This window comes from Streptomyces parvulus (assembly GCF_014648855.1).
In the GTDB taxonomy this organism is placed as follows: domain Bacteria; phylum Actinomycetota; class Actinomycetes; order Streptomycetales; family Streptomycetaceae; genus Streptomyces; species Streptomyces parvulus.
Genome location: NZ_BMRX01000027.1, coordinates 1 through 42,151 on the forward strand (window position 1 = coordinate 1; position 42,151 = coordinate 42,151).

The 42,151-nt window shown below is 70.2% G+C and carries 37 protein-coding genes and 2 pseudogenes; 15 read left to right on the forward strand and 24 right to left on the reverse strand.

What is annotated here, in order from left to right; all coding sequences use genetic code 11:
- Positions 1 to 149: 149 nt before the first annotated feature.
- Entirely contained in the window at positions 150 to 1,622 is a 1,473-nt protein-coding gene (locus tag IE108_RS33560) for a dihydrolipoyl dehydrogenase family protein (protein WP_064732380.1), read from the forward strand.
- Positions 1,623 to 1,671: 49 nt separating this feature from the next.
- On the opposite strand, the gene IE108_RS33565 is transcribed toward IE108_RS33560, so the two are convergent.
- Both IE108_RS33565 and IE108_RS33570 read right to left on the reverse strand, forming a co-directional pair.
- Complete coding sequence (locus IE108_RS33565; protein WP_079163931.1) at positions 1,672 to 2,529, reverse strand: arylamine N-acetyltransferase family protein; 858 nt, start codon at positions 2,527 to 2,529, stop codon at positions 1,672 to 1,674.
- Between the two features lie 420 nt (positions 2,530 to 2,949).
- Positions 2,950 to 4,134 (reverse strand): YbfB/YjiJ family MFS transporter, encoded by a 1,185-nt coding sequence (locus IE108_RS33570; RefSeq protein ID WP_107420544.1) that lies wholly within the window; start codon positions 4,132 to 4,134, stop codon positions 2,950 to 2,952.
- A gap of 279 nt (positions 4,135 to 4,413) precedes the next feature.
- Here IE108_RS33570 and IE108_RS33575 point away from each other — a divergent pair, with 279 nt between their 5' ends.
- Positions 4,414 to 5,067, forward strand: coding sequence for a TetR family transcriptional regulator (locus tag IE108_RS33575; protein WP_064732379.1), 654 nt, complete (start codon positions 4,414 to 4,416; stop codon positions 5,065 to 5,067).
- 129 nt (positions 5,068 to 5,196) lie between these two features.
- On the opposite strand, the gene IE108_RS33580 is transcribed toward IE108_RS33575, so the two are convergent.
- The 5 genes from IE108_RS33580 to IE108_RS33600 form a co-directional block, all read right to left on the reverse strand.
- Positions 5,197 to 7,128: an N-acetylmuramoyl-L-alanine amidase gene (locus IE108_RS33580; RefSeq protein WP_064732378.1), complete on the reverse strand. Its 1,932-nt coding sequence runs from the start codon at positions 7,126 to 7,128 to the stop codon at positions 5,197 to 5,199.
- Between the two features lie 360 nt (positions 7,129 to 7,488).
- Positions 7,489 to 7,845 (reverse strand): ester cyclase, encoded by a 357-nt coding sequence (locus IE108_RS33585; protein WP_159394665.1) that lies wholly within the window; start codon positions 7,843 to 7,845, stop codon positions 7,489 to 7,491.
- Between the two features lie 456 nt (positions 7,846 to 8,301).
- Positions 8,302 to 8,685 carry a hypothetical protein gene (locus IE108_RS33590; protein ID WP_064732376.1) on the reverse strand — a complete coding sequence of 128 codons (384 nt, stop codon included), beginning with the start codon at positions 8,683 to 8,685 and terminating at the stop codon, positions 8,302 to 8,304.
- A 140-nt stretch (positions 8,686 to 8,825) separates the two neighbouring features.
- Entirely contained in the window at positions 8,826 to 9,677 is an 852-nt protein-coding gene (locus IE108_RS33595; RefSeq protein WP_064732527.1) for a helix-turn-helix domain-containing protein, read from the reverse strand.
- A gap of 186 nt (positions 9,678 to 9,863) precedes the next feature.
- Positions 9,864 to 10,736, reverse strand: coding sequence for a hypothetical protein (locus IE108_RS33600; protein WP_161347311.1), 873 nt, complete (start codon positions 10,734 to 10,736; stop codon positions 9,864 to 9,866).
- Positions 10,737 to 10,773: 37 nt separating this feature from the next.
- Between IE108_RS33600 and IE108_RS33605 the strand changes: the two genes are divergently transcribed.
- A complete protein-coding gene (locus IE108_RS33605) occupies positions 10,774 to 10,995 on the forward strand; it encodes a hypothetical protein (protein ID WP_159394662.1) in 222 nt (73 codons plus the stop codon).
- A 675-nt stretch (positions 10,996 to 11,670) separates the two neighbouring features.
- On the opposite strand, the gene IE108_RS33610 is transcribed toward IE108_RS33605, so the two are convergent.
- Entirely contained in the window at positions 11,671 to 12,162 is a 492-nt protein-coding gene (locus IE108_RS33610; RefSeq protein ID WP_064732374.1) for a MarR family winged helix-turn-helix transcriptional regulator, read from the reverse strand.
- Positions 12,163 to 12,365: 203 nt separating this feature from the next.
- Between IE108_RS33610 and IE108_RS33615 the strand changes: the two genes are divergently transcribed.
- A complete protein-coding gene (locus tag IE108_RS33615; protein ID WP_064732373.1) occupies positions 12,366 to 13,217 on the forward strand; it encodes an alpha/beta fold hydrolase in 852 nt (283 codons plus the stop codon).
- 79 nt (positions 13,218 to 13,296) lie between these two features.
- Here the strand turns inward: IE108_RS33615 and IE108_RS33620 are convergent, their stop codons facing one another.
- The 3 genes from IE108_RS33620 to IE108_RS33630 all read right to left on the reverse strand — a co-directional run bounded on the left by IE108_RS33620 (position 13,297) and on the right by IE108_RS33630 (position 18,923).
- Positions 13,297 to 13,941 (reverse strand): DsbA family oxidoreductase, encoded by a 645-nt coding sequence (locus IE108_RS33620; protein WP_064732372.1) that lies wholly within the window; start codon positions 13,939 to 13,941, stop codon positions 13,297 to 13,299.
- 224 nt (positions 13,942 to 14,165) lie between these two features.
- Positions 14,166 to 17,987 carry a S8 family peptidase gene (locus IE108_RS33625; protein WP_064732371.1) on the reverse strand — a complete coding sequence of 1,274 codons (3,822 nt, stop codon included), beginning with the start codon at positions 17,985 to 17,987 and terminating at the stop codon, positions 14,166 to 14,168.
- Positions 17,988 to 18,170: 183 nt separating this feature from the next.
- Positions 18,171 to 18,923 (reverse strand): lysophospholipid acyltransferase family protein, encoded by a 753-nt coding sequence (locus IE108_RS33630; RefSeq protein ID WP_064732370.1) that lies wholly within the window; start codon positions 18,921 to 18,923, stop codon positions 18,171 to 18,173.
- Between the two features lie 489 nt (positions 18,924 to 19,412).
- Between IE108_RS33630 and IE108_RS33635 the strand changes: the two are divergent.
- Positions 19,413 to 20,203 (forward strand): annotated as a pseudogene (locus IE108_RS33635) (MBL fold metallo-hydrolase).
- Between the two features lie 51 nt (positions 20,204 to 20,254).
- On the opposite strand, the gene IE108_RS33640 reads toward IE108_RS33635, so the two are convergent.
- The 4 genes from IE108_RS33640 to IE108_RS33655 all read right to left on the reverse strand — a co-directional run bounded on the left by IE108_RS33640 (position 20,255) and on the right by IE108_RS33655 (position 24,098).
- Positions 20,255 to 21,487: a ThuA domain-containing protein gene (locus IE108_RS33640; protein WP_064732369.1), complete on the reverse strand. Its 1,233-nt coding sequence runs from the start codon at positions 21,485 to 21,487 to the stop codon at positions 20,255 to 20,257.
- Positions 21,488 to 21,641: 154 nt separating this feature from the next.
- The gene (locus tag IE108_RS33645) at positions 21,642 to 22,085 is read right to left on the reverse strand and encodes an ester cyclase (RefSeq protein WP_064732368.1); all 444 of its coding nucleotides are present in this window, start codon (positions 22,083 to 22,085) and stop codon (positions 21,642 to 21,644) included.
- Positions 22,086 to 22,250: 165 nt separating this feature from the next.
- Positions 22,251 to 23,150, reverse strand: a complete 900-nt coding sequence (locus tag IE108_RS33650) for an alpha/beta hydrolase (protein WP_064732367.1) — start codon at positions 23,148 to 23,150, stop codon at positions 22,251 to 22,253.
- A 129-nt stretch (positions 23,151 to 23,279) separates the two neighbouring features.
- A complete protein-coding gene (locus IE108_RS33655; protein WP_064732366.1) occupies positions 23,280 to 24,098 on the reverse strand; it encodes an enoyl-CoA hydratase/isomerase family protein in 819 nt (272 codons plus the stop codon).
- Positions 24,099 to 24,228: 130 nt separating this feature from the next.
- Here IE108_RS33655 and IE108_RS33660 point away from each other — a divergent pair, with 130 nt between their 5' ends.
- On the forward strand, positions 24,229 to 24,714 hold the full coding sequence (locus tag IE108_RS33660) for a winged helix-turn-helix transcriptional regulator (protein ID WP_064732365.1): 486 nt from the start codon (positions 24,229 to 24,231) through the stop codon (positions 24,712 to 24,714).
- Positions 24,715 to 24,922: 208 nt separating this feature from the next.
- Here IE108_RS33660 and IE108_RS33665 read toward each other — a convergent pair whose 3' ends face one another.
- From IE108_RS33665 to IE108_RS33680, 4 genes are all read right to left on the reverse strand, one after another.
- Positions 24,923 to 26,311: an MFS transporter gene (locus tag IE108_RS33665; protein WP_079163929.1), complete on the reverse strand. Its 1,389-nt coding sequence runs from the start codon at positions 26,309 to 26,311 to the stop codon at positions 24,923 to 24,925.
- Positions 26,312 to 26,462: 151 nt separating this feature from the next.
- Positions 26,463 to 26,948: a lipocalin-like domain-containing protein gene (locus IE108_RS33670; RefSeq protein ID WP_079163928.1), complete on the reverse strand. Its 486-nt coding sequence runs from the start codon at positions 26,946 to 26,948 to the stop codon at positions 26,463 to 26,465.
- A gap of 63 nt (positions 26,949 to 27,011) precedes the next feature.
- On the reverse strand, positions 27,012 to 28,589 hold the full coding sequence (locus IE108_RS33675) for an aldehyde dehydrogenase (NADP(+)) (protein ID WP_064732364.1): 1,578 nt from the start codon (positions 28,587 to 28,589) through the stop codon (positions 27,012 to 27,014).
- Positions 28,586 to 29,215: a cysteine hydrolase family protein gene (locus tag IE108_RS33680; protein ID WP_064732525.1), complete on the reverse strand. Its 630-nt coding sequence runs from the start codon at positions 29,213 to 29,215 to the stop codon at positions 28,586 to 28,588. The genes IE108_RS33675 and IE108_RS33680 overlap by 4 nt, the downstream gene beginning before the upstream one ends.
- A gap of 183 nt (positions 29,216 to 29,398) precedes the next feature.
- On the opposite strand from IE108_RS33680, the gene IE108_RS33685 reads away from it, so the two are divergent.
- The 7 genes and pseudogenes from IE108_RS33685 (at position 29,399) to IE108_RS33710 (ending at position 34,761) form a co-directional block, all read left to right on the forward strand.
- The gene (locus IE108_RS33685) at positions 29,399 to 29,992 is read left to right on the forward strand and encodes a TetR/AcrR family transcriptional regulator (RefSeq protein ID WP_064732363.1); all 594 of its coding nucleotides are present in this window, start codon (positions 29,399 to 29,401) and stop codon (positions 29,990 to 29,992) included.
- Positions 29,993 to 30,311: 319 nt separating this feature from the next.
- Positions 30,312 to 30,806 (forward strand): SsgA family sporulation/cell division regulator, encoded by a 495-nt coding sequence (locus IE108_RS33690; protein ID WP_107420543.1) that lies wholly within the window; start codon positions 30,312 to 30,314, stop codon positions 30,804 to 30,806.
- Positions 30,807 to 30,957: 151 nt separating this feature from the next.
- Complete coding sequence (locus tag IE108_RS33695) at positions 30,958 to 31,518, forward strand: NADPH-dependent FMN reductase (RefSeq protein ID WP_064732361.1); 561 nt, start codon at positions 30,958 to 30,960, stop codon at positions 31,516 to 31,518.
- 321 nt (positions 31,519 to 31,839) lie between these two features.
- Positions 31,840 to 32,208: a DoxX family protein gene (locus IE108_RS33700; protein ID WP_064732360.1), complete on the forward strand. Its 369-nt coding sequence runs from the start codon at positions 31,840 to 31,842 to the stop codon at positions 32,206 to 32,208.
- 458 nt (positions 32,209 to 32,666) lie between these two features.
- Positions 32,667 to 32,846, forward strand: a pseudogene (locus IE108_RS35375) (SDR family oxidoreductase); the annotation flags it as partial.
- Between the two features lie 13 nt (positions 32,847 to 32,859).
- The gene (locus IE108_RS33705) at positions 32,860 to 33,381 is read left to right on the forward strand and encodes an SDR family NAD(P)-dependent oxidoreductase (RefSeq protein ID WP_202546128.1); all 522 of its coding nucleotides are present in this window, start codon (positions 32,860 to 32,862) and stop codon (positions 33,379 to 33,381) included.
- A gap of 267 nt (positions 33,382 to 33,648) precedes the next feature.
- A complete protein-coding gene (locus tag IE108_RS33710; protein WP_064732359.1) occupies positions 33,649 to 34,761 on the forward strand; it encodes an NAD(P)/FAD-dependent oxidoreductase in 1,113 nt (370 codons plus the stop codon).
- Positions 34,762 to 34,837: 76 nt separating this feature from the next.
- On the opposite strand, the gene IE108_RS33715 is transcribed toward IE108_RS33710, so the two are convergent.
- From IE108_RS33715 to IE108_RS33735, 5 genes are read right to left on the reverse strand one after another with little or no spacing between them, the layout of a single operon-like run.
- On the reverse strand, positions 34,838 to 35,731 hold the full coding sequence (locus tag IE108_RS33715) for a Gfo/Idh/MocA family protein (RefSeq protein WP_064732358.1): 894 nt from the start codon (positions 35,729 to 35,731) through the stop codon (positions 34,838 to 34,840).
- Positions 35,732 to 35,765: 34 nt separating this feature from the next.
- Positions 35,766 to 36,968, reverse strand: a complete 1,203-nt coding sequence (locus IE108_RS33720) for an ROK family transcriptional regulator (RefSeq protein WP_064732357.1) — start codon at positions 36,966 to 36,968, stop codon at positions 35,766 to 35,768.
- Between the two features lie 17 nt (positions 36,969 to 36,985).
- Positions 36,986 to 37,870 carry a carbohydrate ABC transporter permease gene (locus tag IE108_RS33725; RefSeq protein WP_064732356.1) on the reverse strand — a complete coding sequence of 295 codons (885 nt, stop codon included), beginning with the start codon at positions 37,868 to 37,870 and terminating at the stop codon, positions 36,986 to 36,988.
- On the reverse strand, positions 37,867 to 38,880 hold the full coding sequence (locus tag IE108_RS33730; protein WP_064732355.1) for a carbohydrate ABC transporter permease: 1,014 nt from the start codon (positions 38,878 to 38,880) through the stop codon (positions 37,867 to 37,869). Before IE108_RS33730 ends, IE108_RS33725 begins: the two co-directional genes overlap by 4 nt.
- Positions 38,881 to 38,910: 30 nt before the next feature.
- Positions 38,911 to 40,314, reverse strand: coding sequence for an ABC transporter substrate-binding protein (locus tag IE108_RS33735; protein WP_064732354.1), 1,404 nt, complete (start codon positions 40,312 to 40,314; stop codon positions 38,911 to 38,913).
- Between the two features lie 124 nt (positions 40,315 to 40,438).
- Between IE108_RS33735 and IE108_RS33740 the strand changes: the two genes are divergently transcribed.
- Both IE108_RS33740 and IE108_RS33745 read left to right on the forward strand, forming a co-directional pair.
- Positions 40,439 to 41,485 carry a zinc-dependent alcohol dehydrogenase gene (locus IE108_RS33740; RefSeq protein WP_064732353.1) on the forward strand — a complete coding sequence of 349 codons (1,047 nt, stop codon included), beginning with the start codon at positions 40,439 to 40,441 and terminating at the stop codon, positions 41,483 to 41,485.
- Positions 41,486 to 41,522: 37 nt separating this feature from the next.
- The coding region (locus IE108_RS33745; protein ID WP_189397830.1) for a sugar phosphate isomerase/epimerase family protein at positions 41,523 to 42,151 on the forward strand (629 nt) is incomplete at its 3' end.

Here is a 42,151-nt window from a genome sequence, read left to right on the forward strand (position 1 = left end):
CGACCCCGACGGCAACGGATGGGCCCTCCAGGAGATCACCACCCGGCTCCCCGGACGGTAGAGAGGCGTCCGAACGCCGGACCACAGCCGAACCGGGCGGCCCGGCTCCTCCACGGGGGCCGGACGCCCCTACGTGAACAGGACCAGTGATGGACGAATCCCCTCGCACCTACGACGTGGTGGTCGTCGGCGCGGGCCCGGTCGGGGAGAACGTCGCCGACCGCACCCGCGCCGCCGGGCTCAGTACGGTGATCGTGGAGCGGGAACTGCTCGGAGGCGAATGCTCGTTCTGGGCGTGCGAGCCCAGCAAGGCGCTGCTGAGACCGGTGGTGGCCCGCGCCGACGCGCGTCGCGTGCCCGGCCTGAGCCACGCCGTGCGAGCACCCCTGGACGTGGACGCGGTCCTCGCGCACCGCGACAGGATGGCGGGCCACTGGCAGGACGCCGACCAGCTCGACTGGCTAGCCTCCGTAGATGTCGACCTGGTCCGCGGTCACGCCAGGCTCACCGGGCCCCGGCAGGTGTCGGTCCGCACTCCTGACGGGCAGACCGTCCGTCTTGCCGCGCGGCACGCCGTGGCCGTGTGCACGGGGACCGGCACCGCGCTGCCCGGCATACCGGGAATCGAGTCCGTGCTCCCGTGGACCAACCGCGAGGCCACCGGAGCCGACCGGGTGCCCGGACGTCTCGCCGTGGTGGGCGGCGGCGTGGTGGCCGTCGAACTGGCCACCGCATGGCAGGCACTGGGCGCCCGGGTGACCCTCCTGGTCCGAGGGGAGGGTCTGCTGCGGACGATGGAGCCCTTCGCGGGCGAGCTGGTCGCGGCAGAGCTCCGCGAGGCCGGAGTGGACATCCGCACGGGAACCGAGGTCACATCGCTGACCCGCCCGGACGGCACCGAAGGTGTCGTTCGGATCGCCCTGGCCGACGGTGGAGAACTCAGTGCGGACGAGATCCTGTTCGCCACAGGCCGGGCCCCGCGGACGGCCGACCTCGGTCTGGAGACGGTCGGTCTCACTCCGGGCACATGGCTCGCGGTGGACGACACCTACCGGGTGACCGATGTCCCCGGGGGCTGGCTCTACGCCGTCGGTGACGTCAATCGTCGGGCCCTGATGACCCACCAGGGCAAGTACCAGGCCAGGATCGCCGGTGCCGCCATCGGCGCCCGCGCCGGTGGCGAGCCGCTCGACCGCACCGAATGGGGTGCACATGCCGGGACCGCCGATCGATCCGCCGTGCCGCAGGTGGTCTTCACCACCCCCGAGGTCGCCTCGGTCGGCCTCACGACGCACGAGGCGCGTCGGACCGGTCGCAGGGTCGACGTGGTGGACTACGACCTCGCTCTCCTCGCAGGCGCTCAGCAGTACGCCACGGATTACCGGGGTCGGGCGCGCATGCTGGTCGACACCGAACGTGCCACCGTGGTCGGTGTCACCTTCGCCGGCCCCGGCGTGGCGGAGTTGCTCCATTCCGCGACGATCGCCGTCTCGGGCGAGGTTCCCCTGGACCGGCTGTGGCACGCCGTGCCCGCCTTCCCGACCATCGGTGAAGTGTGGCTGCGGCTACTGGAGTCCTACCGGGACGGTGGTGGCCGGCCGTGGGGCCCGCCCACCCGGTGACGGCGCCCGGGCCCCGCGCCGAACCCCGGACCGCCCCGGATGGACGCCGTCAGTGCCGGGCCGGCCCCGACGCCGATACGCGCGGCAGCCGGTCGAGGAGCATGCCGAAGTGATCGTGGTAGGCCGCCAGCGCAGCGTCGGGTGCGAGGTCGGTGACCCACACCTTCGCGCCCTCCGTGATGATCAGCCGTTGTCCACTGAGGGTGACCCGGCCGGCGTCCGTGGGCAGCGAACACACGAGGTTCTGCGTGAAGTGGGCCTGCGGGGCATGGGTGTGCCACCAGCAGGCCGTCGCGAAGTCGGTCAGCGCGCGCGGACGTGACTCGACGCGGTACTGCAACTCGCCGTCACGGTAGACGTCCAGGTCCCCCTCCGGTGCGTCCGCGATCCGGTACACGCCGCCGGGACCCCGTTGTTCGCCTCGGTCCTCCAGATCCAACGGGAACTCGATCTGCCGCCCGAACCCCACGTCCACCAGCCAGGACCCGTCGGTATCGACGCGCAGGGCGAGGTGGTCGAAGGGCACGCCGAACCCGTCACTCACGAAGACCCGCGCCGACAGCAGGCTGACGCGATAGCCCAGCGCGGCCAGCAGCGCAGCGAAGGCGCCGTTCGACTCGTAGCAGATGCCTCCGCGGCGCCCCTTCGCGATCTTGTCCACCAGGGAACGCGCGTCCAGCTCGATCTGCTCCCCCGTATGGACGCCGACGTTCTCGAAGGGGACCGTGCGTACGTGCCTGAACTGCAAGTCCCGCAGATGGGCGATGTCCGCCCGACTGGGACGCGCGGCCCCCATGCGCGCGAGGTAGGCGGTGACGCGCGCTTCCTCGATATACAGGTCCGCCGCCACGTCCCCCTCCGCGAAGGCGGGTGCCGGGCTGATCGTCCCTGTCGGCCTTGCCGTCATGCTGGTCGTCCTAACGTCCTCGGTCTGTCCGGCGGAGTCGTGTCGCGGGGCCCATGAGGTGTGTCCGTGCCGCCCGTGCGGTGGGACCGGACGGGCGGCCACCCTGGTACGCGGTTCGGGTCGCGCGGGTCCGTGGCCTTCACGTGGAAGGCCCGGCGCCATGCGACACCGGGCCCCTCCCCAAGCTCCCGCACCGGCGCGACGGACGGAGGGGAGCGGACAGGTTCCTGGTAGAGCCCGACTGAGCGCGGCTCCGGCCCGCCACCCCACCGACCACGGCGGCGGCATCCCCTGTCACTGGGACAACGGAGTCCGCCACCCGCGGGGTTCATCTTCCCGCCGCCTCTTCCGGCCGGCATCCCCGGCAACGGCGCTGACGTGTCGGCCGGCATGCCGCGGGCGCTCCCCCGCGCGGACCCCTCAGGCCCCGGCCCTGAACGAGGAGCCGCGCCCGGCCGCCCGCGCTCCCGGTGCCGTGGGACGGGCCCCGGGCCGATCGGTGGCCGTGTCCGGCAACGTGTGCGGGAATCCGACGCGCAGCAGGAACGCGGCGAGGGCCGCCGCCAGGACCACGGCAGCCGCCAGGAGCAGGGCCCGGTGGTAACCGTGGTGCAGGAGAGGAGTGGCGACCAGCGGGCCGAGGATCTGGCCCACCGAGTACCCCGCTGTCAGCAGGCCCACGGCGCGTGGGAAGCGCAGGTGGGCGCCGGTCCCCAGGGCCAGTGTGCTGACCCCGATGAAGGTCGCGCCGAACAGCACGGCCGAGATCAACGCGGCCGCCACTCCCCCGGCCAGTGCGGGCAGGGCGATGCCGACCGCCTGCACTACCAGGGCTGCCAACAGGAGGTCCGGCCGCGACCAGCGGCGTCCCAGACCGGCCCAGAGCGCGGAGGACGGAATGGCCGCGAGGCCCACCAGCACCCACGCGCCACTGCCGATCGAGCCGGGGAGCGTCTGGTTGATGGCCGCGACCAGGAAGGTACCGGCGATGATGTAGCCGATGCCTTCCAGCGTGTAGGAGACGAACAGGGCATTGAACCAGCGATGCGTCCGCGGTCCGCTCGACCGGCGTTCCGGGGCCGGCGCCGTGGGGCCCGGCCCGACGGCCGCCTCCGGACGCAGGCTCCAGGCGACCAGTGTGAGCAACAGTGCCAGAGCAGCGGAGGCCCACCAGGCGCTCCGCCAGGTGCCGGCCGTACGCAGCACCAGGACGAGCAGACCCGAGAGCGCGATGCCGGTCCCGACTCCGCCGAAGGCCCAGCCGGGCAGGTGGGCCGGGTGCTCGCGCAGGTGGCTGAGCAGGGAACTGGCTGCGATCACGAAGATCATCGCGCTGACGGCGCCCGCCCCCAGACGCAGGAGCAGCCAGACGACTGCGCTCCGCGTCAGTGCCATTCCGGCCAAGGACGCCACCAGTGCGAGCAGCGAACCGCGGAGCACGGCCGAGGAGCGCACCAGCCGGGGCGCGACGGTGCCGGCCAGGGCACCGGCCAGGTAACCCACGTAGTTGGCGGTCGCGAGGTTGGCTCCGGCACCGGCTGACAGTCCGGCCTGCGCGTGCATCAACGGAAGGATCGGGGTGTAGACGAATCGCCCGACACCCATCCCCGCCGCGAGCGCGGCGGATGCCTGGAGGACATGCTTCCACGGGGAGAACGGAAGGCTCCCCGGATCCCGACCCACCGACCGCGGGCACGGGGTGACCGGATCACCGTCTGCGCCGTCGGTATCCGTTCCCATGCTCCGCCTGCTTCCCATGCCGACAGGCTGCGCCCCCGGCACGGGGGAATCCAGGACCGCCTTCCTCTCTGCTGGGAGTCCTGACCTCCCAGGCCTGGTCTTTGCCGCTTCCCGCCAGTAGACGGTCGGTCGTATACTCCCGGTATGGGACGAACAAGCGATGCGAGGAGCAGGATTCTCGTCGCGGCACGGTCACTGCTCGGACAGCGCGGCTACTCGGGCTTGGGCGTCGCCGAGATCTGCAGGGCGGCGGGGGTGCCGAAGGGGAGTTTCTACTATTTCTTCGAGTCCAAGGAGGCCCTGGCGCTGGCCGTGATCGACGCACAGTGGACCGCGGAACGCCACGACTGGGAGCGCATCCTGGGCACCGACGCCGAGCCGTTGCAACGGCTGCGGCAGCTGCTCGAGGCCACGGAGGCCCGGCAGCGGGCAGGTCAGGGCAGCTATGGAGCGGTTCTGGGCTGCATGTTCGGGAACCTGTCCCTGGAGATGAGCAACCAGGCCGACGCGATACGCCTGCGCCTCCAGGAGATCTTCGAGGCCGAGGTGGACCTGGTGGAGGCGGTCGTCTCGGAAGCGCACCGACGGGGCGAGGTGACCCTGGTCAGCACCCGGGACGCGGCCCGTTCCGTGGTCGCGCAGCTCGAGGGGCAAGTCCTCTTCGCCAAGCTGTACAACAACCCCTCGCAGCTCGGCGCGGTCTGGCTGAGCTGCCTGGCTCTCCTGGGCGTGCACGCCGGGCGGCATGGCGACCGTCTGCCGCATGTGCAGGACGTCGCCGACGAAGAGGCCGTATAGCAGGCCGATGTCGCCGGCGCGTGTGCAGATGACCCGAACGGATCGGACCAAGGCCCCCTGAACGGTCAAGGACCCGCTCACCGGCAGACGCCGGGAACGGGCCCCAGGACGAGCTGAGAAAAGGGGGCGTCAGTGGCCGCCGTTCTCCCAGTGCTGGGTCACGGGGGTGGCCGTGACGTCGTTCGCGTACACCAATGCCACCCGGTGGTTGTACTGGATCGTGTACATCTTCCTGCCGCCGAGCACGACCGTCTTGCTGCTCTTGAAGTAGTCGTCGGTGACGGCCGCCTGCTGGGTGGCGACGTACGCCTGGCCGGCGGGGACGGAGTACATGCTGAGCGGGGCCTGCTTGGACGGGCTCAGGCCGGCCGGGTACTCGGAGACGTCCGGGTAGCTCTGCCCGTAGACCGCGACGGGGGCGGTGGCGACAGGGCGGATGATCTTCACGCCGAAGGAGCGCTTGGCGTTCTTCCCGTCGGGGTTGTGGAACCACACCTTCGCACCGCTGTACCAGATCGCCGTCCAGTCGCCCTGGACCTCCGCCACCACGAACTGCTGGCCCGCCTGGGCCGTGCTGCCCCAGTCGTTGATGCGGTCGGTGCCGGGGCCGGTGCCGTGGATCGCTTGGTCACCGAAGAGCGGTGCCGTCCCGCTCGGCGCCGTGCGCAGGTAGACGAAGTTCGACGCCTGCTGCTTGTCCGCGCAGGCGGTCGTGGCGCCGGTCGGGTCGTCGGAGGGACACACGTGCACGCTCTGCACGTTGTCGGCGAACCCGGGATCGATGGTCACCACAGAGCCCACGGCTGGGACCCCGTGCAGTCCACTGATCGGGCGGCCGAGCAGCTCCATGAAGTGGCCCCAATCCCAGCCGTTGCCCGGGTCCCAATGCATGCCCGAGACGTAGGAGTCGGCGGGGCCCGCGACGTTGTCGTGGCCCACGATGTGCAGACGGTCCAGCGGTATGCCGAACCTTTCCGAGAGGTACTTCACGAGGTCGGCCGTGGCCTCGTACTGCGCCTCGGTGTACCACTTGGCACCCTCCACGGCGTAGCCCTCGTGCTCGATGCCGATGGAGTGCAGGTTCGTAGAGTAGTTGCCGGCGTGGAAGGCGATGTCCTTGGTCGGCACCATCTGGGTCACCGCGCCGTCGGACGACCGCATCACGTAGTGGGTCGCCGCGGGGTTGGTGGGCTGGGCCAGGCCGCTGACACCCGCGTCGTAGGTGGTCTCCAGGTCGTGGATGACGATGGTGTCGATCCGGATGCCGTCGGCGGGCCGGTCGGCCACCTGGACGCCCGCCGGTGAACCGGGGACGAAGGTGCACCGCACCGTCGAGGGGCACTCCGTCGAGGCCGCTTTCGAAGCCTTGAGGTTCAGTCGGTCCACCTGCGAGGTCACCGGACGGACGGAGGGCGCTGCCTCCATCCGGATGCGCTGGCCGTCCTGGGTCACACCGGCGGCACCCCTGCCGATGGTCCTGAAGACCCGGTCGGCGAAGGCCGTCGCGCCGTCCTCATGGGCCGACTGGCTGTAGCGGGCCACGGCCCCGTACCACTGGGACACGTCCTCGGACGTGCCGCCGGCCACCTGCTTCTGGTAGGAGGCCAGAAGAGCGGCACCGCCCCGGATGTTCGCCGCCGGGTCCTCACGGAGCTCCTTCTCGGACACACCGGTCAGCTCGGACGCGGCCCGCAGGGTGTGCAGTGCGGGATTCGCCGCCAGGGACGCGAGGTCGGCGCGACCGGCGGCACCGGCGGCGCCGCCGGCCATCATCTCCGGCGTGACGTCGGTGAGGTGCATGGGTCCGAAGCCACCGTCCGCGCTCGGCAGCGCGCCGTGCGCACCCCACCCGGACTCCTGGTACGCCACGCCCAGCAGGACGTTCACGGGAATGTCGTACTCCGCGGCGGCGGCCGCGAAGTCACGTTGCCGCGCGGCATCGGCGGCGCCGGCCCCGCTGTCGGCGAGGGCGGTGAACTGCACCGTGGCCAGACCTCCCGCGGTCAGCGCGCCCACCACCATCGCGATGGGCAGCCGCAGGCGCTTCCTTCTCTTGTGCAAGATGCTGGTCCTTATACGAACGAACGTGTGGGGTGGACGACCGCCGCGCCCCGCGAGGTGATCGCCGGGGCGACGACGGGGCCATGCGGCCTGTCGGGGGGAAGGGTCGCCCGGGACCGCGCGAGAGGACGACGGCGCGAGCCGCCGGGTAAGTCGACTGCGGTGCGCTCTGCGCCGATGGCGGGAGTGGCGCACCCGAAGTCGGCTCTCCGGTCGCACACGTACCCTACGCGAGACCCAGGAAGGGGAACACGCTGGGGCGCGCTCTCCGCCACATCTCCACATAACACGTGTGACTGCGTCCGTCCGCTGATTCTCGCGCTCCGGCTATGCAGTGACCGAGGACCCGAACGCGGGGGACTAACCGAGAAGGGCGGTGAACTCCGCGTCGGCCCAACGCTCGGTGATCTGCCCCCCGCGGACCCGGTCGACGGTGGTGGTCGTCATCGACACGTACCGCCCGCTTACCGGGGCTCCCGGAGCGGCCCCGACCAGGTACCCACCCAGGTTCCAACGAGTGGCGACCTTGTCGCCCTCCGCCACCTGGTCGAGCACCGTGAGGATGGGATCGTCGAAGTGCGCGACGACCTCCATCTCGTAGGCGAGGCGGGACGCTCGGTCAAACCCGGGTACGTGCATGACCGCGTCGTAGTGGACGTAGTGCAGCCACGCCGCTTCGAGGTCCGGGTAGTTGTAGCTCTCATAGAATCCGCGCACGATCCGCTTCGCACATGAGACTCCCCGGGTCCCAGCCGGGCGGGCGGCCGGCGAAGCGGCACGGAGGCCGAGGGCGGCAGCGCCCAGGAGGAATCCGCCCACGGCGGCGGAGCGACTGACAGACACGTTCACCCAGACTCCTGTTCCGCGGTTCACACGGTCTATTTTATTGCGTGGTCAAGTATTGCATGCCATTACCCGGGCACGACGGGCAACAGGGGGCCGACACGGGGGCCGCCTCGGGGCTCGGCCGATGCGTTACCGCGACACGATGTGGCTGCACGGTGCCCGGGTGACGAACCGCGCGGACCTCGGGTACGCGCAGCTGGGTCGGCCACGCGACCGAGTCGACAACAACGTGGTGCAGACCCTCGGCCGCGCCCTCGGCCCGCGCTGACCGGAGCGTGTCGGTGGGGCGGAGCCCGTCGCGGCCCGGCGGCTCCGCCCCGACGCTCGTCAGTAGGAGACGAGAACCTTGTAGCTCAGAGCGGGGAGGGGCAGGGTCCCCCCGTGCAGCCCCGTGATGCGGCCTTCGAGGTGCGTGCAGCCCTCGCCCGAGTACACCTCGACCCAGGCGTACTTGAAGTTGGCGATCGAGTGCATCGGCTCCGGGAGCTCGATGCACTCCGACGGCGTTTTGGTGCCGGTGTCGGGGATGGGAAAGACGTCGCCGGTGAAGACTCCGTCCGTGTAGTAGCCGGTGTAGAAGTTCGCCTGCCCCCAGGGGATCTCCGCGGCCGCGGCGGGTGTCGCCGTAGCGGCGCCCAGCAGGACCGCGGCGCCCGTCAGCGCCGCTCCCAGGACTCCCGCACGGCGCTTCGTGCCACTACGTGCCTTCATGGCCACTCCTTGCGTGTCTCACATCTTTGAACCACTTGATTGACACAACAAGTATCTGTCGAGTAGTCAACTTTCGCAATAGCTCAGGGGGTTGCTCACTCTCTCAAGCCTGATGGACCGGTGATCCGTGCTCGGAGGGCTCACTCCGGCGACGTACGCCAGGAAGCGAGGATGAGCAGCTTGTCGTGCGCCTGCGTCCCTGACTCGGCCGACCAGACGACGAGGCGCTGATCGGCTCCCGTAGTGGGGACCAGGGCGTCCCAGTCCAGGGTCATCTCACCGACGACCGGATGACGCAGCCTCTGCACCCCCACACCGCGGGCGGTGACGTGGCGAGCCGCCCACCAGGTACGGAAGTCGGGGTCCTGGACCGACAGCTGACCGACGAGGGCCAGCAACCGCGCATCGTGAGGATCGCGGGCCGCCTCCGAGCACAGGTGTGCCACGCAGGCCCGGGCCACGACCTCCCAGTCGGTATACAGGTCCCTCACGGCCGGGTCGGTGAAGAGCAGGCGCAGAAAGTTCCGGTTCCTCTCCGGGATCTTGGAGAAGTCGGTGACCAGCGCCGCCGCGAGGGCGTTCCACGCGAGAACGTCCATGCGCCGGCCGAGAATCATCGCCGGGCTGGTGTGCAGGTCCTCGAGAACACGGAGCAGTCGAGGCCGCGCCCGCTGCGCGGGCCGGCGGACGGGTTGCCCCGAGTCCCCGGCGTGTCCTGCCAGGGAGAACATGTGGGCACGTTGCTCATCATCGAGGTACAGCACCCGTGCCAATACGTCGAGGAGCGGCGCCGACGGGTGGATGCGGCCCTGCTCGAGGCGGGTGTACTGGTCCAAGCTGATCTGCGCCAGTTCCGCGACCTCCTCGCGCCGCAGGCCGGCGACCCGCCGACGGCCCCCGTCATCCGGCAGCCCGACCGTCCCGGGACTGAGACCGGCCCGGCGGGCCTTGAGAAAGGCACCCAGTTCCGCGGGGCGTGCGCCGTTGTTCATGATTTCCACTTTAACTCGGCATAAGCGGACCAAACGGTTACGCATACCCGCTCGTATCGGCTCCTCCCAGGTCTTCCACCGTCAGGGCGCGGCCGTACGAATCGGTGTCACGGGGCACAAAACGGGGGCTGTCCGGACTGGCCCAAGTGCCGGAACTGCCGTGGCTCGGCGCTGTCCGATCCGAACTCATAGACGGTACCGCGCCGCGAACCGTGGAGCCCGTACGGAACGAACGCGCCGCCCGGAGTCGTCTGCTTGGGTCAGCGAGTTGTTGTAGAAGACGTTCTGCGGACCCGAGGATCCGGACCACTTGATCGCCTTCGGGCCCGCCGCCCACCAGATCGGGTACCAGGTCCCCTCGTCGACCTCGCCTCCCTCGCCGCCGCAGTTGGCGGTGCAGCTGCCGGAACGGTGGTCGTACGGGGTTTTCACCGTGTTCTGCTCGAACAGGTTCCCGTGCTCCCAGCCACCGTGCAGGTTCAGGTCCGAGTCGAGTCGTTGCGGAAGGCGACGTTGTCGCTGGCCGACCGCTGGAAGGTGAAGTGGCGCAGGTTGCGGCCCAGGTTGTAGGCGTACAGAGACTGCCACACGCGGCTGCCGCGGAGGTAGCCGTTGGCGGTCAGGCCGCGTGCCCAGCTGTTGCGGCCCACTTGAAGACGATGCCGTGCATGGCGTATTCGGGCGCCATGTTGCTGTAGTGCTGGGGAACGGCTTGTCACCGAACCGGGCCGAACCGTCGGACGTGTCGTCGACCGGCAGGTCCTGGCCCTGGCGGGTCGAGAAGCCGGGGTCGTCGGCGGCGGCGGGCAGCTTGACGCCGGAGGGCCAGTGCTGGTTCACGCTGCCTTCGAACAGGTCCTTGCGGTTGGCCGGAGCCACGGTCCAGTCGTCCTGGTAGCGCGTGGCCACCTCCCGCCTCCGCACCCGGAACAGGCCGCGTGCAGGCCAGATCCAGCCACCGGAGCCTAAGTCGGGCGCGGTACCGGTCTTCATGGTGTCCTGGTCCCACCGCCCGTGGATCAGCGTGTCATAACGGGTGTTGGTGTCGGGCCGGAACACGAGCTTCGTGCCGCCGGTGCCGGAACCCTGGCCGCGGATGACCAGGAAGCTGGCGTCGACCTACATCTGGCAGGACACGTTGGGTGAGCAGCGAGCCTTGACGTCGTCGATCGCCTTCTGCAACCCCGTCGTGTCGTCGGCGCCGTCGTCCGCTTTCACCCCGAACACGGAGTCGAGCTCGGCGGCGGTGACGATGCAGGACGCGTCGTCGGTCGTGCTGCCGCTGTTCACGCCGGGCAGCGGCTGGCCCGCCTGGTAGCCGACGCGCGACCAGTCGGGCAGGCCAGGGGGGCGGGGCGACACGGTTTCCGGACGTGAGGTCTTGGCCGGTCCCTCCGGGCCCTGCCAGCAGTACGTTGTCGTCCTGCCAGTCCCCTGTGTCGTCGTCGGAGTCGGGGACGGGGTCGCCCGACAGATCGTGGGGGGTGAACAGCCACGTCTGTCGCTCAGGCCGGCGCGCGCATGAAGAGTGGTGAGGCCGGCGGGTTGCGGTTGAAGGCGGCCACCGTGTCGAACCGCCGGATGCCGTCGGTGTTTGACGCCCGCTCACACCCAGCGCCCCACCGGCGTGCCTCACCTCCACTACGGGCTGACGACGAGGCCGGCCGCGTCCCCGCGACGGCGCCGACGCAGCACGGAGCTCGCCGGGAGCGCCAGGCTCCACCTCTCCCGGGTCTCGCTCGCCCTCACCCGTCTGGAGAAGAACGGGTGGTATGCCGGGAGCACGCCGCCGCGGACAGCGCGTTCTGCACGCCGTCCTCACCGGCCAGGGCCGCGTGGTGTTGGAGCAGACCGCCCGGGATCACGACCAGGCTGTACGCCGGACCCCGTTCGACCGGCTCCGGCACTTTCGGTCGTCGAAGCCGACCGGTCGCATCCCGACTGACGGATCCCCCACCCGCCGCTACCGCAGGGGGCCCGCCGCAGCAACGCCTCAGGCCGTCCTCCGTGCCGCAACGGCCGCGTTGTGACGGGTGACGTTGACCGTGAGCCGGCGCACGAGTTCCTGGATCGTCGCGATCTCGTCCGGGGCGAGCCCCACGGCATCCCCGATAGCGGGCGGAACGGTGGACAGGTGCCGGTGCAGCGCGAGACCCCGCTCGGTCAGCGCGATCTCCACGACCCGTTCGTCGTCGGCCCGGCGCTCCCGCTTGACCAGCCCGTTCGCCTCAAGGCGCTTGATCAGGGGGGTGACCGTGCCGTAGTCCAACTGCAGGACGGCGACGAGTTCCTTGACGGTCACGGTGCCGTGCTCACCGAGGGCGACCAGGACGAGGTACTGCGGATAAGTCAGCCCCAGTGGATCGAGCAGGGGGCGGTAGGCGCCGGTGATGGCGCGCGAGGCGGCGTACAGGGTGAAGCAGAGGTGCTGCTCCAGCACGGGAGGGGTGTGCGCCGGCTCGGGCGTGGTCGAGTCGTCGGTCATCGTTGCGTCCTCTTCTCTCGGCCCGGCCCATCGGCACTTACGTGAGGGCGTTGCGGACAGGAGCCTCTCTTCCGGAGGCCACTATACACTCGCCTCCATTTAACTTGTGCACGAGTTTATTGTGCGCTAGGTTCTTCCTGTCGCTCACGGCCTGCCGAAGCGCGACATCCACCTCCGTCACGTACACGCTCAAGGAGCCCCCGATGAACGCCTCCGCCGTCGCCCGCCCCACCCGCAAGCGTGTCGCCGTCGCCGGCACCCTGGCGGCGGTCGCCGCCCTGACCTTGTCCGCCATGGCACCGGCGGGCGCGACGACGGCCGGGCACGACGCCGCGGTGCAGAAGCCGACGGTCGTGCTGGTCCACGGCGCCTTCGCCGACTCGTCCAGCTGGAACGGTGTGATCGAGCGCCTGAGGAAGGACGGCTATCCGGTGGTGGCTCCGGCCAACCCGCTGCGCGGTCTCAAGAGTGACGCGGACTACGTCAAGAGCTTCCTCAAGAGCGTCGAGGGTCCCGTCGTCCTGGCGGGCCACTCCTACGGCGGCGCCGTGATCAGCGAGGCCGCCGCCGGCGAGCCCGACGTGGAGGCGCTGGTCTACATCGCCGCCTTCGCTCCCGAGAAGGGCGAGACCGCGCTGGGGCTCTCCAACAAATACCCGGGCAGTACCCTCGGGCCGACCCTGAACAGCGTGCCCTTCCCGCTGCCCGGCGGCGGCACCGGCCAGGACCTTTACATCAAGGCCGACAGCTTCCACCAGCAGTTTGCGGCCGACGTCCCCACCCGGGTCAGCGACCTGATGGCGGCCACGCAGCGCCCTGTGGCCGCCTCCGCTCTGGAGGAGCCGGCCGCCCACGCCGCCTGGAAGGACATTCCCTCGTGGAACCTGGTCACCACCCAGGACCTCAACATCCCCGCCGCCGCACAGCGCTTCATGGCGCGGCGGGCACACTCCCACACCACGGAGATCAAGGCTTCCCACGCCGTCACGGTCTCTCGCCCGGACGCGGCCGGCCGGGTGATCGAGCAGGCCGCGCGCGCCACCGCCGGCCACTGAGGGCGGCGCGGGGACGCGGACCGGCTGACGGCCGATCGGCCCTGATCCGTAGCGCACGCCCGCGCGGCCTGGGCGGACCTCAAGCGGCCGGACGGTCCGCCCAGGCCTGCTCCAGCGCCTGCGTGAACATGCTGGGCGACTGGACGCCACTCACCCCGTAGCGCCGGTCCATGACGAAGAAGGGCACACCGCCGGCGCCCAGCTCGGCGGCGAGCCGCTCGTCGGTGCGCACCTCCTCGGCGAAGGCGTCCGGATGATCGAGCACCTCCCGCACCTCCGCCTCCTCCAGTCCCGCGACCACAGCCAGGCCCACCAGCGTCTCCCTGTCGTAGATCGACGCCTCCTCCGCGAAGTTGACCCGGAAGGCGTGGTCCAGGAACTCGCCCCGAAGGCCGCGCGTGCCGGCGAAGTGGGAAAGCCGGTGCACGTCGAAGGTGTTGCCGAAGACACGTCCCCCGACGCGGAAGTCCAGCCCCACGGCGTTCGCCATCGCCGCGGCCTGCTCCTCCCGCGCGACCTGCTGTTCGCGGGTGCGGCCGTACTGGGCCGCGACCGCGTCGATGATCGGCACGGTGCCGTTCTCGGCATCGGGGTTGAGTTCGAAGGACCGGTGCACGACCTCCACCCTGTCGTGGTGCGCGAAGGCCGCAAGCCCTTCCCTGAAGTGCTTCCTGCCGACGTAGCACCACGGGCAGGCCACATCGGTCCACATCTCGACACGCATGATCGGTATCTCCTCCGGCCGGCGCGCGTGGATGCCGGCCTGCTCTGCCGCCCCGGCGACGGCCCCATGGCCGCCCCTCACGGGCACCTGCTCCCCACGAGAGTAGACGACCGACCATCTTGTAACAACATGCCTGGTGAACGGCTCGTTGACGGGAGGATCGGCATCGGAGGGCCGGGAGCTCTCGCCCCCGTCGCCCCGGCTCGGCCCGGCGCGGTCGGCCTCTACACGGAGCCGCGGTGGAGCCAGGCGCGCCTCACGGTCTGCCGGACGCCGTTGCCCTCCGCGTCGCTCGCGCTGACCCGGAGCGTGACGAAGGCGTCCCGGTGCACGCCCGCGGGCCGCTCGATCACAGCGGTGAAGCGACCGTCGTGTCCCTGCCTCGCGGTTGGCGCCGCGTGCCAGGTGCGTCCGTCGTCGTACGACGCCTCGGCCTCGAGTGCGATCCGGCGCGGAGCGGCCATCCCGTCCTGCATCCGGACGTTCAGCCCCACGCCGTACTCACGACCACGGCCCACTTCGTTCCGTGCGCCGACCGGCACGTCGTAGTCGATCTGGAGGAGCGGAAGGAGAGCCGTCCCGTCCGGGCCACCGGAGTGGAACGTCCATGACGTGAGGGTGTCCGTACCGAAACTCCACTGGTCCGAGACGCGCTTCGTCGTCAGTTCCAGCCGGTATTCGGCCTCTCCAGCGGCAACCGGGAAGTCACCCCAGGCGCCGGTCTCGGAACGTGCGATCTGCCGTCCGTCGCGATACAGCAGCGCCGTGGCCTGGTCGTCGACTCCACCGAAGCCTCCGGTCTCCGCGAACGACCAGTGGCCGGCACCGGAGTCGTTGAACTCCGGTACACGAATCGCCAGGGTGTTGCCGTCCCGCACCGACGGCAGGTGTTCACCGCGCGGAATGGAGGGGCGCACCACCGATCCGAACCAACGCTCCGAGGCGCGACGACCGGGCTCGTAGGTGTGCGGATCGTCGTGCATGCCACCCTGCAACGCCTGATCGCTGTTCTCGAGCACCCGGTACTGCACGGCGTGCTGCCACTGCGTGCCGTCCCCGGCGCTGACGTACTCGATGCGTTCCCGCCCCACCGGTACGACACGGTTCCACTGGCCCCAGGCGGCGCTCTGATAGGGCCGCCAGGCGAAGCGCTGTTCGCTCGCCCACTCCGAGACGCCGGTGCGGTGGTAGGTGGCGCGGACCTCGGCGGTGTTGCGCTCCGAGACGATGTGAACGGGGTGCTCGGGGATGGATCCCTTCCACACGCCCATGACGTCGTAGAGGTACGGACTGCGCACCGTCCCGCTGAAGGCGAGCGTCACCGGTCTCTTCGCCATGCGCTTCAGCAGGGCTGCCCCGTCCGCCGAGGAGCTGCGCAGAAAGGGCAGGGCCATCCGGTCACCGGTCGGCCGCCATTCCGTCCATGCCGGGAAGCGGTCGGGCAGCACCAGCAGCACGGCCTTGGCTCCCGCGGATTCGGCTGCCCGCGCGAGTGCGAAGTTGTCGTACCCCCCGGAGCCGTCATCGCGCAGCACGGCCAGCTTTCCCCGCGTACGGCGGAAGTCCGGCATGCGTGCCGTGCCCGCGGCGGTGGCGGGCAGTCGCTCGCCGCGGTCGCCGAAGGCGGGGGAGAACGCCTCGTAGTACGGCTGGAACTCCGGCGAGTCGCCCGACGCCCTCGCCCGTAGCCGCGGCGCCGTCATCTGCGTGCGCAGGGAGAACTCGAAGATGCCGTCGCTGACCCGCGCGGTCGGGCTGGTGTAGAACCGGTCCCCGCCGAAGACCGTGGTGGTCTGGAAGAGGTTCTTCCCGTCGATCTGACGGTAGAAGGTGGGACTCATGACGCCGTAGCGCTCGGCGGGACGAGGTGTCCGGAAGCGGACCTCGGTGGCCTCGGCGGCGTTCAGTGTCACCGTGGTGTCCCCGGTGACCACCACTTCCGGGTCGACGACGTTGCCGACCTCGGAGTACCCGTCCTGGGCGTAGTCGGTGAACTGGCCGCTGACGTAGTACGTTCCCTCCTCGACGAGGGCGACCCCGGCTTCGCGGTCCGTGTACTCCTCGAAGCCGTTCGCCCCGAAGACGGTTCCGAGCCAGCCCGGCACGACGCGACCGTCCCGGTCGCGGTAGACCACCTTCAGCCTGTGGAGGGGCGCACGCACCAGGAGGGAGACGGTGGTGTGCGCCAGGACGGTGCCGTCCGCCGACGCGGCCGTCAGGTAACCGTAGTAGTGGCCCCGCGCGGCGCGGTCGGGATCGGTGTGCAACCGCACCTCGCTCGTGGCGCCCGGGGCGATCCGGACCGTGGTCGAGTCGGGAGCGACCACTCCGTCGGCGAGGGCACGCCCACTGCCGGTGGCCATCTTCAGGGTGAGCGACAGGGTGAGCGTGCTGTCGCCGGTGTTCGTGTAGCGGACGACGGCCGGGCCCTGTCCCCGAGCGCCGCCCAACGTCACCGGGTCGAGGGCGAGGGTACCGGTGGCGGTGACCTCGCCGGTGGCGGCGGCCAGGTCGATGCGGCCACCGCCCTGGCCGCTCATGCCGGTGCCGGGCACTGTGGCGGCGGTGCTGATCAACGCGTCCTTCAGCTGCCGGGCGTTCCAAGCCGGGTGCTGCTGCGCCAGCAGTGCCGCTGCTCCGGCCACGTGCGGGGTGGCCATGGAGGTCCCGGACATCGAGACGTAGTCGTCGTCGACCGGGTCTCCGAGGGTGGTGCCCTCCGCGCGTGCCGCGACGATGCCGACGCCCGGAGCCGTGACGTCCGGTTTGACCGCTCCGTCGCCGTGACGCGGGCCGCGGCTCGAGAAGGGGGCGAGGGAGTCGTCTCGGTCCACGGCCCCGACGGTCAGTGCGGCGTCGGCCGCCCCCGGCGTGCCGAGAGTCGTCTCGCCGGGGCCCGTGTTGCCCGCCGCGACGACGAAGAGGGTGCCCGTCGAGGCGGTCAGGGAGTTGAGGGCCTGGCTCATCGGATCGGTGCCGTCGGCATGGCCGTCCGCGCCGAGACTCATGTTGACGACCTTGGCGTGGGCGTCGACCGCCCACTCCATGCCGTCGATGATGCCGGACTCCGAGCCGTAGCCGTCGTCGCCCAGAACCTTGCCGATCAGCAGGTCGGCCTTCGGCGCCACACCTCGCCGGGTACCGCCGGACGCGGTGCCGCTTCCGACCACGATGGAGGCCACATGTGTGCCGTGTCCGAAGTGGTCGCCTGTGTTGCCGCTGCCCGAGAAATCCTCGGCCTGCGCGATACGGCCGGCCAGATCGGGGTGGCGCGCGTCGACCCCCGTGTCCAGCACGGCCACCTTGACCCCTTGGCCCTCGTAACCGGCCTTCCACGCCACCGGGGCCTGGATCTGTGCCGTGCTGCGGTCCAGGAGGGCCTTCACCCTGCCGTCCAGGAGGACCCGTGGTGTCATGGCGGCGCGCGTCGCGTCCGGCGCCCCGCCGGGGTTGAGCTGCTTCCAGAACGTGCTCAGATCCTCGCCTGCAACCCGCGCCGACCGTGCGTCGATGCTCCTCAGATCGCGGGATGGGGTCGTCGGCCGGTTCAGCGCGATCAGCCGATCGGCCGTCGCCCTGGCGGACCGCGCGGCCTGCGCGCCGACCCGGGCACCCTCACGCGGCGGTACCGGACGTGAGGAGACGATCAGGGGAAGCGCGGAGCTGTGAGCCTCGTCGAGGCCGGCCGAGATCAGAGCCGTCACGTCGAACAGCCGTCGATCCAGGACACCGGCGGATATGAAGCCCTCGGCGTCCGCGGGCACCACGCTCACCGAGTCGCCGTCGCCCTCCAGCGTCTGGAACGGAACGTGCTCACGCCCCGGTCCGGGCCGGACCGACACGGCGTGACGCCCGCCGGGGAACGAGGTCAGGGTCACACGGTCGCCGGTGACCAGTCGTACGGTCGTGGAGTCCGGTCCGGAACGACCGGCGGTGGGGGCGGCCTCGGCGGTCCCGGCCGTCGAGGCCGCCCCGGCTGCCGGCACCGCACCCGCGAGAAGCGTCAATCCGGTCGATATCGCCGCCAGCATGCGACTTCTGGGCATTCCTCGAAGCACCTTTCACATGCAAGCAAATGAAGCCCCCGAAGGTCGCCGACGGGAGACAGCGCCTTGCTTGGTATTTCGCGGGTCAAGTTTCACAGAAACGTACACCACGCGGAAATGAGTCTCAAGGAAGTGTTTTTGACGAAGCGTCAGCTCTGTGCTCCGGCGCACCGGGATCGTTGGTCAGGCGGTTTCCCGCGCCGGACGTGCGTGGGTGTGACGTCGCGTCGGGGGCTCTTCCCGCCGTATCCCGGCGAGCAGCGCGGTGACGGCGGCCATGATGTCCTCGGTGGCACCCCTGAGCACGTCGGGTGTGAGGGGCAGCCCCGCGTATCGACTGAGGTCGACGGGGGCTCCGGCCACCACGTGCACGGTCTGCCGGGGAGCGAGCCACACCCGTCGGTCCCCGCGACCGCCGCGCGCGTAGGGACGCACGATGCGCTGGGCGCCCCACTGGGCGACGGGGATGACGGGCGCCCCCGTCGTCAGGGCGATCCGGGCGGCGCCGGTCTTGCCCGCCATCGGCCACATCCCGGGGTCGCGCGTGATGGTGCCCTCCGGATAGATCGCCACGCACTCACCGGCGCGGACGGCGTCGACAGCGGAGCGGAGCGCGCTCACGGCGTCCGCAGTCCCGCGGTGAACCGGGATCTGACCGGTCCGGCGCAGCATCGCGCCAACGAAGGGGACGTCGAACAGGGAGGCCTTGGCGAGCATCCTGGGCGGGCGGCCGCTGCTGTACTGGAAGTGCCCGAAGGTGAGGGGATCGAAGGGCGAGATGTGGTTGGCGACCGTGAGGAAGCCGCCCTCGGCTGGCATGTGCTCGTGCCCGCGCCACCGGCGTTCGACGAGGAGGAACAGGACCGGCCGCACCAAGCCGGCCGCCAGTCGGTACCAGAAGCCGTAGGGGTTGTGTGTCCTGCCGGGCACCGGCATCCTCCTGTTCTCGCGCGACGTGGCCGCTCCTGACCCTCGCCGTTCCCTCCCACGGCCCACAACGGTTGCGCGTTCGCGCAGGTGGTGCGCTTCGAGCGGGCTGCGCACCCTCCAGGCGCGCGAAGGCGCAGGAGGGCGGGCTGTCGAGCCCTTGGGGCCCTTAGCCGGGACGAGATCCGTCCCGCGTCCACATGGCCGTGCACTTTTGATTGACCAGACAATATATTAGGGGTGACCAGGTGCGGTAGTGGAGACGATCGATGACGGAAACGGAGTGCGCCGCCCGTCGCGGGCCGCCGGTGACCGCTTCAGTGGGAGCCACAGCGAAGATACGTGTCGCATCCGCAGCCGGGTGAGCGTGAACTTCGCCGGCCCGCCGCACGTGTCTCCCGTGGCACCCGGTCGTCGAACACGCGCCCACGCGTGTTCATGACCGTGCCGTGAACGACTGCGCCCGCAGCTGCGAGGACGACGGGGAAGACAGAGGGAATGCGTCAGGTTCTACGAGAGGATGCCGTCGTCCGCGTCGCTGACGACGTCTTCCAGGTCTCCGGCAGCAACACGAATTGGGTGATCGTCAAAGAAGGTGACGACTGCACGCTGATCGACACCAGGTACCCGGGCGACCACGACACCCTGCTGGCGTCGTTGGACGCCGTCGGCCTGCACCCGCGCTCCGCGGCCTGCACCCGCGCTCCGTGACCGCCTTGCTGGTCACCCACGCGCACAACGACCACATCGGTTCGGCCGAGCGCCTGCGCTCGGGGTACGACGTGCCCGTACTGATGCACCACGAGGAGGTCCCCCACGCCCGCCGTGACTACCTCGACCAGGTCTCCGTCGGCCAAGTCCTGGGACGGGCATGGCGTCCGGGCGTGATCCCGTGGGCCGTGCACGCCCTGCGCGCCGGTGGCACGGCGCACGTACCCGTGCGCCGTCCGCAGGCCTTCCCCGCCACGGACACGCTGGATCTGCCCGGCGGGCCGGTCCCCCTGCACACCCCGGGCCACACGGCGGGACACTGCGCGTACCACCTGCCGCGCAGCGGGATCCTGGTAAGCGGGGACGCGTTGGTCACGGCTCACCCCACCTCCCGCCTCCCCGGACCGCAGCTGTTGCCCGGAATGTTCCACACGGACCGAACCGATGCCCTCGAAGCCCTCGACGTTCTGGAGTACGTGGACGCGGATGTGATCGCTCCGGGTCACGGCCCCGTCCTGCGGGGTTCCCCCGGGAGAGCCGTCGCCCTGGCCCGGGCCCGAGCAGGCTCACGTCCGTAGGAAAGCCGTCCGTAGGACAGCCTCGGCGGTCCGGACGCGAGCCCAGCCCGCTCAGGAGGGCAGGGTCCACCTCTGGTTGGCACCGTCGCCGCACGACCAGATCTGCAATCGCGTACCGTTGGCCGAGCTCGGCCCCGTGGCGTCGAGACACTTTCCCGACTGGGGATTGACCACCGTACCGTCGGCCTGCCGCCGCCAGGTCTGGGACCCGGACCCATTGCAGTCGTACAGTTGGACCTTCGTGCCGTTGGCGGTGCCGGCCGCAGTCACGTCCATGCACTTGCCGAGCGCCGAGAGCGTATCGGTGCCGACTGTCCACTTCTGCGCGGCGGTGCCGTTGCAGTCGTACAGCTGCACCGGCGTGCCGTTCGCGGAGGCGCCGCCCGCGACGTCCACGCACTTCCCGCCGTACCCGCGGATCGGCCCCGACGACGGGGTGACCGGGCCCGACCGGCCGGCCGCCCACGCGATCTCCTGCAGCAGGAGCCTGTTCTGCTCCGCACTCGCGAACGTCGACGACAGCGCGGTGTCCGTCGCGTAGTCCATCGCGTTGTGCCCGAAGTTGTTGTAGACCATCCGGTACGAGCGGTGGGACCACACGATCGGATAGTCACCGCTGTACCACGTCTGGTTGGGATCCGTGCCGATCGGGAAGGTGGACGGTGCCATCGAGGCCAGAACGTCGATGTCGGGGTTGAGCCGCAGGTCCCTCTGCCAGCTGTACCACTCGCTGACGGACGAGGTGAGGGTGGCCGGGAGCCCGGCGGTGGCCGCATGGCCCGCGTCGTCGATCCGCAGGGTCTCGGACGTCGGACCCCAGGTGTTGCTCCGGAACGTGCCGGTTCCCAGAAACGTGTCGTGGTACCAGGGCCAGTCACTCGTGTCGGTGTTGAAAGCCGCGACGTGGAACCCGACGAATCCGCCGCCGCCCGCCATGTACGCCTGGAACGCGGACTGCTGCGACGGCGTGTGCGGATAGTCGTCCAGGAACATGACGACCTGGTATTCGGCGAGCGTGGCCGTGTTGAGCCTGCTCCAGTCGGTGGTCGGGGTGTAGGTGAATCCGTTCTGGGCGCCGGCTTGCGCGAACCAGGCGTTGGCCTCGCGGTCGAAGCTGATGTGTGCGGCGTCGTAGGTGCCGTTGTAGAAGGCGATCACCTTGAAGGGGGCCGCGTCGGGTGCCGCCCGGGCAACTGTCCCTTGGAGGCCGGCCACCACGGCGAGGACGGCGAGCAGTCTGACCAGACTGCCGAGGCGGGTTGTTCTCGTACGGGAGCCGACCATGGCGGGGCCTTCCTCGTGCGCGACCGTGGGGGATGTGCCGTCACAGACGCATTCAAGGATGTGGAGCGTGTTCATGTCAACAGATAGGTCCGGACCAATCTGCTGATGACGCCCCGCGCACCCCGCGCCCGGCCCCCCGGGCCGGGGAGCCGCCTCAGCCGGCGCGCTCCTCCCCCTCCGGCGCCGTGGCGGTGAGTCCGAGCTGTCGGAGCATCCCCAGCTCGTCGCTGCTGCCCCAGCGCTCAACCAGCATGCCTGCGTCGTCGAATCGGCTGATCTGCATCCCTCGGTACGACGCCCTCCTCCCCGTCGGCGGATGCCCCATCAACTGCCCCCGGTGTGTTCCGCTGATGGTGTAGGCGAAGGCCAACTCGTCTTCCGTCGCCAGGAGATGCTCCACTTCGACCTGCAGGTCGGGGAACGCCGCCCTCAGTTCGGTGAACGTCGCCTTGTATCCCGCGGCCCCGTCGCCCTGGTGCGGCCCGGGATCGTGGTCGATCGATCCGGGGGCGACGACCTTGTCCAAGGCGTCGAGATCGCCCTCCATGACGGCCTGGGCGAATGCCGTCTGAGCATCGATGTTCTTCTGTCGGGACATATGCGCTCCTGGAGACGCCGCGGCTTCGCCGGACCCCGCGGAACGGTTTGGCTGGAGGCCCAGCACCCGAGATTCCAGTGTCCTCCGGGCTCCACGTGACGGCATCCTGAGTCAGAGGCGGGTCCAAGCGGGCCGGGCCATGTGTCCGCACCCGGGCGCGGCCGCTCAGGACAGGTGCCTCCCGAACCATTCGGTTGCCGCGGCGCTGGCGGCGCCGAACTCTTCGAGATAGGGCGAGAAGTGTCCGCCCCGGATCAGTTCGAGTCGTTTGGGTTCGAGGGCACGCTCGTAGGCGGCGAGTGCCATGTCGGTCGGGGTCATGGTGTCGTGTGTGCCCACGATCATCAGCAGGGGCGTCGGGGAGACCGTGTCGATGTACACCCCGGGCTCGTACATGCGGCTGTTGCGACTCGACCGCAGCGTCAGCCTGTTCTCCCACTCGACGTCCGAGTCATACGGCCGCAGGTAGAAGTCGACGACTTCGGGATCACGGTAGAGGGCGGGGACGCCGGGGTCCTTGCTGACGAGGGCGACCGTCGCCGGCGCACTTCCCCGCAGCTGAGCACGCTCGTCCTCGTCGTAGCGCCGGTCGATCGCCGCCTGGTGCTCCGGGAGGGCGCGGCGCTGTCCGATCCGCAGGCCGCTGATCATGGGCACCTGCGCCACCACCGCTCGCAGCCGGCGGTCCGTCGCGCCGAGGACCAGGGCGTGACCGCCGGCGAAGCTGGTGCCCCACAGTCCGATGCGCCGCTCGTCGACTTCGGGACGCGACTCCAGATAGGAGATGGCCCGGCGCCAGTCGGCGATCTGCTGCCACGGATGCACATCGTGTCGCGGTGTCCCGCTGCTGGACCCGAAGGTCCGGTGATCGTGGGCCAGCACGACGTAGCCCGCTTCGGCGAAGGCCCTGGCGAAGGGTTCGAGCCCCTGGTCCTTGATCCCGCCCAGTTCGATGGTCATGGTGACGGCCGGCAACGGCCCCTCGGCACCCTCGGGGACGAACAACCATCCCCCGAGGGTCGCGCCCTCGGCTGGTATCTCCACGTCACTGCGCGTGAACGTCACGCCGTCTCCCTGTCTCCGGGTCAGCCAGTACGCACCGGGGGGCCCGGGCACTGCCGGGGACGGTCGCCGCAGGCCCCCGCGGGCAGCGACCGCGATCACGGCCGGAGCCGTCCTCCGGCCGCCCGCGGTTCACTCCGCCAGACGACGGCCGAGTTCGAGTTCGACCCCGTCGGGGCGCTGCAGGCCACGCTCGAAGAGCGAACGAACGCGGTGGGCGTTCTCGGGGCGTCCGGAGGTCTGGAAGAAGGCCTGCAGACTCGCACCGTAGGACTCTGCCGTCGGCAGGGACTCGACGTCCACCAGGGACTTGATCCGGGCGACGGCCACCTTGTCGAAGCCCGCGACGCGCCTGGCGAAGCCGTCCACGAACCGTTCCAGCTCGCCGTCGGCCACCACGCGGTTCACATAGCCGTACGCCGCGGCGAGGTCGGCGGGGAAGTCGTCGGCGCCGAGAAGGATCTCCAGGGCGCGTCCCCGGCCGACGACGCGGGGGAGGCGGCCGGTGGGATTGCCGCCGGGGACAGACCCGACGCCCACCTCGAACTGCCCGAGGACGGCACCCGGTCCGGCGAAGCGGATGTCGGTGGCCAGCACGAATTCGCTGCCGGCACCGCGCGCACGTCCGTTGATCTCGGAGATCGTGGCGGCGGGCACCTTCGCGAGCCGGTACAGGTTGTCGGCGAACGGGTGGAGGCCGGAGGGCGCGGGCGGCATCGCGGCGACGCGGGAGCGGTCGGACTGCATGTCCCAGTGCGCCATGAAGAAGTCCGGGTTGGCGCTGCGGAATACGACGGCCGTCAGGTCGGGCGCCTGCTCGATGCGGGTGACCAGCGCGGCGAGCTGCTCGACGGTGTCGGGGTCGATCAGGTTGATCTCCCCGTTCGAGAAGGTCACCCGCCAGTAGGAGGAGCTGATCTCCTCGACCGAGAACTGGTCATGGGCACTCATGTGGATCTCCTGGTGATCGAGCGGGCCTGGTGCGCCGCGAAAGGTTTGGTCGGCGGACCGACACCGCTGGGACCTGATTTCCAATCTAGCACCTGGGTTGGAAACCAAGTCTCAGAGGTAGGATGGCAGCATGTCGACGAAGAGCCACGTATCAGCCACGGGGGACACACGTTGCTCCATCGGCCGCGCCCTGGAGATAGTCGGCGACCGCTGGAACCTGCTGATACTGCGCGAGGCTCTGAACGGAGAAACCCGCTTCTCCGAGTTCAAGGCCCGGCTCCAGGTGGCGAGCGACGTCCTGACCCAGCGACTCACCGCCCTAGTGGAGGGCGGGGTGCTGGAGAAGCGGCCCTACCGCGAGGCAGGGGCCAGATCCCGTATGGCCTATCACTTGACCGCGTCGGGACGGGATCTCGTCGTGGTCTTCGGCGCCCTGCAGCAGTGGGGTGACCACCACTGCCCGCATCCCGACGGCCCGCTCGTGCGCCGGGGCAGCCGGACCAGTGGAGGTGCCCTGCGCGTCGCCTTCGTCGACGACGGCGGTACGGAAACGCCGCTCGAGGACGTCGATCTCGGCGCCCCCGCCGGAGCCGACGCCACCCGGCCCGTGGGCTGACCCCACAGCCGCGCCGCGCCACGGCGGGCTTCTCCGCGGCGAGTGCGGTGGGTGCCGCTCCGGTCAACGGCACCGAGCGGCGTCCCCGGATCCGCTGAGGGCGGTCCCGCCCTCCATCGGGCAGACGCTGGGGCAGGACCGCCGAGGGTGGTACAGGAGACGAGCCGGGGGGACTGAACCCCTGCACGGGCAGCGGACCGTCTGATGATCAAGACGGTCCCCCTCCCCCGCCGTCCCCACGGGATGACGGCGGGCACCCTTCATCAAGGACAACGGAGCCGGCCCCCACGGGGTTCACGTCCCGCCCCGGGCGGGCACCGGGAGGTCCCGGCTTCCGGGCGCGCCCCCGTAGAACGCGGCTTCCCGGCAGGGATTCACCGGCGGGGGGCCGACCCGCGGGGCCATGGACGGTCCGTACCTTGTGCCAGGTCAGGGCGACCGCGGCGAGCAGCAGGAACCCCAGTCCGGTCATCACCACGCCGGACCACCCCGCGGCCGAGAAGGACGCTGCCGCGACGGCGGAACCGGCGGCACCCCCGGCGAACACCGAGAAGATGTAGACGGTGTTGAGACGGGCCCGGATGGCCGGCTGCGCGGCGAAGACGCGTGCCTGGTTCGCTATCTGACTGCTGGTCGTGCCGAAACCGAGCAGATTGCACCCGATGGCCAGCAGCACCAGCGACCGGCCGGCCACCGCGAACAGGACGAAAGCGAGCGCCCCCGCCGCCAGTGCCATGACGTTGACCCGGAGCGGGCCCCACCGGTCGGCAAGGCGTCCGGAGTACCGTGCGGCCAGAGCACCCGGGACGCTGAAGAGTCCGAACAAGCCGATGACGGCGGGACCCAGGCCGATCGGGGGCGCGGTCAGGTGGAAGGCGAGTGACGACCAGAAGGCGGAGAACGCCGCGAAGACGGTAGCCCCCAGGGCGGCAGAGACGCGCAGTGACGCGTACTGCGTGATCAGTCCGGGGAGGGAGCCCAGCAGACGCGCGTAACTCTCCTTCCCCCGTGCTGCCGTCGGAGGGGGTTCCGGCATGTATTGCGGGAGCACCAGGAGCAGGGCTCCGGTGGCCACGGCGGCCACGACGAACCCCGCTCGCCAGGTTCCCGTCGCTTCGACGACGAGACCGGCGACGGTCCGCGACAGCAGGGCTCCCAGGGTGAGCCCCGTGCCCACGGCGGCCAGGACGCGCCCCGCATTGCCCTCGGCCGCCATGGACACGACGGTGGGCATGATGACCTGAGGGAGCACCGTGCCGGCGGAGAGCACGAGGGCGGCCAGGCCGAGCAGGGCGACCGAGGGGGCCGCGGCGCCCGCGAGGAGGCCGGTGGTGGTGATCACCAGCAGCACGGTGGACAACCGGCGCAGCCTGGCCCCGTCGGCGAGTGGCACGACGGTGACGATGCCCAGCGCGTAGCCGAGCTGGCCCGCGGTGGCCACCACGCCGGCGGTGGAGGCCGAGGTGTGGAAGCTGTGGGCGATCTCGTCGAGGAGCGGCTGGGCGAAGTAGATGTTCGAGACGGTGACCGCGGTCGCCGTGGCGAAGACCGGGATGGTTCCTCGTTTGACACCCGGGCGGGTGGGTGCGCTGGTCATGGCTTCCTCATGCGCAGAGTCAACGGAGGGGGAGGGCGGGGACCCTCGACGAGTCGTCGGGCTGACGGAGGCTCCGTCCCCTCCCCCGGAGGCCCGGGGAAGGGGACGGCACAGGACGGGCGGAACGCTCCTCCGCGTGAGGTTCTCCCGGTCAGACGAGCCTGTTCCAGGTCAACTCGGCCGTACGTTCGGCACCCCAGAGCCGCGTGGGGGTGCTGACGCCGAGCCGCAGGAAGGATCCTGCGAACTGCACGTCGCGCACCTGCGTCCGTCCGATCCAGTTGGGGAAGAGGCTGGTGGTGACGTGATGCTCCACCGTGTGCGCATCGACCACCTCGAACGGGCCGCCGTAGGCCACGTACCCGGTCGCGGCCGCGGCCAGTTCGTCGGGTGTTGCCTCCTCCAGTCGGGGCGTGCTCAGGGAGAGCCGGTCACTGCGTCCCAATTGGGCGGACATGTATCCCTCGGGGGTGTAGAGGATCAGGCCGTACGGATTGCGTCCGAGGGGGTGGACGACCTCACCGTCGGCGTCGGCGGCCGTGTACGAGACGAGCTGCCAGGCCCCGAGCAGCTTCATGCGGACGTCCTCACGGGCCTCGCGCTCGCCGCCTGCTGCGGCCGGGTTCATCGGGGTCATGCGTACTCCTCTTCTCGCTGGGAGGGGCGGGCCCCGCCGGTGTTGGGCGGGACCGTCGCCGCCTCAGTCCCGGGTCGGCTCACCGTCGACGAGGCGCCACACGCCGAGCGGGTTGCCCTCGCGCAGGGGCTCCGGCAGGAGCTCGTCGGGGAAGTTCTGGTAGGTGACCGGACGGATGAACCGGTCGATCGCCCCCATTCCGACCGAGGTGAAACGGCTGTCGGAAGTGGCCGGGAAGGGGCCGCCGTGAGTGGAGGCGTACGAGACCTCCTGGGGGATCGAGAAGGCGTTGAACACGATCCGCCCGGTACGGCGTTCCAGGATCGAAAGCAGCTGTTCGGCGGTGTGGCGGTCGGTGTTGTCGGCGTGGAGGGTGGCCGAGAGCTGTCCGCGGAAAGCGCGGGCCGCCCGGAGCAGTTCCCCCCCGTCGGCGACCCTGACCAGCAGGAGGGCGGGGCCGAAAACCTCCTCGCGCAAGGTGGGCTCGGCGAGCAGCTGCTCTCCCGTGACTTCGAGCAGGAGGGCCTGCCCATCCGCCTCACCGACGGGTTCGGCTCCTTGGCCGAGCAGGATGGCGCCGTTGTCCTCGTGGCGCCGGGCATTGCGTGCGTAGGCGTCGTGGATGCCGGGTGTGAGCATGGGACGCGCGGCCCACTTCTCCACCTCGGCGATGGCCGCGTCCCGCAGTTCGGCGTATCCGGGGCCTTCGACGGCGAGGAGGACGGCGGGCTTGAGGCATGCCTGTCCGACGTTGTACATGCCGCGCTGCACCAGGCCGCTGCCGATCTCGGCACCGCGGGCCGCGAGGGCGGCGGGCAGGACGAAGGTCGGATTGACGCTGGTCATCTCGGTGAAGACCGGGATGGGCTCGGGACGCTGCTGGGCCCGGCGGTACAGGGCCATGCCGCCGGCCTCGGAGCCCGTGAAGGTGACCGCCGTGACGAGCGGGTGGTCCACGAGCGCTTCGCCGATCTCGTTGCCGGAGCCACGCACGAGGGAGAAGACGCCGGGGTGCAGACCGGATTCGGCGACGGCCTCCTGGATCACGCGCCCCTCGATCTCGGAGGCCCCCGGGTGGGCGTTGTGGGCCTTGAGTACGACGGGGCAGCCCGCGGCGAGGGCGGAGGCGGTGTCACCGCCCGCGACCGAGTAGGAGATGGGGAAGTTGCTCGCACCGAAGATGGCCACGGGACCGAGGGCCACCTTCTGCAGTCGGTGGTCCAGGCGCGGTGTCGGCAGGCGATCCGGCTGCGCGGGGTCAATGGCCGTCTGGAGGAAGCGCCCCTGGCGCACCACCACGGCGAACTTGCGGAAGACACCCGCGGTCCGCGCGGCCTCGCCCTCGAACTGCGCCACCGGCAGACCGGTTTCCAGCGAGGCCCGCGCGGCGAGTTCGTCCTTGACCGCCTCGAGCTTGTCCGCGATGAGCTCCAGGAACGCCGCTCGCTCCTCCAGGCCCGTGCGGCTGTAGGTGTCGTACGCCTCGTCCGCGAGGCGCAGGGCGCGGTCCACCTCGGCGGGTCCGCCGAAGGCGAACTCGGGCTCGATGAACTCTCCGGTGGCGGGGTTGAACGCCTTCATGGTTCCCGCGGTCGCGGGCACCCGGCCTCCGCCGATGAGCAGGTCTCCGGTCAGTGTCATGCGCTTGCTCCCTCGAACGCGGCGATGAGCTCGTCGGTGGTGGTGATGGCGTGGGCGTAGGTGGGCCCGTTCAGCTCGTGCGCGGCGTGCATCATCTCGGGCAGGAAGGCCGCGGTGGCGTCGCGTACGAGGGTCACGTGGTAGCCGAGTTCCATGGCGAAGCGGCCGGTGGACTCGATGCAGGTGTTCGCGAGCAGTCCCACGAGCACGACGTGGGTGATGCCGTGCTGCTTGAGCTGGAAGTCCAGGTCCGTATTGGCGAAACCGCTCTGCGCCCAGTGCTCGGCGACCACGGTCTCGCCGGGCTGTGGCTGGAAGTCCGGGTGGAACTCCCCGCCCCACGTCCCCCGGGCGAAACTGTGGCGCTTCATGATGCCCAACTGGGTGGGGTTGGGATGGTTCCACGTCTCGTAGTCGCCCTCCTCCCAGCGGCGGTGCGGGACGAAGATCAGTCGCGTGCCGGTCGCACGCGCGGTGGCGACGACGGAGCGCAGGTGATCGAGCAGGCCGGTCCTCTCCGCCATCGGTTCGAGGCGCGGCCAGATCTTGCCGCCCTCGGACAGGAAGTCGTTGAAGGGATCGACCAGCAGCACGGCGGTGTGACGGGGGTCATAGGTGTGGGGCATGACGTCCACTCCGATCTGGATGATTTACATCATCCTCAATAAGGAGTATGAGGATGATATGCATCATCCTCAATGTCAAGCGCCCGATCTCCTCGGCCTGCGGCAGGGGCTCCAGGTGTATGATGCATGTCATCCAGTCGTGCACTGTCCGCACGACGCCGCGCCACGAAAGGCAGGGCTGCCATGGGCCACTCACAGGCGGAGAAGGCAGCGACCCGCGAGCGGGTGCTGAGGATCGCGTCGCGCAGGATTCGCGTGGACGGCGTCGATCGTCCCGGCGTCGCAGAACTGATGAACGAGGCCGGCCTGACACACGGCGGCTTCTACAAGCACTTCAGCTCCCGAGACGACCTCATCACCCAGGCCGCGGACTTCGCGCTGGCGGAGGGCACCGCCAAGATGGAACGGTCGGCACACCGGAACGAGCAGGACGCGCGAGCCGGTCTCATCGACGCCTACCTCGCCAAGCAGCACCGGGACGGACCCGCCACCGGATGCGCCCTGGTCACGCTCGGCGCCGCCGCCGCACGAGGTGAGCAGCACGTCAAGCAGGCCTACGAGAACCAGGTCCGCACCTATCTGGACCTGATCGCGGGCCTGGACGGCGACCGGGACAACGCCGGGTCCGAGGCCATGCTCACCCTCAGCGCGATGGTCGGCGCCGTGCTCATCTCCCGGGCCGTGGCGGACAAGGCCTTCTCCGACGAACTCCTGGAGACCGTCGCCGAGCAGCTCGTGCACCGCACCGATCAGGACGACGTCCGAGCCGACAGCTGACCCACGCGCACCGGGTCCGGCCTCGCCACGTCGAAGCCTCAGGATGCCGGCCGGCTCCTCGCGCGGGCGGATCGGTGATCTTGAAACGCCCACGTCGGCCCGGTCGCCGTGCCTCGCGACCGGGCGGCCCGCGCGACGACACGCGCCGCGCCGGCGACGCATGGGTCCGGGACCATCTTCGTGCCCTCCAGGAATGAAGTCGACCGGTCACCTGTTTCCGGGGTCGCCTGCGCCCGGCCGACGCTCTCGACGCGTCCAAGCGGGCCTCCCGTGCCGGGCACGCCCGTCCGACACAGCGACGAAAGTGAACGAGAGCGCCATGAGCCGTCACCCTTCCGCCGGTCAAGGACCGACCCCCGCCCCGGAATCCGGCGTATCGCGCTGGTGCGAGGGGTCCGCCCTGCTCGAAGGACTGGTCACCGTGCCGGTCACGGTCGCCTTCCGTTACGACGCCGCAGATCCGTACGCGGTGCGCATGGCGGTGCACACGGAGGATGCGGCGCCGGTGGAGTGGGTGTTCGCCCGTGAGTTGCTGATCGAAGGACTCTCCAGGCCGGCCGGCATCGCCGACGTGCAGGTCTGGCCCGTGCCCCGCCGACGGCGACACCTGGAGGCCGGCCGGGGCGCCGTGAACATCCGGATCAGCTCGCAGCACGGCACCACCGTCCTCACCGTGCAGGCGACCTCCCTGCACCCATTCCTCGACCGGACTCTCGGCACGGTCGCCGCCGGAGCCGAAGACGCCCTGCCGCAGATCGACGCAGCCCTCGCTTCCTGGCTGGTGCTGAAGGGGCCCGACGACGGGGCGACTTGAGTCCGGTCGGCACCCGCCCGCCCCTCGGTCCGGGCACCCGGTGGCATTCCTCAGCCTTTACTTGACTGAGCAACTTTTTCTGGTAAGTTACTTGTCATAGCAATTACATCTCGCCGCGTTGCTCGAGGTGGATCTCAGGAAAGGGCTCAGCATGACCAAGATCGGCATTATCCTCGGCAGCACCCGTCCCGGACGCAACGGCGAGGCCGTGGCCCGCTGGGTGCTCGACGTCGCCTCCAAGCGCGGGGACGCGGAGTACGAGCTGGTCGACCTGCTCGACTACAAGCTCCCGCACCTCGATGAGGCGCTTCCGCCGTCGATGGGCCAGTACTCCCAGCCGCACACGCAGGAGTGGGCCCGCAAGATCGCTTCCTTCGACGGCTTCGTCATGGTGACGCCCGAGTACAACCACTCGACGTCCGGTGTCCTGAAGAACGCCATCGACTACCTCTTCGCGGAGTGGAACAACAAGGCGGTCGGATTCGTCAGCTACGGCGCCATGGGCGGCGCCCGAGCGGTCGAGCACCTCCGTCTCGTCGCCGGCGAACTGCAGATGGCCGACGTCCGCGCCCAGGTCGGACTGTCGCTGTTCCACGACTTCGAGAACTTCAGCGTCCTGAAGCCGGGCGACCACCAGGTCGACGCCCTGGGCGCCGTCCTGGACCAGGTGCTGGCGTGGAGCGGGGCCCTTGCCCCGCTGCGTGCCGTCTAGCAGCTCCGAATTCCGCGGATGCCGTATTCCGCAGGGACACAGGACTCGGTCCCGCTCACGTCCGGGGCCGGGAGGGCCGTCTCGCTTGGGACGGCCCTCTCCTGGTGCCCGGGTACGGCCCGGCGAAGACGACCCCGCTGCACGGAGGGGGCGGCAGCCGAACGGCCGCGAGTATCGACCGGGTCGGACGACACCGCCCGTCCCCGCCTGCCGGGTGTCACCGCCCGGCGACCCACCTCCCGCGGGGCCCGCCGCCGGCGCGCACCACCCCCGCCACCACGCGGCCACTCGAGCCGTTCACCCCCATCGACAAGGATCATCGTGTACATAGCCGCCGTCATCCTCAGCGCACTCCTCGCACTCGTCTCCCTGGCGGCGGGCGCACCGAAGGCGCAGCTCAAGGGACGTGTACCGGACGAACTCGTGGCCAAGGGCCTCGGCCCGGGCCTCGTACGCCTCACCGGACTCGCCGAGGTGGCCGCGGCGGCAGGGCTCGTCGCCGGCATCTGGTGGCAGCCCGTGGGAATCACCGCCGCTGCCGGCCTGCTCGTCGTCATGCTCGGAGCGGTGCGGTACCACGCGAAGTGGGGCGACTACGCCGATGCCGAGGCCCGGGGTGCCGCGTCGGCCCCCGTACTGTTCGCGCTCGTCGCCGTCGCGGCGGCCGCCACCCTGGCGGCATCGCAATGATCTCTTCCTGAATGTCATGGTCCTGACATATCTGTCGACCACGGTGCCGGAGATGCACCCAAGGGGACGCGCGCCGCCGGGCGGGCGCCCCCTTTCTCATGCGGCGGCAGCCGCGATCGACACACCCGCGCGCGCGACACCCTGCGCCTCGTCATACTCGCCCGAGCCGGACATTGCACGCCAATCGCTTACCTCTCACTCCGCACCAGCTATACTTGTAGCGTCAAGCAAATAATTCGATCGGCACGGACCCCGGGTCCCCCGATCGGGTCGCCGGGACGACACCGGCTTCTGTCACCGGCCGTCCGCGAGTTCCGCGTCGCGACACATCTCTCGCCTACGTGCGGCTCCGGCATCCCAGCCCTCGTACACACATCACGGTGTACTCGACCACCAGGAGGCTTGCCATGGGAATCCTCGACGGCAAGGTAGCCCTCATCACCGGCACCGCGGGCGGCATGGGCCGCGTCGCCGCACTCGTCTTCGCCCGAGAGGGGGCGCAGATCGTGGGATCCGACATCCAGACCGAGGCCAACGAGGAAACCGTCGGGCTCGTCCGCCGAGCCGGTGGCCACATGACCGGTCTCGCCCCCGTCGACCTCACCGACCCCGAGCAGGTCCACGACCTCGCCGACCGTGCCGCCGCGGCCTATGGCGGACTCGACGTCGTCTACAACAACGCCGCCATGCAGCGCTTCGGAGCCATGCCCGACTTTCTCTGTCGAGGACTGGCGCGCAACCGAAGCGGGCGAACTCGACATCCCCTTCTTCGTCTCCAAGTACACCTGGCCCCACCTCGTCCGGCGCGGCGGTGGAGTCATCATCAACGTCGCCTCGGAGGCCGGTCTCATCGCCGGCTCCACTCCCCCGATGGTCGCCCACACGGCGGCCAACGCCGGCGTCATCGGCATGACCCGCCAACTCGCACTCGAAGGCGCCCCGCATCACATCCGCGCCGTCGCCATCAGTCCCGGGCCCGTCCTCACCCCCGCCAGCGACCGTGACCTCGGCGACGACCAGGAGGCACGCGCAGCCATCACCAGCAAGACCCTTCTCAAGCGCTTCGCCCGGCCGGAAGAGATCATCGAGCTCGCCGCCTTCCTCGCCTCCGACCGCGCCAGCTACATCACCGGAGCGAACTACCCCGTCGACGGCGGAGCGAGCGCCTGGTGACACACCTCGACGGAGGTCCGAGGCGCCGGGAGGCGGAAGACCGGCGCCCGGACTCGGCACCAGGGCGCGGACCGCGAGACGCGGGGGCCGTGCACACGAGGGATTCACACATGCGTCGGCCTCGGGCGAGTTCCGTGCCCGAAGTGCCCGGGCTCTGAACCGAGGGGGCCCGTTCAGGCGTTCATCCAGCGGGGCCCCACCCGGAATGCCGCGCCACCGGTGGACCGGACGGCACCCTCAGCCCGAGCCGAAAGAAGTGCGCTGACCATGACCACGAACCCGCGACGAGTCGTCATCATCGGCGGGGGGTACGCCGGCGTCCGCCTCGCCCGTGAACTGGACGCGGACGCCGACGTCACCTTGATCGACCTGAAGGAGGCGTTCTTCCACCGCATCGCCTCGTTGCGGGCGAGCACCGACCCGGACTGGACCCGTTCCCCCTTCATCCCGTACGACTCGCTGCTGGTCAACGGTCGGGTTGTGCGGAACAAGGCGGTTCGCATCGAGCCCGAACACCGCCGCGTGGTCCTTGCGACCGGCCACACGGTGGCCTACGACGCTCTCGTGATCGCGACCGGTGCCGACTACCAGGAGCCCGCGCGCTTCACGGGGAGCACCGTCGCCGAAGCCGCGGCGGCCTTCCAGGGGCACCAGCGCCGCCTTGCCGGGGCCCGCAGCGTGCTTGTGGTCGGTGGCGGGCCGTCGGGTGTGGAGCTGACCGCGGAACTGCGGCGTGCCAACCCCCGGGCCGTGGTCACCCTGGCCCACTCCGGACCGAAGCTGCTCTCCCGCAACGGCACCGGCCGGATGGGCCGGCAAGCGCGCTCCTGGCTGGAGCGGCATGACGTGAAGGTCCGCCTCGACACCTTCGTCTCCTCCGCGGGCGGTGCCGGCATGCGCCTGCAGGACCAGGCGGGCAACTCCCTCGACGCCGACGTGGTGTTCTGGACGACGGGCACCACGCCCAACACCGTCTGGCTCCGGCTCGCGGGGCTCGGGCACTGGCTCGACGAGCGCGGCCGCGTCAGGGTGGACGAGTACCTGCGGGTCCTCGGGCAACGCGACATCTTCGCCATCGGCGACGTCAACGACGTGTCGGAGGCCAAACTCAGCCCGTCGGCCGTCGCCCAGGGCGAGGCCACCGCCCACAACATCCGCGCGTACCTGGACCACGGCAAGCACGGCGCCATGCCGCGTCCTTACAGGCCGGCGCCCGTGCGCGCCTTCTCCGTCCCGTTCGGTCCCGACGGTGGCAGCACCCTTCTGCCCGCCCTCGGCAGAGATGTCCTCGTCCTGGGCAACAAGGCCACGGCGGTACTGAAGAGCCGGCACCTCGCGGTGCCGGCGACGCAGAAGCTGCTGGGGCACACGGCGCGCTGAGAGGCACCGCCCGCCGGCCCCGCTCGGCCCTCGCAATGCGTCGCGAGGACCGAGCGGGCGAACCGAGGAGGGTGTCTCAGCCGAGGACGACGCCGTCCAGCAGGGCTTGCAGGTTCAGCCCGTACCGTGCGTCCAGCTCGGCGGACGTGCCGGTGCGCACGGCGTCGGCGAACTCGCGGCGCAGGACGGGCCAGCAGTCCTCGTGGTTGATCTCGGCCGTGTCGTACATCAGGGGCTGCCCGGCACCGAAAAGTTCCACACGGGTGATGGCCCGCGGCACGTTGACCGACCCGGACAAAGTCGCCTGGCTGACGGCGCCGTTCGCGTGTTCACAGGTCAGCTCGATCCAGCGGCGCGGATCACCGGTGGCGCGGATGGCGGCGATGGGACCGACCGCGGTGTTCAGGAGGTCGATCAGGTGAGGACCGAGGTCGAGCAGGGCGCCGTGTTCGAGACGCCAGCCGGTGGCCATCTCACCACCGAGGAAAGCACCGTGGAGGTAGCAGGAACGGGCGCCGGTCACCTGGGCGGCACGGGCGGCTTCCAGGAAGGAACGTGTCGCGGGGTGGTACCGCTTGGTCAGGACGAACTGGGAGACCACGCCCGCCTCGGACACGGCGTCCGCCACCCGCCGGGCGGAGTCCAGGTCCGGACCGAGTGGCTTCTCCAGAAGGACGGCCTTGCCCGCCTTCGCTGCCAAGGGGGCCAACTCGGCCTGAACCGCGGGCGGGACCGCGAAGGCGACCGCCTCGCAGTGGTCCAGCAATTCGTCGAAGTCCGCGGCGACATGGGCGGCGTAGGGCGCCGCAGCCTCCCGCGCGGCATCGGTGCGGCGGGCCCACACGGCGGCCAGCCGCGTCTCCGGGCCGGCGGCGAGCACGCGGGCGTGCATCGCACGGGCCCACGGGCCGGCGCCCACGAGCCCGACTTCGACGGGTCGGTGGGGCCAGGGGGAGAGATCGGTCGTCACGGCTGCTTCCTTCTTGGGCTCGGGCGCACGGCGGTCACGGGGACAGCCGGCTGAGTCGGTCGTCGGCTTCCTCGGAGGAGTAGAGCAATCCGACGACCATGGCCGCGGCGCCCAGGAGGCCCGCTTGATCACCGAGTTGCGAGGAGACAATGGTGAGGTTCGCGGTGGTGCGCGGCATGGCCCGCCGGTAAAGGACCTCGCGCACTCCCGTGGTGAACGGGACGCCGGCGAGGTCTCCGGCGATCATGAGGACACCCGGGTTGAGGAGGGTGACGACGGTGGCCAGCACGGCACCAACCAAGTGGCCGGCCTGCTGCGCCAGGCGGATCGCCTCGGGGTTGCCTTCGGCGAGCAGGCGCCTCACGTCGGACCCAGAGGAGGTCGGCAGGCCCAGTTCCGTGAGCGTGCGCGCCAGGGCCCGGCCGCTGGCCACCGCGGCCAGGCAGCCGTAGGAGCCGCACATGCACAGGGCTTCGGGGTGATCGTGCAGGCGGATGTGCCCGATGTCGCCGGCGCCCCCGTCGATGCCCCGGTACACCTCGTTGCCGATCACCACACCGGCGCCGATGCCGGTCGAGACCTTGACGAGGACGAAGGAAGAGCAGTCCCGGTGGTTGGCCTGCTGCTCCGCGAGTGCCATGAGGTTGGCGTCGTTGTCGACGAAGACGGGGACGGGTCGGCCGTCCCGCGCATCGTGGCCCACGTGGAGCGCGTAGGCCTCTTGGAGACGCTCGCGGATGGGGTACTGGTCCCAGCCGGGCATGATCGGCGGCTGGACGACCCGGCCCACCTCCCAGTGAACGGGTCCGGGCACGGACAGGCCGATACCGCATATGGCGGCCGGGACGGTGCCCGCCGCCGCGATCAGGTCGGGCAGCCAGCCGGCCACCCGGTCGAGGACCTCATCGGGCCCTCGGGCGATGTCGAGTTCGCCGGTGTACTCGGCGAGGACGGTTCCCGCGAGGTCGAGCACGGCGGCCCGGCCGTGCCGGGTCTCCAAGTCCACCGCGATGACCGAGGCGTGGCCGGGATCGAACTCGATCTGGTCACACGGGCGGCCTCCGGTGGAGGTGCCAGTGGTGTGGCGCAGCCACCCGGCCCGGTTGAGCAGGTCGAGGCGCTGCCCGACGGTGGAACGGGAAAGTCCGGTGGCACGCTGGAGGTCGGCGCGGGTGTTGGCACGGCCGCCGCGGATGAGCTGGAGCAACTCGCCCGCGCTGACCTGATTCGACGTCATCGAGTTCCCCTCACAGCTCAGCTCTTGTCGGCGCCGCTGGTGAGCCCCTCGGTGAGCAGGCGTTCGGCGGCGAAGAACAGGAGTACCACGGGGATGGTCAGCACCACGGAACCGGCCATCAGGACGGTCTTGGGCACCTCGATGCCGTTGGACAGCTGGGCCAGTCCCAGGGAGACCGTCCATTTGTCGGGGTCGGCGGCCAGGAAGAGCAGCGCGAAGAGGAACTCGTTCCAGGCGATCATGAAGACGTACAGGCCGGTCGCCATCAGGGAGGGCAGGGCCAGCGGAAGGATCACCTTGCGCACGGTCTGGAGCCTGGAGGCCCCGTCGAGCGCCGCCGCCTCTTCGATGGAGGCGGGGATGGTGACCAGATAGTTCTTCAGCATGTAGATCGTCACCGGCACGGTCTGGGCGACGTACACGATGGCGAGCCCCACGAGGTTCGAGGACAGTCCGATCTTGGCGAAGATGACGAACAGTGGGACGGCCAGAAGCGTCGTGGGGAAGAGGTAGACGGCGAGGAAGAGCGCGCTGACCTGACGGCTCCCGAAGAACTTGAGCCGGCTGACGGCGTACGCGCCGGGCACGGCGGCCACGAGGGTCAGCGCGACCGTTCCCAGCGAGACCAGCGCGGAGTTGAGCAGGAACTTCAGGAAGCCCTGACCGCCGGAGTCGCTGGAGCGCAGCACGTCCTGGTAGGTGGAGAGGGTGAAGTCCTTGGCGGAGATCCACAGGGAGCCCGGATCGAGCAGGAGCGCGTCGATGGGCTTCAGCGACAGCAGCACCATGTAGTAGAAGGGCAGGACGGTGATCACCACGAGGAACGCGATGACGAACCAGCGCAGCACGCCGAAGAAGCGGTCCTCGAACTGGGCCCGGGCCAGGGCCGTCTTGCGCGTCACGCTTCCTCCTGGACCTTGTTGGCGAAGAACTTGAAGTAGAGGCCCAACAGGATGACCAGGCAGGCGGCCAGGACGAGTGCCTGGGCGGCCGCGGCTCCCACGTCGTAGCGGGCGGTGAGGAAGTCGTAGACGCGTACCGCGGCCACGTCGGTGCCGGCGCCGCCGCCGGTGAGCAGGTACACGTCGTCGAACTTGTTGAACGTCAGGATGAACCGCAGCACGGAGAGCAGTGCGATGACGGGCATCAGCTGCGGCAGCAGGATGTGCCGGAAGCGCTGGGTGGGGGTGGCCCCGTCGACGAGCGCGGCCTCCTCCAGGGTGTCCGGGACCGCCTGGAGCCGGGCCAGGATGAACAGGAAGGCGAAGGGGAAGTACCGCCAGGTCTCGAAGGCGATGACCGTCAGCAGGGCCAGCGGGATGTCGAAGTGCACTCCCAGCAGGTGCACTTCGTAGGCGCGGGTGGACAGGAAGGCGATGGGGTCGTCCCAGCCGAACAGGCGCCGGCCCCAGTCGTTGACGATGCCGTACTGCGGGCTGAGCGCGACCTCCCAGACGAAGGCCACGGCGACGACGGGTGCGCAGTAGGGCAGCAGCATGGCCGCGCGGATCAGTCCGCGCCCCTTGAAGGGCTTGCGCAGCGCCAGTGCGGCGATCAGACCGAGGCCGATGGATCCGAAGGTCGCTCCGGCCGTGTACAGCAGAGTGGTCCACAGGCTGGACCAGAAGCCGGCCGAGTCGAAGACCTGCGCGAAGTTGTCCAGGGACCAGTTGCCGAACAGGCCCATGCCCTGGATGTCGACGAGCCTGGCCTTCTGGAAGGCGAGCAGCACGGTCCACGCGATGGGCAGGACCACCACCACGAGGACCACGAGAAATGTCGGGGAGACGAACGCGAGCCCCGCTCGGTTCTCTCGCCGGCTGGCGGTCATCGGGCGCCGGCCCGGGGAGGCGGACCGCGCCGGGGGGTCGGTGTCCCGGCGCTGCGTCGCGCCGGATGGAGCTGTAGTCATGAGGGACCTTCGTGAGGTGCAGGTGGACGGCTACTGCAGGGACTTCTTGAGGGCGGCGACGTCCTCGTCGGCCTCGCGCGCTGCCTCCGAGGGGGAGATCTGGCCGCCGGACATGGCACCGATGGCCTTGGGGACGGGCAGTTCGCCGTTGGTGGCGCCGACGAGGGCGCCCTCGCCCTGGGCGATGCCCCAGCGCCGCATGTTGCTGACGCCGTCGGCGAGCTGGTCGAGCAGAGCCCTGGGGAAGACCTTGTCGAGGGGCTTGCGGGTGTCGACCCCGATGTCGCTGGAGCGCCAGGCGTCGAGGTAACGGTCCGGATCGGCGGCCGTGCCCTTGCGGACCGGGATCTTGCCTTCGGGCGCCAGACCGAACCAGGACTCGTACCCGGTGCCCATCATGTACTCGATGAACTCCCGGGACGCCGCGGTCTCGGCCGTCTTCGTGGTCACCCAGGAGGTGATCTCGCCGAACTGCGCCGCGTCCTTCGCGTCGGGGCCCTTCATCGCGGTGACGATGCCGCTGTTGTCCGACAGGTACTGCGGATCCTTCTTGCACTCGGGGCAGCTGGGCAGGGCGTCCTTGCGCAGGCCCGCGAGCTCGTCCAGCAGGAACGACGACCAGATCACCATGGAGGACTGGCCCGCGAAGTAGGTGGCCCGGGTGGAGTCCACGGTCTGGGTGCCCGGGGCGCCGTAGGCCCGGGACAGCCGGTCGTACGTCGTGAAGGCGGTCTCGCACTGCGGGGAGTCGAGGGCGACCTCGTGCCGGTCGTCCACGAGCTGGCAGTCGTTGGCGAGGGCGAGGCTCTCGAAGCTCTGCGAGGTGAAGGCGTCACTGGGGTCGGTGGCCGCCGAGATGCCGTCGTGGCCCTTGGTGGTGAGCGCCTTGGCGGCGGCCAGCGTCCTGGCGTAGGTGTCGGGGGCCGCCAGCCCCTTCTTCTCCAGCTGGTCCTTGCGGTAGACAAGCAATTGGAGCCAGGCGTCGGAAGGCACGCCCAGGCTGGTGGCGCCGTCCGATGTCAGGTCCAGTGCGTTGGCGTTGAAGGTGTCCCGGCCCAGCTCCTCGACGATTCGCTTCGGGATGTCGGTGTTCAGCAGCCCATTGCTGTACATCTGCCACACCTGGCCCATCGGGGCCGCGCCGATGACGTCGGGCAGCTTGCCGGAAGCGGCGGCGGACATGATCAACTGAGGCATCTGCGCCTCGTCGACCCCGACGAGCTTGACCTTGACGCCGGTCTTCCTCTCGAAGCCGTCGATGACCTTCTGCGTCGCCGCGACGCGGTCGGGGAGGTTCTCCTGGGACCAGACCGTGATCTCACGGTCCGGTTTGCCGGGCCCGGTACTCCCCGCACAGCCCGCCAGCAGCCCGATGCCCAGGGCTGTTGTGAGGCAGGCCGCGGTCGTCCTCGACCTCAGACTCCTGATGCGCATCGCGTGTCCTCGTTCCGACTTATGTCAACCAGGAACGCATCACAGCATCTGTTTTGCGTGTTGACAAGACATAACTTCGAGATAGTGTCGCCACAACCTAGTTTCGCAACCCTCCGGAGCCCCCGTGGAACGCGTCGTTCAATTCACCGGTCCCCGTCAGGTGGACCTGGCCGAGCATCACAGCGCCGACCTGCCGCCCGGCCATCTGCGCGTCCGTACCCGCTACTCGGGCATTTCGGCGGGCACCGAACTCACCGCCTACCGGGGCACCAACCCGTATCTGACCCGCACCTGGGACGCCGGGGCCCGGCTCTTCCGCGACGGTGCCGCGGGCATCGAATACCCGGTGGCCGGCTGGGGCTACTCCGAGGTCGGTGAGGTCGTCGAGGTCTCCCCGGAGCTGGCCGACACCCCGGGCATGCCGGTCGCCGGCGATCTGGTGTGGGGCATCTGGGGCCACCGCAGCGAGGGGATCGTGCCCGCCGAGCGCATGATCGGCCACACCCTCCCGGCGGGCCTCGAACCGCTGGCCGGTGCCTTCGCCCGGGTCGGTGCTATCGCTTACAACGCCGTCCTGGCCGGTGACATCCACGTCGGCGAGGACGTCGCCGTGTTCGGGCAGGGCGTCATCGGCCTGCTCACCACCCGGCTCGCCCAGCTGAACGGAGCCCGCGTCACCGCCGTGGACGCTCTCGACGGCCGCCTGGAGACCGCGAAGCAGTATGGCGCCCGGCACACCCTCAACGCCCGCACGGACGCCGTGGCCGAGCGCGTCCGCGAGGCCACCGGCGGCCTGGGCGCGGACCTGGCCATCGAGATCAGCGGCGCCTACCCGGCCCTGCACGAGGCGCTGCGCTCGGTGGCCGTCGGCGGGCGGGTGGTGGCCTCCGGCTTCTACCAGGGCGACGGCATCGGCCTGCGCCTGGGCGACGAGTTCCACCACAACCGGGTCCAGCTGATCTGCTCCCAGATCGGCGGCGTCCCGCCGCAGCTGTCGAACCGCTGGACGGTCGAACGCCTGCAGCAGACCTTCCTGCGCCTGGTCGCCGAGGGCCAGGTCGACGTGTCCGCTCTGGTGAGTCACGTCGTTCCGGCCGCCGAGGCCGCCGGCGCCTACGTACTGCTGGACGAGCGGCCCGCCGAGGCGCTTCAGGTCGTCCTGGAGTTCTGACCACTTTTCGAGACCGCACCCCCCGAAAGGCCCTCTCATGCTCAAGACCGCGGTCCAGGAACAGCTCCTGCCCGGAGACACACTGCAGGCCAAGTGGGACTTCGCCCAGCAGGCCGGCTACGACGCGATCGAACTGCGCGGCAAGGGCGACCTCCTCTTCGCCTCCCGCCTCGGCGAACTCCAGCAAGCCCACAAGGACGGCGTGGTCATGCCGACCGTGTGCGTCGACATGCTGCACTTCCTCGGCGCCTTCGACGAGGACCTGCGCCGCGACGCCGTCGCCCAGATGAAGTCGCAGCTCACCGTCATCGCGGAGATCGGCGGCGTCGGCGCCCAGACCCCCGCCTCCTACGGCATGTTCTCGCGCCGCCTGCCGCCCTTCGAGCCGCCGCGTACCGAGATGGAGGACCGCGAGGTGCTCCTGGACGGTCTGGCGGAGCTGGGCGAGCACGCCCGAAAGGAAGGTGTCACGCTGTTCCTGGAGCCGCTCAACCGGTACGAGGACCACATGGTCAACCGGTTGGAGCAGGCCGCCGACCTGATCCGCGCCATCGGCCTGGACTCGGTCCGGATCGGCATCGACAGCTACCACATGAACATCGAGGAGACCGACCCCGCCGCCGCGATCGTCGCCCACGCCGACGTCATCGGCCACGCCCAGGTCTC

Coding starts and splice junctions, on each gene's coding strand:
- IE108_RS33560 (WP_064732380.1), top strand. CDS start 150: ATGGACGAATCCCCTCGCACCTACGACGTGGTGGTCGTCGGCGCGGGC.
- IE108_RS33565 (WP_079163931.1), bottom strand. CDS start 2,529: ATGACGGCAAGGCCGACAGGGACGATCAGCCCGGCACCCGCCTTCGCG.
- IE108_RS33570 (WP_107420544.1), bottom strand. CDS start 4,134: ATGGGTGTCGGGCGATTCGTCTACACCCCGATCCTTCCGTTGATGCAC.
- IE108_RS33575 (WP_064732379.1), top strand. CDS start 4,414: ATGGGACGAACAAGCGATGCGAGGAGCAGGATTCTCGTCGCGGCACGG.
- IE108_RS33590 (WP_064732376.1), bottom strand. CDS start 8,685: ATGAAGGCACGTAGTGGCACGAAGCGCCGTGCGGGAGTCCTGGGAGCG.
- IE108_RS33595 (WP_064732527.1), bottom strand. CDS start 9,677: ATGAACAACGGCGCACGCCCCGCGGAACTGGGTGCCTTTCTCAAGGCC.
- IE108_RS33605 (WP_159394662.1), top strand. CDS start 10,774: ATGACCAGGAAGCTGGCGTCGACCTACATCTGGCAGGACACGTTGGGT.
- IE108_RS33610 (WP_064732374.1), bottom strand. CDS start 12,162: ATGACCGACGACTCGACCACGCCCGAGCCGGCGCACACCCCTCCCGTG.
- IE108_RS33615 (WP_064732373.1), top strand. CDS start 12,366: ATGAACGCCTCCGCCGTCGCCCGCCCCACCCGCAAGCGTGTCGCCGTC.
- IE108_RS33620 (WP_064732372.1), bottom strand. CDS start 13,941: ATGCGTGTCGAGATGTGGACCGATGTGGCCTGCCCGTGGTGCTACGTC.
- IE108_RS33625 (WP_064732371.1), bottom strand. CDS start 17,987: ATGCCCAGAAGTCGCATGCTGGCGGCGATATCGACCGGATTGACGCTT.
- IE108_RS33630 (WP_064732370.1), bottom strand. CDS start 18,923: ATGCCGGTGCCCGGCAGGACACACAACCCCTACGGCTTCTGGTACCGA.
- IE108_RS33640 (WP_064732369.1), bottom strand. CDS start 21,487: ATGGTCGGCTCCCGTACGAGAACAACCCGCCTCGGCAGTCTGGTCAGA.
- IE108_RS33645 (WP_064732368.1), bottom strand. CDS start 22,085: ATGTCCCGACAGAAGAACATCGATGCTCAGACGGCATTCGCCCAGGCC.
- IE108_RS33655 (WP_064732366.1), bottom strand. CDS start 24,098: ATGAGTGCCCATGACCAGTTCTCGGTCGAGGAGATCAGCTCCTCCTAC.
- IE108_RS33660 (WP_064732365.1), top strand. CDS start 24,229: ATGTCGACGAAGAGCCACGTATCAGCCACGGGGGACACACGTTGCTCC.
- IE108_RS33665 (WP_079163929.1), bottom strand. CDS start 26,311: ATGACCAGCGCACCCACCCGCCCGGGTGTCAAACGAGGAACCATCCCG.
- IE108_RS33670 (WP_079163928.1), bottom strand. CDS start 26,948: ATGACCCCGATGAACCCGGCCGCAGCAGGCGGCGAGCGCGAGGCCCGT.
- IE108_RS33675 (WP_064732364.1), bottom strand. CDS start 28,589: ATGACACTGACCGGAGACCTGCTCATCGGCGGAGGCCGGGTGCCCGCG.
- IE108_RS33680 (WP_064732525.1), bottom strand. CDS start 29,215: ATGCCCCACACCTATGACCCCCGTCACACCGCCGTGCTGCTGGTCGAT.
- IE108_RS33685 (WP_064732363.1), top strand. CDS start 29,399: ATGGGCCACTCACAGGCGGAGAAGGCAGCGACCCGCGAGCGGGTGCTG.
- IE108_RS33690 (WP_107420543.1), top strand. CDS start 30,312: ATGAGCCGTCACCCTTCCGCCGGTCAAGGACCGACCCCCGCCCCGGAA.
- IE108_RS33695 (WP_064732361.1), top strand. CDS start 30,958: ATGACCAAGATCGGCATTATCCTCGGCAGCACCCGTCCCGGACGCAAC.
- IE108_RS33705 (WP_202546128.1), top strand. CDS start 32,860: ATGGCGGACTCGACGTCGTCTACAACAACGCCGCCATGCAGCGCTTCG.
- IE108_RS33710 (WP_064732359.1), top strand. CDS start 33,649: ATGACCACGAACCCGCGACGAGTCGTCATCATCGGCGGGGGGTACGCC.
- IE108_RS33720 (WP_064732357.1), bottom strand. CDS start 36,968: ATGACGTCGAATCAGGTCAGCGCGGGCGAGTTGCTCCAGCTCATCCGC.
- IE108_RS33730 (WP_064732355.1), bottom strand. CDS start 38,880: ATGACTACAGCTCCATCCGGCGCGACGCAGCGCCGGGACACCGACCCC.
- IE108_RS33735 (WP_064732354.1), bottom strand. CDS start 40,314: ATGCGCATCAGGAGTCTGAGGTCGAGGACGACCGCGGCCTGCCTCACA.